The organism is Corallococcus silvisoli, from assembly GCF_009909145.1.
GTDB classification, from domain to species: domain Bacteria; phylum Myxococcota; class Myxococcia; order Myxococcales; family Myxococcaceae; genus Corallococcus; species Corallococcus silvisoli.
In genome coordinates this window covers 57,672-115,342 of record NZ_JAAAPJ010000025.1, presented here as the reverse complement: position 1 = coordinate 115,342, position 57,671 = coordinate 57,672, and the positions used below count along the sequence as shown (strand labels likewise).

The following is a 57,671-nucleotide window of genomic DNA, read 5'->3' as shown; positions in this document are numbered from 1 at the left end:
CAGCCGACGCACGCCGGACGCCTCCTCGCGCACCGCCACCGCCGCCGCCTGGACGCCGGGCTGTGCGCCCAGCACCGCCTCCACCTCCTCCAGCTCGATGCGGAAGCCGCGCACCTTCACCTGCGCGTCCGTGCGCCCCAGGAACTCCAGGGCGCCGCCCTCCACCCACCGCGCCCGGTCGCCCGTGCGGTACAGCCGTGCGCCGGGCTCCGTGGCGAACAGGTCCGGAACGAAGCGCTCGGCGGTGAGCGCCGGGTGGCCCAGGTAGCCGCGCCCCACGCCCGCCCCGCCCACGTACAGCTCGCCGGGAACGCCCTCGGGCACCAACTCGAGCGCGGGAGACAACACGTACACACGCACGTTCGCGAGCGGCCCGCCGATGGTCACCCGCTCCGACGACAGCGGTCCGTCCGTCAGCGTGGCGCACACGGTGATCTCCGTGGGGCCATACGCGTTGATGAAGCGCCGGCCCGGCGACCACCGCCGCACCACCTCCGGAGGGCAGGCCTCGCCCGCGGAGATGACCGTCTGGAGCGCGGGCAGCTCATCCGGGGACTGCTGCGCCAGCACCGACGGCGTCAGCGTCACGGTGGTGACGGCGTGCTCGGCCAGCGTCCGCGCCAGGGCGGGCCCCGGCAGGAGCGAGTCCTTCGGCGTCAGCACCAGGCACGCGCCACACAGCAGCGTGGAGAAGACCTCGCACACCGCGGCGTCGAAGCTGCTGGAGGCGAACTGCAACACGCGGCTGTCGGGGTGGACGCCATGCGCGCGCGCCACGGCCACGGCGGTGTTGCAGAGGCCACCGTGCGTCAGCAGCGTGCCCTTGGGGCGGCCCGTGGAGCCCGACGTGTAGATGACGTACGCCAGATGTCCGGGCGCGCCCGCGTCCTCCAACGGCGTGACGGGCAGCGCCGCCAGCCGGGCGGCGTCCTCGTCCAGGCACACGAGGTGGGCCCCCACCTCCGGCAGCTCATCCGCCAGCTCGGAGCGGGTCACCACGACGGGCACCGCGGAGTCCTCCAGCATGAAGGCCAGCCGGGAGCTCGGGTACGCGGGATCCAGCGGCACGAAGGCGCCCCCGGCCTTGAGCGTCGCGAGCATGGCCACGACCAGCTCCGGCGAGCGCTCCAGGCAGATGCCCACGCGCGTCTCCAGCCCCACGCCCTGCGCGCGCAGGTGGCGGGCGAGCGCGTTGGCCCGCGCATCGAGCTCCTGGTAGCTCACCGTGCGCCCCTCGAACAGCAGCGCGGGTGCGCCAGCGAAGGCCTCCACGGTGGCCTCGAAGCGCCGGTGGACGCGTCGCAGGTCCCCCGTCTCGAGCGTGGCGGAGTTCCACGTGTCCAGCAGCGTGGTCCGCTCCCCGTCCGTCAAGAGCGGCAGCACGTCCAACCGGCCATCGGGCCGGGCCAGGGCCCCTTCCAGCAGCGTGCGCAGGTGCTCCTGCATCCGCGCCACCGTCGCCGCGTCGAAGAGGTCGGTGCTGTACTCCCAGAGGCCCGACAGGCCCTCCGGGGTGTCGCTGAAGGCCACCGTGAGGTCGAACTTCGACGCGCCCGGGTCGATGGACTCCACCCGCAGGGACATGCCGGGCAGGGCCAGCTCCGCGTCGCGCGCGTTCTGGAAGATGAGCTTGACCTGGAACAGCGGCGACGCGCCCAGGCTGCGCTCCGGGTTCAGGTCCCGCACCAGCTCCTCGAAGGGGAGGTCCTGGTGGGCATAGGCCCCCAGGGCCGCCTCCCGCACCTGCGCCAGGAGCGCCCGGAAGGCGAGCGCGGGGGCCGGGCGGGTGCGAAGCACCACCTGGTTGACGAAGAAGCCCACCAGGGCCTCCGTCTCCGCGTGGTGGCGGTTGGCGATGTCCGTGCCCACCAGCAGATCCGTCCGGCCGGTGTAGCGGTGCAGCAGCGCCTGGAACGCGGCCATCAGCACCATGAAGGGCGTGGCGCCCTCGCGCAGCGCGAGCTGGCGCACGGCCTCCGCCATGGCGCGCGGCAGCACGTGGGTGGCCTGGGCGCCCTGCGACGTGCGCACCTTCGGGCGGTGGCGGGCCACGGGCAGGTCCAGCACGCGCGGCGCGTCCCGCAGCTGTTCACGCCACCAGGCGAGCTGGGCCTCCCGCACGTCCCCCTGGAGCCAACCGCGCTGCCAGACCGCGTGATCCGCGTACTGCACCGCGAGCTCCGGCAGGCCGGACGCGCGGCCCTGCGTGAACGCCCCGTAGAGCGCCCCCAGCTCGCGGACGAGCACGCCCAGGGACCAACCGTCCGCCACGATGTGGTGCATCACGAGCACCAGCACGTGCAGGTCGTCCCGCAGCGCCAGCAGTGACATGCGCACCGGCGGTCCCTCGACGAGATCGAAGGGCCGCGCCGCGTCCTCGCGCGCCCACTCGCGCGCCCGGACATCGCGTGCGTCGTGAGCCAGGCCACGCAGATCGACGTGGGTCAGCGCGCGTCCAGGCGGCAGAGAGACCCGCTGGACCGCGCCGTCCGGCGTTTCATGGAACGTCGTGCGCAGCACCTCGTGGCGCCGGAGGATCTCCGCCAGGGAGCGCTCCAGTGCCGCCGCGTCGAGCGCGCCCTCCAGCCACAGCATCGCGGGGACGTTGTAGAGGGCGTCGCCCGGCTCCAGCCGGTCGAGGAACCAGAGCCGCTGCTGCGCGAAGGACAGCGGCAGCGGCTGGACGCGTGGCACCGGGACGACAGGGGGCCGCACGGTCTCCAGCCCCGTGCGGGACAGCGCCTCCAGCCGCCGCGCGAGCGCGCCCAACTTCGACGTCTCGAACAGCGCACGCAGCGGCAGGTCCACCCGGAAGACGGAGCGGATGCGGGACACCGTCCGGGTGGCCAGCAGCGAGTGGCCGCCCAGCTCGAAGAAGTCGTCCCCGGGGCCCACGTCGGGCACCCCCAGCACCTGCGTCCAGACGGAGGCGAGCAGCGCTTCGAAGGGCGTGCCCGGTCCGGAGGACTCCGCACGTACGGCCACGCCCAGCTCCGGCAGGGCGCGGCGGTCCACCTTGCCGTTGGCGGTGAGCGGCAGGGCCTCCAGCACGCCCACCGCGGAAGGAACCAGGTACGACGGCAGCCGCGCCTCGAGGAAGGCCTTGAGGGCGTCGGCGCCCACGCCGCTGCCGGGCGCTGGCACCGCGTATGCCACGAGGCGCCGCTCACCGGCCCCCGCCTCGCGAGCCACCACCACCGCCTCCATGACCGCGGGGTGCTGCTTGAGCACCGCCTCTACTTCACCGGGCTCCACGCGGAAGCCGCGCACCTTGAGCTGGTCGTCCTCGCGGCCCAGGAACACGATGGTGCCATCAGCCCCGAGCCGCGCGCGGTCGCCCGTGCGGTACATGCGCTCACCGGGCGCCTTCGCGAACGGAGACGGGATGAAGCGCTCGGCGGTGAGCTCCGGCCGGCCCAGGTAGCCCCGGCCCACCGTGCCGCCCGCGATGTAGAGCCCTCCCGCCACGCCTGGAGGCACGGGCCGCAGGCCCGCGTCCAGCACGTAGGCCCGGACCTCGGGCAGCGGCCGGCCCAGCGGCACGGCGACGGAGCGGGCCTCGCGCGCGATCTCCGACGCGGGCAGCGTGAGCACGCCCACGGTGGTCTCCGTGGGGCCGTAGTGGTTGAACACCGCGCAGCCGGGCACGAGCGAGCGCACCTGATCCACCAGCGCCCAGTCGGAGGACTCGCCGCCCATCACCAGCCAGCGCCGAGGCAGCACGCGCGCCGGAGACTCCGACGCCAGCAGGGCCCGTAGGTGCGAGGGGACGATCTTCAGCCCCTCCACGCCGTGCCGCTCGAAGTACGCGCCCAGCGCCGCGGCGTCGGAGGCGGTCTCCGTGTCCACCAGGTGCACGGTGCCGCCCCGCGCGAGCGTGGGGAACAGCGCGGTGTGGCCCAGGTCCGCCGCCAGCGTGGAGACGGACGCGAAGGACGCGCCCCTCGCCAGGTCCAGACGCCGCACGAGTCCGCGCACGTAGCGCACGATCTGACGGTGCTCGATGCCCACGCTCCGGGGCCGGCCGGTGGAGCCCGAGGTGAAGATGACGTAGGCGAGGTTGGAGGGCAGCGCGCCCTCCGAGGGCGGCGCGTCCGCGGGGAAGGACGCGAACGCGGTGTCCCCCTCCTCCAACAGCACGAGCGGACCCGCGTGACCGTCGAAGCGAGAAGCAAGCTCGCGGGTCGTCACCACGACGTCCACGCGCGCCTCGTCGAGCATCAGGCGCAACCGCTCCCCCGGGTTCGCCGGATCCAACGGAACATATGCGCCCCCCGCCTTGAGGATGCCCAGCAGGCCGCGCATCGCGTCGGCACGCCGGTCCATGCACAGGCCCACGCGCGAATCCCGGCCCACGCCCATCGCCCGCAGCGCGCCGGCGAGCTGATTCGCCCCCTGCTCCAACGCGCGGTACGTCAGCGACTGGCCTCCGCCCACCACCGCCACGGCGTCAGGCACTCGGGCCGCCTCGGCCTCGAAGAGCGAGTGCAGGCACGTGTCGTCCCCCGCGTCCAACCGCTCGTCCGGCCAGGCCTCCAGCACCGCGCGCCGAGCGTCCGCGTCCAGCAGCGGCAGCGCCTCCACGCGCAGCTCGGGCCGCTCCGCCGCGGCCTCCAGCAGCGTGTGCCAGTGGCGCACCATCCGTTCGGTGCTCGCGCGGTCGAACAGCTCCGCGGCGCCCACCAGCGTCCCCGTGAAGCCCTCCGCGGTCTCGGACAGGTTCAGCGACAGATCGAACTTCACCGCGCCGGTGTCCAGCGGCATGGACCTCAGGGCGAGGCCGGGCAGCTTCAGCTCGGGCAGCGAGTCCTGCTGGAAGGCGAGCATCACCTGGAACAGGGGATGGCGGCCGAGATCCCGCGCCGGCTGCAACGCCTCCACCAGCTTCTCGAACGGCACGTCCTGGTGCGCGTACGCCCCCAGCGTCGTCTCCCTCACCTGCCCCAGCAGCTCCCGGAAGCTCCTCCCCCCTTCCACCTTCGTCCGCAGCACCAGCGTGTTCACGAAGAAGCCGATCAGCCCCTCCGTCTCCACACGCTGCCGCCCCGCGATGGGCGTCCCGACGCTCACGTCCTCTTGCCCCGCGTGCTTCGCCAGCACCACCTGCCATCCCGCCAGCAACACCATGAACGGCGTCACGCCCTCACGCTTCGCCAGCTCCTTCACCGCCTGCGAGAGCGAGCGCGGCAGGCTCGCCGTGACGGTGTGGGAACGGAACGTGGGGTTGACCGGCCGGGGCCTGTCCGTGGGCAGCTCCAGGGCCGCGGGCGCTCCCGTGAGCCGCTGCCTCCACCACCCCAGCTGCTCCTCCAGCGCGCCGCCCTCCAGCCACTCCCGCTGCCACGCCGCCCAGTCCGCGTACTGCACCTCCAGCGCACCTTCCGCTGGCGATTCTCCCTTCACCCGCGCCTCGTACGCCGCCGCGACCTCCCGCACCATCACGCCCATCGACCAGCCGTCCGACACGATGTGGTGCATCACCACCACCAGCACGTGCTCGCCGTCCGACTCCTTCACCAGCGTCACCCGCATCAGCGGGCCCGTCTCCAGGTCGAACGGGCGCTCCGCCTCCGCCTGCGCCACGCGCGCCGTCTCCGCCGCCGGCGCCTCCCGCCCGCTCACGTCCACGTGGCGCAAGGCCACGGCCGCCTCGGAGGCGATGCGCTGCGAGGGAACGCCGTCCCGGCTGACGAAGGTCGTGCGCAGCGTCTCGTGGCGCCGCACGAGCGTGGCCAACGCGTGCTCGAGCGCCGGGATGTCCAACGGCCCCGCCAGCCGGACCGCGACGGGGATGTGATACGCGGGGCTGCCGCGGACGAGCTCGTCCAGGAACCACAGCCGCTGCTGGGAGAACGACAGCGCGGGCAGCGCCTCGCGGACCCGGTTCTTCAAGGGCGAGGGCCCCCAGGCGGCGGACCCCGCGCGCTGCGCGAGCACGCGACCGGCCAGCTCCGCCACGCTGGAGCCCTGGAGCAGCGCCTCCATGGGGACATGGACGCCCAAGGACTTCTCGATGTCGTGGCTCAGCTCCACGGCCGCGAGCGAATCCAGGCCGAGCCGGGTGATGGGCTCGGTGGAGGACACCTCGTCGGGCCGGACGCGCAACCGCGCCGCCACGCGGCCCCGCAGCCAGACGCCGAGCGATTCGGCCGTGTTGCCCGGAGCGAGCGCTTCGCCCTGGCCCGTCAGGGACTCGGCGACGGTGCCCTCGCTCCACTGCGCGACGGCGCGCAGCGACCCGTCAAGGAAGCCTTCACGGCAGGCGCGCCGCTGGATCTTCCCGCTGGAGGTCTTCGGAATGCTGCCCGGCTCCAGCAGGAGCAGCGCATGGGGTTGCAGCTCGTGCTGCTCGCTGAGCGCCTGGCGCAGCGCCGCCAGCACCACGGCCGGGTCCGTGCCCTCACGCAGGCCCGCCTCGTGGACGAGCACCAGCCGCTCCTCGCCCGCGACGTCGACGCTGAACGCGGCGCCCGAACCCGGACGGATCGCCGGGTGCGCGCGCTCGGCCGTCAGCTCCAGGTCCTGCGGGTAGTGGTTGCGGCCACGCAGGATGATGAGGTCCTTGCGCCGTCCGGTGACGTAGAGCTCGCCCCGAAGGACGAAGCCCAGATCGCCCGTGCGCAGGAAGGGACCGTCACCGTCGTCCGCGCGGCGCGCCTGGAAGGCCTCCTCCGTCTCACGCGGGCGCTGCCAGTAGCCCTGCGCGATGCTCTCGCCCCGGAGCCAGATCTCCCCCACCTCGCCGTCCGCGCGAGGCGTGCGGGCCTCGGGGTCGACGATGAGCAGCGACTGATCCGGCATCGAGCGGCCACACCCCACCAGCTCGCGCGCGCCCGGCGCTCCCGGCGCCACCCGCTCCGCCCGGAAGCGGCCCAGCGCCTCGCCATCCAGCGCGAGCGACTCCGCGCCCGCGCCCTGCTCCACGCCCGTGGCGATGAGCGTCCCTTCCGCCAGGCCGTAGCACGGGTACAGCGACCGGGCCCGGAAGCCCTGGGGACCGAACGTCCGGGTGAAGCGCTCCAGCGTCTCCGCCCGGATGGGCTCCGCGCCGCAGAACGCCACCTCCCACGAGGAGAGATCCAACCGCGCCCGGTCCTCCTCGGAGATGCGCCGCGCGCAGAGGTCGAACGCGAAGTTGGGGCCGCCGCTGATGGTGCCCCGGTGCTGGGAGATGGCCTCCAGCCACGTGAGCGGACGCCGCAGGAAGGTGATCGGCGACATCAGCACCGTGGTGAAGCCACCGTACAGCGGCTCCAGGATGCCGCCGATGAGCCCCATGTCGTGGTACGGCGGCAACCAGATGACGCCCGTGCTGTCGGCCCCCGCCCGGAAGCTGCGCCCGATGGCCTCCAGGTTGTGCAACAGGTTGCCGTGGGTGAGCATCACGCCCTTGGGCGTCCCCGTGGAGCCCGACGTGTACTGGAGGAACGCCAGCGTGTCCCGCCGCGCCACCGGGGCGCGCCACGCCTCCTCGGCCCCCGCCTCCAGGGCATCCGTGCCCACCCAGCGCAGCCCGCCCAGCTCCGGCGCCTGGTCCAACAGGAAATCCTTCATCGACAGGATGAAGGACGTGGTCAGCACCACTGTCGCGCGCGAGTCCTCGATGATGGCGCGCAACCGGGGCAGCGTGCGCTCCAACCGCGACGGGTCCGGCGGATACGCCGGCACCGCCACCAGCCCCGCGTAGAGACAGCCGAAGAAGCCCGCGATGTAATCGAGCCCCGGCGGATACAGCAGCACCGCCCGAGCCCCAGGCTCTACCTCCGCGAGCGCCAGCGCGATGCGCCGCGCATGCAGCTCCAGCTCCGCGTGGGTCCACGACACCTCCACGTCACCGGTCTCACCCAGGAACGTGTAGCGGGACGCGCGAGCAGCCTCGGCGCTGCGTCGCTGGAGCAACTCCACCAGCGACTGAAACGGAGGGTGTGTCGAGTAATCCGGAAGAAGTGACGGGCTTGAGAAGACCGGGCTCATTCAACTGCAAGAAATAACTGTATTTCTGAGTTTCCTACAGAGGTTTTGATTCATTGATCAATGAGCCATCCGAGAAAACCTGGGTCGTTTCTTACTCAGCCGGAAAACAGCAGCCGGGTTGGTACTCGCGAGCCCCCAGCCCGTGTGTCACGGCGTCCTGAGCCGGCTCAGGACGCGGCCAGCGAGTCCCGGGTGCCCCAGTCACTCAGGAGCCGTCCGGACTCGACGCGCAGCAGGCGGTCCGCCACGTCGAAGTAGCGATCGTCATGGGAGATGACGACCACGGCCTTGCCTCGCCGCTTCAGCTCCGGCAGCAGCTCCCGGTAGAAGACGGTCTTGAACGCCGGGTCCTGGTCCGCCGCCCACTCGTCGAAGAGGTAGATGGCGCGGTCCTCGAGCAGCGTCGTCACCAGGGCCAGCCGCTTGCGCTGGCCCTGCGAGAGCGCCGTGGTGGAGAACGCCTTCCCGTCCAGGCGGACCTTGTGCTCCAGCTTCAGGCGCTCCAGGAAGCCCTGCACCTGGGACAGCTCTCCGTCCATGCCCAGCAGCCGGTCGAAGAGGTGGAAGTCGGAGAACACCGCGGAGAAGTGCTGGCGGTAATGCTCCACCGTCTGGGCCGTCACCGGCTGGCCATCCAGGAGGATCTCTCCCTCCTGAGGCGAATACAGGCCGGTGATGAGCTTGGCGAGCGTCGTCTTCCCACTGCCGTTGCCCCCCACGATGAACAGCAGCTCTCCCGGACGGAGCACCAGGTCGGCGGGCCCCAGGGTGAAGGTCTGGTCATCGTGCTCGCGCTGGTAGCGGTGGGTGACGCCCCTCAACTCCAGTGTCTGGAACGACGGCCGTGGCTCCACCGCCGCCTGCGCGTCCCGGGCTGACTCCGCGGATGACGACAGGGACAGGCCCAGGGTCTCCAGCTTCACGTGCGACACCTGACCCCGGGAGATGAGGGGCATGCCCTCCATCAGGGACATGAGCGGCTGCTGGAGGTAGAGCACCGCGAGCGTGTAGCCCACCAGGGAAGCCGTGTTCACCTCCGTGAGCTGGGGCAGGAGGAAGAGCAGCACGCCGATGACGACGAAGAACAGGAACATCCCCCAGCTGGAGCCCACCGCGAACGCCGTGGCGGCCCGCCGCTGGAGATCCTTCACCCGTCCGGCCGCGTCCGCGACGACGCGGGACAGGAAGTCGTCGCGCCGCCGGGCATGCAGCTTGAGCTCCTTGATGCCGTCCGTCAGGCTCCGGAAGTGCAGCATCAGCTCGTCCTGCACCTCGCGCGCCCGGCGCATGTCGCGCAGCGCCCGCGCGGTGGACAGCCGGTAGGTGGCGATGCCGAGCACCAGGCACACGACCAACGCCAGCAGCAGCGTCCGGGACAGCAGCACCATGTAGATGAGGCACCCGAACACCGTGGACGCGTTGATGACCAGCCGCGGCAGCATCGCCATGGCGTTGGTGAGATGGAACAGGTCCTCGGTCAGCGCGGACAGCAGCCGGTGCGCGCCCTGCTCCTCCAACTGCCGCAGGGGCGCGCGGGCGATCTGCGCGCTCGTCTTCAGCCGCAGGTCGAAGAGCGCGTCCTGGTTGATCTGGCTGATCCACACCTGCGCGGCGATGCGCGACACCAACGCCACGGCGACCAGCCCGACGAAGAGCGCCACCTCCCGCGCCCCCTGGGCCTGCGCATGGGACAGGGTGCGGTTGATCATCGCGATCAGCCCGGCCCCGCAGGCGCCGGAGATGAGGCCGGACAGGACCGAGGCCAGGAAGCGTCCGCGAGACGCCTGGAACAACAGCGACAGCAGCTTCATGTGCCTTGCCTCGCACGCCACGCGTCCAGCGGACCCCGCGCGCCACCCACGGCTTCGATTGAGAGCGCGAACACGTCCAACGACTCCGACAACAGGTGCGATCCCAGCAGCTCCCGGGCCCCCGGGCTGTCCGGCCCCTGGCGCAGCACCCCCTGCGCCGCCAGCACCGTGAGGCCGTCCGCCACCAGGGGGTGACGCTCCGCCCCCTCATCCGTCGGGACCAGCTCGGACACCGCCGGCAGCCAGTCCCCCGTGGGAGGCGAGTCCGCCAGCGCCAGGGGGAGCAGGAGCGCCGCGAGGCGTGTCGGGTGGCCGAGGGCGCGTCCCTCTCCCTCCCAACGGTCCATCGCATCCCCCAGGGCGATCAGCTCATTCCACCCGGCGGCACCGAGCCGCGCGAAGGCCGGAAGCGTCTGCTTCAACACGTCCAGCTCCCGCATCCGCCGCAGGCAGAGTCCGGCCACGCCCAGGGCCAGGCACTCCAGCAGCTCATGGATGCGCAGCGAGAGCGGGCTGGACGGCAACGCGGCGACGCCGTCGCGCAACGCCTCCAACGTCCGGGGCTCCACGCTGAGGTCCCGCCGCGCGCCGATGCGCAGCGCCCGGTAGACCAGTGAAGGATCATCCTGGAAGCGCGCGGCGGGCTCGCCCAGGGACCGCAGCACGCGGCCGTGAACGTCAGCCACCCCGCCCACGAAGTCGAGCGTCCGGCCCTCGAACGGATCATGGAAGAGCGCGTTGACGGAGAAGTCACGCGAGGCGGCGTCCTGCGCCACCGTCCCCACGGGGACCTCGCGCGCCACCGCCACCAGGTCCGCGTCCATGGGCACCCTCGGCGTCGACGCGGGCGTGCGCACGGGGCGCAGCGTCGCCACGTCGAACCGCTTCCCACCCTGGAACACCAACGCCACGACCGACCCCCGGCCCCCCAGCAGCAGGCTCTCCTCGAAGAGGGCGTGGATCTGATCCGCCCGCGCGTCCGTGGCGATGTCGAAGTCCTTCGGCGTCCGCCCGAGCAGCAGGTCCCTCACGCACCCACCCACCAACAGGGCTTGGAATCCCCCGCCCCGAAGGCGTTCGAGGATCGCCAGCGCGTCAGGATCGATGCGCTGGGCATCAACATTCACGGACGAGGATGCGGCCTGGGACATGGATGGCGGGCTCTCTTTCGCGCGGCCCCGGGGTGGGCTCGGCGCGTTTTGAGCAACACACACGAACATCTTGAATTTCAAGGATTATTTATCATTCGAGACAGACTTGTCATGAACGTAATCCCTTAGGACGTGGATAAAAAGTTTAAACGGAATTAGTTCTCCGCGCTCGCTCGAGAGGCTGAACCGACATGCGCACCTTCCCCTTCTCCCTGTCCCTTTTGCTGACCCTGGCGGCGTTCAGTGGTTGCAAGAACGAAGACCCACCGGCGCCTACCTCTTTGAGGGCGACGATCCGCCGCACGTCGCACGGCGTTCCCCACATCCAGGCCGACGGGTACCGCGGCCTGGGCGCCGGCATCGGCTATGCGCAGGCGCAGGACGCGGTCTGTATCCTGGCCGACCAGTTCCTCAAGGTGCGCGGAGAGCGCGCACGCTACCTGGGCCGAGGCCCCCAGGACGCCTTCCTCGAGAGCGACTTCACCTACCGCGGGCTCGCGCTGAGGGCCCGCGCCGAGGCCACCTTCAACGAACAGTCCGCGGAGGTGCGCGAGCTCGTGCAGGGCTACGCCGCGGGCTACAACCAGTACCTCGCGGACGTGCCGGCGGCGCAGCGCCCCGAGGCATGCAAGGGCGCGGCCTGGGTGAAGCCCATCAGCGCGTACGATCTGCTGGCGTACCACCTGGACCTTTCGCTGTTCGACACGCTGGTGCCGTTGCTCGGATACGTGGGGAATGCGCATCCGCCGAGCGGCGAGGTGGGCAACCAGGCCCCGTACTCGCGGGGGCTCGCACTGCCGGCGCGGAAGGATGCGCTGGGCAGCAATGGCTGGGCGCTGGGCCGTGACAAGACGGCCAGCGGCCGGGGCATGCTCATCGCCAACCCCCATTTCCCGTGGGAAGGCAGCCTCCGCTTCCACGAGAGCCACCAGACCATCCCCGGCAAGCTCGACGCCTATGGCGTGTCCCTGCTGGGCGTACCGGCCATCAACATCGGCTTCAATCGCGATCTCGCGTGGACGCACACGGTGACGGCGTCGAGTCACCTCACGCTGTACCGGCTCAAGCTCGTGCCCGGCGACCCCACGGCGTACGTGTATGACGGACAGGTCCGGCACATGACGTCCCAGACCGTCACCGTCGACGTGCGCGGAGAGGGGGGCGCGATGACGCAGCAGACGCGCACCTACTGGCGCAGCCACTACGGCCCCCTCCTCGCGGGCCCGGGTGCCGACTGGACGCATGAGATCGCCTACACGGCGCGCGACGCCACGGAGAGCAACAACCTGTTCGCGGAGCACTGGCTGCGGCTGGACACGGCGCGCACGCTCGACGAGGCGGCCAGCGTGGAGCGCACCGTGCGCGGCGCGCCTTGGGTGAACACGCTCCTGGCGAGCGCGGATGGGCACACGCGCTACGTGGACGCGTCCCGAGTCCCCTCCCTGAGCCCCACCACCGTGGCGGCCTACCGCGCCTCGCTCGACACCACCCCGGACGCGCCCGTCTTCGCGGCGCTGGGACTCATCCTCCTGGATGGCAGCACGTCCCGCGACGAATGGGTGGGCCTGGACAGCGAGACGAAGGGCCTGGTGCCCATCAACGCCATCCCGCAGCTGTCCCGGACCGACTTCGTGATGAACGCGAATGATCCCGCGACGTTCACCAACCCCGCGGAGCCCCTGCTCAACCTGCCCTTCCTCTACGAGATCTTCGGGACGCGAGGCCGCATGAGCCCGCGCTCGCACATGAACCTCACGCTCATCGCCGAGCAGGGCGAAGCCGCGGCGTCGGGGAGCGACGGGCGCTTCACGCGGGAGGAGGCGGAGCAGGCCATCCTGAGCAACCGCACCTGGGTGGCGGAGCAGCTGCGCGCGGCGGTGGTGCAGCGCTGCCAGGGCGCCGGGCCCGTCATGGTCGAAGGCAAGCCGGTGGACCTCACGGAGGCGTGCCGGTTGCTCGCGGCGTGGGATGGCCGGCTGGAGCTGGACCGCCAGGGCGCCATCGTGTGGCGTGAGTTCCTGAACCGCTTCAGCCGTTCGGACCTGGTGGACCAGGGCGTGCTCTTCGCACGGCCGTTCGATCCCGCCCACGCGGCCGTGACGCCGGCCGGGCTGGTCCCCGCGCCGGAGACCGGGGTGGATCCCGTGAACCAGAAGCTGGGTGAGGCGGTGGCGATCCTGAACAAGGCGGGCATCGCGGTGGGCGCGAAGCTGGGAGAGGTGCAGTTCGCGCGCAAGGGCGACCACAAGGTGCCGCTCCACGGCGGTGCGGCCTTCGAGGGCGTCACCAATGTCGTCGGCTATCTGGGCGCGAACGCGACGCTGCTGCCCCAGTCCCAACCGCATGGCCCGCTGCTCTCCCCCGGAACGGGGCTCACGTCCGAGGGCTATCTGGTCGACTTCGGGACCAGCTTCCTGATGGTGATGGAGTTCACGCCCGAGGGTCCCCGCGCGAGCGCGGTCCTCACCTACGCGGAGTCCACCGACCCCGCGTCACCCCACTTCGCGGATCAGACCACGCTCTTCTCCGCCAAGCACCTGCGCCCCATCCTCTTCAACGAGGCGGACATCGCCGCGGATCCGAACCTCAAGACGACGGAGCTGCGGATCAACGCCACCTCCCGGCTCGAATGACCTCATCCGCCGGCAGGACTTCAAACCAGACACCGCCCCGCTCCCGTCGCGAGCCTCGCGGATGAGTCACCACGACGGGATGCGTCGTTCCTGGACGCATCCATCGTGCCCGCGACCTCGGCAATGTCTCACGGCGTGTGGGTGGCTCCGGATATCGGCAGACAGCTTCACTCATCTGTCGACATGCTATGACTCAGAGTATAAGTCCGACTGTCGCCGCGGGCCCAAGCGGGGACACCTCGGAAACCGAATGGCCACCATCCTCTTCGCTCCGCTTCCACTCGCTGGCCACATCAACCCCACCCTGAAGCTCGCGAAGGCGCTCCGGGCACGCGGGCACCGGGTGGTCTACTGCTCCCTGCCGGACATCGAGGCCGCGCTTCAGGGAGAGGGATTCGAGTTCATCCCTGTCTTCGGCTCCATCTTCCCAAAGGGCCTCGTGGCGGAGATGTCAGCCAAGGCGTCCCAGCTGCGCGGCCGCGAGCTGCGCCGCCTCGCGCGCGACCACATCCAGCGCCGCAACGCCGTGCTTCAAGCCGCGCTGGATGGTGAATACGACCGCCTGCTCCAGGCGCTTCGACCGGACCTGGTCCTTTGCGATGACCGGGTGATCGACCTGTCCATCGTGTGCCATGGACATGGGATCCCGGTGGCACGCCTGAACACCACCCTCCCCCAGCACCTGGTGCATCTGCTGCCGACGGGCGCAGGGAAGCCGCCGCTCAGCGGACTGACGACGGTGATGCGCTGGCTCGAGTTCCTGCTCGGGCGTGTGGGGCTGGTGCCGCGCTTCCAGGAGTACCACCGGCGGCTGGCGCTCAAGCATGGCTGCCCGATGGAGTCCGTGGGTTTCCCCCCCTTCCAGCTTCCCCTGCTGCGGGACGTGGTGCTCTTCCCCAGGGAGTTCGCCACTCCCGAGACCCCCGAGGGTCGCGCGCGGGTGTACCACCTGGGGCCGTCCATCGATCTGGAGCGGCAGGAGCCGGAGTTTCCCTGGGAGCGGCTCCAGGACGACCGGCCGCTCATCTACTTCTCCCTGGGCACCCTGGCCTTGTCCGGCCAGACGCGCAGGGTGCTGGAGCTGGTGCGCGAGGTGGCCGCGATGCGGCCGGAGTGGCAGTTCGTCCTCGCCGTGGGAGCCCAGCTCGACCCGGCGAACTTCGACGGAGGTCCGGCCCGGATCGTGGCGGTGCGTCACGCCCCGCAGATCAAACTGCTGCGAAAGGCAGCGGCCATGATCACCCATGGGGGATTCAACAGCGTGAAGGAGTGCATCTATTTCGGCGTCCCCATGGTGGCGCTCCCGCTGAAGGACGATCAGCCAGACGTGGCGCGGATCCTCGTGCACCATGGGCTCGGAGTGCAGGGGACGGTGAAACACCTGACGTCCGGCGCCCTGCTCTCGCTCCTGGACTCCGTGGTGGGGAGCCCCCCCCATGCCCAGGCGCTCGCGAGGATGAGCCGCTGCTTCCGCGAGGCGGAGTCCACGGAAGCGGATGTGGCCACCCTCGAGCACTTCCTGTCCGGGTCACAGGCCGCGCTCGCCAAGGCGGGCTGAGACACCATCAAGGGTCACGCCACCTCCACCCGGGCCCCACGCTGTCCCCGCGCGAGGGTCTCCGCGGCCCGAAGTGAGAGCGCGATGATGGTGAGCGTGGTGTTGACGGCTCCCGCGCTGGGCAGGCTGGACGCGTCCACCACGTACAGGTTGTCGACCCCGTGGACGCGGCACTCTGGATCCAGCACGGAGGTCCTTGGATCCGTCCCGATGCGCGCGGTCCCGACCATGTGCCACGGCGCATCGAAGTGTTCCGAGGCATGAACCCAGCGAAAACCGGCTTTATGGAAGAGAGAGACGGCGGTCCGCCGCAGCTTCCGGTACGTCTCACGGCTGGGCTGGGGATTGTGGACCCGCGCGATCTGCTCATCGCTGAAGTCAAAGCCTGACTCCGCGGTCCCCACCGCCTCCGTCATCAGCAGACACACCAGACTCCGGCGCGCGACGAACTTGACGAACGGAGCGGTGAGCGGATGCACCTGTTGCCAGATGGGGATCTGCCCGGTCGCCTGGATGACCCCCAGCGGATAGGGCGAATCCTCAGACGCCTCGTAGAAGGCATTGATGGCGAAGGTCTTCTGATGGAGCTCCGGAACCGCGCGGAGTCCCACGAAGGGAAAGATGAAGCCGCTCGTATGTCCGGCCAGATAACGCCCCAGCGCACCGCCGGCGTTTCCAATGCCATTGGGATGAACGTCGCTCCGCGAGCGCCAGAGGAGCAAGGGTGACTCCTTGACTCCAGCGCTCACGACCACGACGTCCGCGTGCACCACGACCTCCTCGCTGCCGCGGCGGAGGAGGACGCCGGTGGCACGACGGCCGTCAGGGGTGGTGAGCACCTTGAGACATTCTGTTCCCGTGCAGAGCTCCACCCGGCCCGTCTTGAGGGCGGGCCTCAACGCCGCGACCTCCGCGTCCATCTTCGCGTCGCGATGGCAGTAGTAGCCATCGCAGGTCGAACACAGGACGCATCGGCCGTTGGGGCCCAGGTCCACGCCCTTGGGGATGTAGCCCACGGGAACGCCGCAGGCCCGGAGACGCTCCACCTTCTCCGCGATCCAGGGCTCGTGTTCGATGGGCCCGTGAGGGAAGGGCTTGGAGCGAGGCGGCTCGGTGGGATCTCCTTCGGGGGAACCGTGGACCGCGTAGAGACGCTCACCCTCGTCGTAGTATCGCTCGAGTTCGGAATAGGAGACGGGCCAGGCCGGCGACTCTCCATGCTCCGTGCGCTTCGCCCCGAAGTCGCTCTCTCGCAAGCGGTAGAGGGCCGCGCCATAGAACTTCGATTCGCCGCCCACGTTGTAGCGAATCCTGCGTCGCTGGTACTCGCCGATGAACGTCGTCTGCTGTCCGTCCCGAGTCGGTTCCGGCTTCAGGAAGTCGCCTTGCTCGACGACCAGCACCTTGCAATCACGGCGAGCCAACCCATGGGCGAGGGTGCTCCCCCCCGGGCCGCTTCCAATGACAATCACGTCGTACCCAGACTTGACCCAGCTCACGATGTCGACCTTCGCTTTGTGAAGTATTTTCCAGCCGCGTGCTCAGCGAGCCGCGGCGCCGCCGCGCGCCCTTGAGACGGCCAACGCAAGGAGCTGACGACCCACCATCGGCATGTACCGCGGAAGCTTCGCGGGGTTTCTCAAGGCCAAGGCCATGCACTCCCCCCACGCTCCCTTTTGAAGGGGCCCCCGGAAGCGCGCGTCCTCCAGCTCCCCTTGCTTCCGGCCGCGATAGAGACCCATCGCCTCGACGACCTGCCCATGCGCGTGCGGATCCAGGGAGCCCAGCAGCTCATCCGCCATGTCGAGGATGCGGGTCAGACACTTCACGGGATCCGCGGTCAGCGAATCCGCCCGGCTGCGGTAGCAGTACATCGCTTCGTGCGACACAACCATCTGGCCGCCCCCAAGCAGGCAGCGAAGCAGGAACTCGAAGTCCTCACCGGCCCTCAGGGCGGGTTTGTAGCGAAGCTCCCTGGCATCGAGGAATGACTTGCGAAACATGGGTTTCAGGAACCCATAGTCATCCACCGCCATCTTCAGCGCATCCACCTGGAACGGCTTCTCAATCCGTCCCCATCTCCGGGCCTGCGTCTGGAAGAAGGTCACCTTGGGGTGCGGCTCCCCTTCTGGGACCAGCAGCAAATCATCACAGACGATGGCCGCCTGGGATGTTTCAGCGAGCGCCAGCAGGCGCTCCAGACGCTGTGGCTTCCACCAATCATCGGCATCCAGGACGGCCACCCACTCACCCTGCGCGTGGTCGATGGCGATGTTCCGGCTCTGGGATGGCCCCTGGTTCTGCTCGTTCCGGAGGACGCGAATCCGGGCGTCCTGATACCGCTCGGCGACCTCCACGGTCCTGTCCCGCGAGCAATCATCGACGATGACAATCTCAAGGCTCGGGTGTGATTGCTCAAACACCGAGTCGATGGCGGCACCCAGATATGCCTCCACGTTGTATGCAGGGATGATGACGGACACGGATGGTTTCGTCATTCTCAGGTTCTCGATCTTCCGGTTTCCCCCGTTCTACCATCCTGATACCCTCCAGAGTCATGGCGAGAATCGTCTTTCTTCCCCTGCCGGAGGCCGGCCACATCCATGCGACCTACGGGCTCGCCAGGCAGTTGGCGTCGCGCGGGCACGAGCTTCTCTACATGGCTCCACCAGACGGACAGACCTTCCTGCGCGGGCAGCCCTGGCCCTTCATCCCGGTTTTCGAAGAGGCGATGCCCCAGGGGCGTCAGGCGGAGCTGGACTCACAATTGGCCGCTCCCGATGTCTCCCCCCGAGCCCGCAAGGAGATCATCCGGGAAGTCCTCCACCGGCACGGGCTCCGCATCACGGAGGCGCTCTTCGGAGCCACGCTCGAGTCTCGCATCAGAGGGCTCGGCGCCGACCTGCTCCTGGTCGATGCGACCTTCCCTCTCCCGGTCCTGGCGGCCCACAAAGCGGGCGTGCCCGCGTTTCAGCTGTGCACCAATCTCGCGTTGAACCGGGATGTGTCGGTCCCACCGTTGAACTCGCACCACGTCCCGACGGGCGGCCTCGGCTCCAAGCTCCGGATCCGCCTCGCCTGGCAAGGGCAATACCTGCGCACGTTCCTGCCGTTCGAGGAGAAGATGCGTGAACGCCTCCGCGCGTTCTATCGCAGCCATCCAGGCGCCCCTCCCGCCAACTTCAACACGCACCTCCAGATCGGCCCCCACCTCCAGGTCCCCACCCTGGTGATGAGCGCGCCCGAGTTCGACTTCCGTCGTGCGGCCTCGGACGTCCATTACCTGGGCCCCTGCGTGGATCTGGAGCGGGTGGAGCCCCCGCTCCCCATGGCGTTGCCTCCGGGCGAGGCGCCGCTCATCCTGTGTTCACTGGGGAGTCATGGAGACCGGGTGCGTGGACACCATGCCTTCTTTCAGTCCGTCATCGCGGCCGTCGCGCGCAGGCCCCAGTGTCGACTGCTCATGGCCGTGGGAAAGCATCTGCGGACGGACTCATTCGGCCCACTTCCGCCCAATGTCACGGTGACGGATTGGGTACCGCAAATCGCCGCACTGAGACATGCCTCACTCATGATCACGCATGGCGGGCTCAACAGCATCAAGGAGTGCATCTGTCTGGGCATTCCGATGCTTGTGTATCCCCTCATGTTCGACCAGCCGGGCAACGCGGCCCGTGTCGTCCACCACGGGCTCGGGCTGCGGGGAGACATCCGGCAGGCCTCGGCGGAGCAGGTGGGCGCGCAGATCGACACGATCCTCGGCACCCCCGCCTTCCAGACCCGAACCCGTGCCATGCAACACACCTTCGTGGAGGCCGATGCCTCCAGCCGTGGCGCGAAGACGCTGGAGCAGTTGCTCCAACCCCCGCACCCGGTCCGGCCCAGCGTCCCGGAGCCGCTCGCGTCTTGAGTGGACCGCCCGTCAGGAGGCGCGATCCGTCACGGCCGGCTCGGAGGGAGGGACCAGCTTCCCGGCGTCGAGCCTGAGGATGCGATCAGCGACGTGGAAGTACCGGTCGTCGTGAGAGACGACCACCACCGTCTTGCCCTTGCGCTTCAGCTCCGGAAGGAGCTCCGTGTAGAACACCGCCTTGAACGCGGGGTCCTGGTCCGCCGCCCACTCGTCGAAGAGATAGATGGGACGGTCTTCCAGGTAGGCGGTGAGCAGCGCGAGCCGCTTGCGCTGGCCCTGCGACAGCTCCGTGGTGGAGAGGACGCCGGCCTCGACACGGACCTTCCGCGACAACTGGAGCAATGACAGATAGCTCTCGACCCGCGGGGCGAGCCCTTCTCCGACGAGTCCGAGCAAGCGCTCGAACAGGTAGAAGTCCGAGAATACGGCGGAGAACAGCTGCCGGTAGGACTCCTGCGACGGCTCCGTCACAGGCTCACCATCCACGAGGATCTGTCCGGCCTCCGGCTGATAAAGCCCTGTGAGCAGCTTGGCCAGGGTGGTCTTCCCGCTGCCATTGCCACCCACGAGGAAGATCAGCTCTCCGGGGTGCAGTCGCAGATGAATGGGGCCCACGATGAAGTGCCCGTCCGACTCCTCGCGGTAATAGGTGTGGGTGACGCCCACGAACTCGACCGACTGGAAGGACTGGCGGACCAGCGCGTGGGTTGCCGGAGCCTCCCGCCCACCCGTCGCGAAGGAGTCGAGCGTGAGGCCCAGCTGTTGGACCTTCGTCCACGAGACCTCGCCCCGGCTCAGGATGGGCAGCGTCTCCATGACGGACTGGAGGGGCTGCTGGAGGTAGAGCGACGCGATGCAGTACCCCACCAGCGCCGAGGACTGCACCCAGCCCAGGCCGGGCAGCACGAAGATGAGCGCGCCGAGGAAGACGAAGGACAGGAGCATCCCCATGCTACCGGTCGCGGCGAAGACGTTGCCGATCCGGATCTGCAGGGTGCGCACGAGCCAGGACGTGGACTCGACCTCTTCGGTGAGGAACGCCGCGCGCCGGTCCTGGTGCAGCTTGAGTTCCTTGATGCCCTCCGTGATGCCGCGGAGCTGCTTGTAGAGCGCCCCCTGGTGCTCTCGCGTGCGCTGGAGGTCCGCGATGGCGCTGCGGGACAGGAGCCGGTAGCCCACCACGCTCAGCGCGACGAGGGCCAGGAGGCCGACGAGCAGCTGCCACGACAGCCACGCCAGGTAGACGAAGCAGCCCAGCGCGATGGCGGTGTTGGTGAGGAAGCGCGGCAGCACGCCCAACGCGGTGCTGATGACGAAGAGGTCCTCGGTGAGCACCGTCATCACGTTGGGGATCCCGTGCTCCTCCAGGCGCCGCAGCGGCGTGGCGACGACCTGACGGGACAGGCGCATGCGCATGTCGAAGAGCGCGTCCCCGTTGAGCCTGTTGACCAGGGCCTGCGTCCCGTAGCGCAGCAGCAGCGTCAGCACGCAGAGCGCGACGAAGCCCAGGGCCAGGTCACGGCTCACCGCCAGCTGGGCCGCCAGCGCGTGGTTGATCAACGCGATGAGGCCCGCGTTGCTAGCGCCCGAGAGAAGCCCGCAGAGCGTCACCAGGATGAGGGACGCGGGAGACGTCCGGAACAAGAGGGCGAGGAATTTCATGGGTGACAGGCCCGGCAATCCTCGAAAACAGGGCCCGCGCCGGAATCGGTGAACAACTCTACATGAGTTCCCCACGACCGCCGCACTCTGTTGGATTCGGCGGGTTTCGAGGCGCGGAAAAAACAAAGGCCCTGGAGTCACCGGCGTGCACCGGGAACTCCAGGGCCTCTATTTGGTCGGGGCGACAGGATTTGAACCTGCGACCACGTGCACCCCAAGGAACCCTGGGAGCCGCCCAGCGGGTACCATCCATTCACCCCCCCCTGTAAACACTCGGACTTCCTCGCCCGAGGTTGTCCAGCCGCCCCATCTAGTACCCCAGGACCCCAAAGATCTTGCTGCTAGCTTGCTGCGGGCCCCGCCCCGGTGGCACCAGTAGCCTCGAGTTCTGGCCGGCTGCTGACCGTCCGGGAGGTCTCGGAGCGACTGGGGGTCTGCCGGGCCCCGGGGTACCGGATGTGCGAACGGGGGGGGTATTGCCACACATCCGAATCTCCAATGCAGTTCGGGGCAGGGAGGCAGCCTTGGAACAGTTTCGGTTGGAGCACTGGGGCGCTCCGTAACCCGCGTCCGACTGCGTCAAGTTCTCCAGGCTCGCCAGAGCCATGGGGACGAAGAGTCGGCATGAAACTGGAAATCAATATGGATCATCCCCAGATGCCGGACGCCGTCCATGAGTCTGAAGGCGGGCTCCGTCATCGGCGTCGGCAATGGCCGTAGCTGGAGAGCGAGGTAATCGACCCCCTGCGTAGGCCCGGCCCAAGAGGCCCCTCGTGTTCGGAGGCCTCCATCTCCCCGGATATTGGTTCGTTCATTCCGAAAGCGCGGCTGGCATAGACTCCGATCGCGCTTGGCAGAAGCAGTGAACCGGGGTGGCCTGTATGCACAGGATAGAATCGGCACCTCATGTCTACCCAGCATTGGTGGAGCAATGGCAGAAACGGAAGTTAAGGTCACCGTCTACCGACGGGGGTTCATCATCGATACAATCACGCGGCCCCTTCGACAGTTGAACGGTAAGCCGGCCGTGAAGTACAAGCGGCAGTTGCACGATCTGGTCGGTGGCAATGCGATTCATCTCGATGGACCACCACCCCAAGCGCCAGCGCCGCCCCAGGTGAGCAAGGTCGTCGCGAAGCATCCCCCGCCCAGGAGCGGCTGGGATCCGCTCCAGAAGGCCGTCATCGAGACTCGGCCGGAGGCGCGGCTTCTAGTGGACGCGGGCCCCGGCACTGGCAAGACAGCCGTGGCCTGCGCCCGAGTTGCCAGGCTGATCACGCAGTACGACATCCAGCCGACGCGCATCTGGCTCATCAGCTTCACGCGCACGGCGGTCCGGGAAATCCGCGACCGCATCGCCAAAGCGCTGGGAGACCAGGAGGCCGCCTACGCGGTGCGGATGGCCACGATGGACTCCCACGCGTGGGCCATCCACAGCGGCTTCGACGAGATGGCGAAGATCGCCGGCTCGTACGAGAAGAACATCGAGGACGTGCTGAAGCTCTTCCGGGAGAACGACCAAGTCGTCGAGTACCTGGAATCGGTCGAGCACCTGATCGTGGACGAGACTCAGGACGTCGTTGGCATCCGGGCGACCCTGCTCACCGAACTCGTCTCCCGCCTGTCGAAGAGCTGCGGCGTCACCGTGTTCGCGGACGAGGCCCAAGCCATCTACGGCTTCGCCGACGAAGACGAGGGGGAGTCGGGCAGGGACCGGCAACCCCCGATCACCGAGCAGCTCCGCAAGGGTGGGTTCGGGTTCGAGGATAGGTCGCTCCAGCAGGTCTTCCGCACGGACTCCCCCAACCTGCTCTCGCTATTCACCGCCACGCGGGCGAAGGTACTCACGCCTGCACCGAACCCCGCCAGCAAGCTCGAGGACATCCGGAAAGAGGTCGAGGCGCTCGCACATGGCGAGGTGCCCAGGATCGAGGAGCAAGGTCTGGAAAAGGCGGAGGACGTGCTCGTGCTGTACCGCAGACGGGCGGAGGTGCTGATGGCCTCCTCGTTCCTCAACGCGCAGGGTGTACGGCATCGTATCCGCATGTCCGGGATGCCCATATGCATCCCGCCCTGGGTCGGCGCATGCCTCGGCGAGCACGAGGGTTCCACGCTGACGCGGACAGGCTTCCTCGCCCTTTGGAAGCAGCGGGTGGTGGGGACCCCCTGCGAAACCCTGACGGCGGACGAGGCCTGGGAGTTCCTCTACCGGCACGCGGGCAAGCGGGAGAACGTCGTCGAGATGCAACGCCTGAGAGTGGTCCTCGCTCGGTCCCAGCCCCCGGCGGATTTCTGCTCGTCCGAGCTGGGCACCCAGGGGCCAATCGTAGGCACCATCCACGCCTCCAAGGGCCGGGAGTCGGGCACAGTCCATCTGATGATTCCGCGGGGCAGCGCGGGAAAAGACACGGACTGCGACGCCGAGGCCCGGGTCGTCTTCGTCGGCGCCACGCGGGCCAGGACCAGACTCATGGTGGGCCAGAGCATCCGGCACTACTCGACGAAGCTGGAGTCGAGCCGCATCTACTCCCATAAGGAGGGCACGGCGACGGCCCAGGTTGAGATCGGCTGCGATGGGGATGTGTCCGCTCAGAGCGCGGCCAGCATCTCCCTCTACGACACCGCCGACGAGGTCCGAGCCGTCCAGGAGCGGCTGCTGCATCTGACGACGTTCCCGTTAAAGGCCAGGGCCTTCTGCGACCGGGAAGCCGACTTCACGTACATGCTCCGGACAGAGGAGGGGGGCGAATTTCTGGGGGCGTTGACGGGTCACGTCAACGCAGAGCTGTTCAACGTCGCCCAGGTGATCTGCAGCAAGAGCAGAGGGCGTCGGCGACCGCCCAGCGAGATCTGGCACTTGCACGTGGTAGGTGTACGGACTGCAGTGTTCCCCCCCAACTCCCCGGATGCGGAGCGAATGCATGCTCCGTGGTCAACGAGCGGAATCGTGCTGGTCCCCGTCATTCTGGGTTACATGAAGCTGCCCTTCCCCTACTACTGGGGCAGAGAGAGCCACGGCCATGGACAGGAAGATCATCCTCGAGCGCCTCGAGCGCGATCTGGTGGGTCCACCCGGCGGTGACGACGAGACGCTCGCGTCCCGCCCTTCGGACGTTTACCTGACAGGCATCCTCTGGCCTCGCGAGACCCGGATGGGAGAAGAAGAGGATGACCGCCTGGGCGCCGGAGCGGGCGATGACGACAATGGAGGACCCGCCGGTGAGGAGGAGGAGATCTCGCTGGCCGGGCTCAGTCGGCCATGCTCGGCGGGCATCTCGTTCGCGGTCGCTTCGGACAACGCGGCCCCTACCGTCAAGGTGACGGTGCAGTGTGCGGCCTACTCCTCCAGGGAGTCCTCCAAGCGCGAAGGGGCCGGGAACCGGAAACCACCACTAGATTGGGTGCGCAGGCAGCACATCATGGAGATCGATCCGATCCGCTGCGACCAGTCCTCCGGAAAGGTGGAACTGGCCGCCCCTGCCAAGGCGCTGACGGTACACGGACTCCCGGAAAAGCTTGAGCTGCACATCCGGACGACTGAGTGGAAGAACGGCCGCTTGGTGACCATTACCGCGATCAACGCCGCCAGACCTGACGAGAATGACGGCCGGAACGGCATCGAGCGTGCCACCCTGTTCCAGGTCTCCATCGAGGTGAAGCCGGGCCCCGGGACGCGACTGATCGCTCGGCCCTCCAGGAAGGCCATCGTGGACAAGGAGGACGAGTCCGCGGCACTGCTCTACCGTCACGCCCGGGAGTTCGCGGTGGGGCATACCTGCTCCGCCTCCTGGGTGGCGGAGCGCGACACCGACCACGCCTCGTCCATCTCCACCACGTGGGTGCCACGGGCCATCGTACCCACCGTCAACCCACGAGGCCACGAGGTCTTCTCCGCTCTGTCCGATGGAGCGTCCCGTCCGCTGTCCGCCGAGTGGCTCGCATCAGCGTCCGACACCGCGATTGGCCCCGCCCTCATGCAGCTCGTCAATGCATACCGCGAATGGATCTCGCTCAGGGCAAAGGATTGCGCTGACCTATCAAAGGAGTTTCGGGATGCGGGTGAAGCCAACCTTAAGGAGTGCCGCAAAATCGCCGACCGCATGGAGGAAGGTGTCAAGGCGATCTCCGGCAGCCCGAAGGCCGCAATCGCCTTCCGGCTGGCCAACCAAGCAATGCTCCTGCAGCACAGTTGGGATCGCGAGAAGGCGAAGAACGGCCCCCTGACTTGGCGCCCGTTCCAGCTCGGCTTTTTCCTGCTCGCGGCCGCCTCGCTGTCGGACCGGAGCCACCCCGACCGGGGCACCATGGACCTCCTCTGGTTCCCCACCGGCGGTGGCAAGACCGAGGCCTACCTCGCGCTGATCGCCTTCCTCGCGTTCCACCGCAGGTTCACCACTCCTGGCGGGCCGGAGGCGGGAACCGGTGTTGCGGCCCTCATGCGCTATACCCTGCGCCTGCTGACGACCCAGCAGTTCTCCCGCGCCTCCGCGATGATCCTCGCCTGCGAGGCCTTACGTAGGCGGAAGATCCCCGGCGTCCCTTCCGGGGTCGAGCTGGGCTCCACGCCGTTCTCCATCGGCCTCTGGGTGGGACGAGACGCCACGCCGAACAGGTTCGAGGACGCGCAGGCGGCGCTCTCGGGCAGTGCGGACGTCGCCTCCCCCAGGCAACTGCTCGCCTGCCCCGCATGCGGAACGAACCTCCGTTGGGAGGCGAAGGAGCAGGATCGCTCCATCCACGTCGCCTGCCCCACGTCGACCTGCGCCCTGTACGATCCCGAGCTGCCGCTCCCCATCTGGACGGTGGATGAGGACGTGTACAACAAGCGCCCCACCCTCCTCATTGGCACGGTGGACAAGTTTGCCCAGATCGTCCGCCGCAAGGAGGTGAACGACCTGTTCGCCGTGGGGACGGGCCTGTCCCCCGACCTCGTCATCCAGGACGAGCTGCACCTCATCTCCGGCCCTCTCGGCACCGTGACGGGCCTGTACGAGGCGGCCGTGGACAAGCTTTTCACCCGGAATGGCCAGCGGCCGAAGATCGTCGGGTCGACGGCCACCATCCGCCGCGCGTCGGACCAAGTCGGGGCCCTGTTCAACCGGAAGACCTGCCAGTTCCCATCCCCCGGGCTCAGCGCATCGGACTCCGGGTTCGCCGAGGAGGACCCCGATGCGCCCGGCCGCTTGTATGTGGCGGTGACCACGGCGGGCCGGTCGGCGAAGTTCACCCTTCAGGCAACGGCGGCCACCCTGCTCCAATCCGCCCACGCGGCGTTCCCGTCGCCCGTGGCGGCGGACCCCTACTGGACGCTGGTGGCCTACTTCAACTCGCTGCGCGAGCTCGGCGGGGCCCTCGTTCTCATGCAGGACGATGTCGCCGACACCGTTGGGATGTATGCAAACCGCCGGGGCGAGTCGGCCCGGCCGGTGAAGGCCGTCGAGGAGCTGACCTCCCGGCTCTCGCAAAACGAGGTCCGGGCCATGCTCGACACGCTGGCGACGAAGGCGGGGCAGGATGGCGCCCTGGATGCAGTGCTCGCCAGCAACATGCTCAGTGTCGGTGTCGACGTGCCACGGCTCGGCCTGATGATGGTGAACGGCCAGCCCAAAGGCATCGCCGAATACATCCAGGCAACTAGCCGCGTGGGTCGTCAGCACCCGGGCTTGGTCGTGACGGTGCTGAATAACGCGAAGGCGCGGGATCGCTCGCACTACGAGACCTTCTCCACTTGGCATGCCACCCTGTACCGGGACGTAGAGGCGACCAGCGTCACCCCGTTCGCCTCGCGGGCGCGAGACCGGGCCCTCCATGCTGTGCTGGTAGCGCTGGTCCGGCACTTAGTGCCGGACATGCTTGATCGGCCGGACCTCACTGTGGCCGACTCCGCCAAACTCGACGCGGTTATCGCCGAACTGGTGGGGCGAGCCAAGGACGTGGACGAGTCCGAGAAGAACGTCGAGGCCGAACTGAAGGACCGACTGGAGCTGTGGCGCACAAGGGCCCCGCAGCAGTACTGGAACGACCGGCGGCCCCGGCAGTCGTTGCTGCAGAGCGCCGAGCGGGCCGCCACGATGCGGGCTCTGGGCCGTTCGCCGGGTGAGGCCTGGGCCACATTGAACAACATGCGGAATGTCGAGCCCTCCGCGCACTTCAGGCTGGCCGAACGGCTCCGGGACCTGATGGCGGCGGCGGGAGGAAAGGGAGAGACTGGCAATGGCCAATGACATCGGGAAGCTGCGCCGCAGCACGGTCGTCTCGACCTTCGGCCCTGGTGCGGTGGTGGATTTCCGCGCGGATGGAGCCGCAATCTCGGGAGTGGTCTCCGGCATCGATGAGTGGGACAACAGCTTCAAGCCGGCAGGGCTGGCCAATCCCCAGCGCGTCCATGAGCCCCGATTGGAGCGGAAGCTCGGCGTGCGGGGCTTCCGCCTTCCTCCGGTCATCGACGAGAACAGGCGCGACGACCAGGGCAACCCCGATCCTGACCCGAGGCGGCTAGTCGCAGTCCGTTTTCCGGACTGGCTCCTCTGCCCGTCCTGCAACCGGATCGCGCCCAGCCGGAAGTGGGGCGATGCTCCCGGCAAGGCTTGGCGCATCTGTGTGCAGTGCACCCGGAATGCCCCGGGCGGCAACAAGGTCTTCGCGTTCCCGGTGCGCTTCGTGATGGCCTGCAAGCGCGGCCACCTCGAAGACTTCCCCTGGCACTGGTGGGTCAACCACAAGCCCAATTGCGAGAACAAGTCGGGGTTCTTGATGCTCAAGGCGGAGCGGCCCGGCCTCGCGGGCCTGATCGTCAGGTGCCCTGAGTGCAAGGAGAACCAATCCCTGGACGGCATTTTCAGCAAGGAGACTTGGCGCAATCACAAATGCAAGGGGAGGCGGCCCTGGCTCGCGGGGACCGATGAGGGCTGCGGCGAGCCCAACATGCAGGCCATGCAGCGCGGTGCCTCCAACCTGTACTTTCCCGCTATCGAGTCGGCGCTGAGCATCCCGGACTGGTCGGATAGCATCCAAGAAGCCCTGGGAATCTACTGGCAGGATCTGGTGGACACCCCCTCCGAGGACCGGCCAGCGATGGTGCGAATCCTCGCGCGCGGAAGCCTGAGGCAGGTCCTTGAGGAGCTGAAGCTGTCGCCAACGGAGCTGGCCGAGGAGATCGAACGCCGTGTCCAAGCGATCCAGGCGCCGGATGTCCTCGATCTCCGGGCTGGCGAGTACCGGCAGTTCACCCTGTCGAGCGGATACTCCGACCACTCCGACAAGGAGTTCGAGACCCGATCCGTGCCGGTCCCTCCGGCCCTCAAGGCGTACTTCTCCCGCATCGTCCGCGTCGCGCGACTTCGTGAGGTCAGGGCAATCTACGGGTTCACCCGCATCAACCCGCCGGGCGATGGTAGCAAGGGGATCGCCGCCATCTGGCAAGCGAAGAAGCCGGACTGGCTCCCTGCCATCGACGTGCGGGGGGAAGGCGTATTCCTCGAGCTCTCGGCCGATCGCCTCTCCACGTGGGAGACGGACGCGGTTAGGCAGCGGGCCGAGCGGGTGAATGAGGCGTGGAAGAAGGAATGGGCCGCCCGATACGGCGAACAGGACCCCGTGCAGCGGACCATCACCGCCCGGTTCCTGCTGGTGCACACCTTCGCTCACGCCCTGATGCGGCAGCTTACGCTGGACTGCGGATACTCGAGCGCGTCGCTCCGGGAGCGGCTCTACGTTCGCGACGGCGAGGGGGCCATGGCGGGGCTGCTGGTGTACACCGCCACGTCCGATGCCGACGGGACACTCGGCGGACTCCAGCGGCAGGGAGAAGCCGAGCGGATCGTCAAGACCATTCCTGCGGCGATCCAGGCCATGGAGTGGTGCTCGTCGGATCCCCTGTGCATCGAGGGGGTCATGGGCGGGTCCGACGGTCTCTCCCTGGCGGCATGCCATGCTTGCGTCCTGGCCCCCGAGACAGCGTGCGAGGAGTTCAACCGCTTCCTTGACCGCACCATGCTCGTGGGCGCCCCGCAGCACCCGGAGTTCGGCTACTTCGCTCCTCTGCTCAAGCCCCAGGAGCCCTGACCATGGCAGTGATGTGGCCCCGGGCCCTGCCCGATGAGGTGAAGCGCAACGAGCTGCGAGCGGCGGAACGCAAGGTCTATGAGCGTCTGGCGTCCGAGTTGGACAGATCCTGGGTTGTCTTCTACTCGCGCCCCTGGCTGGGCTTGAAGCCGAGCGGCGAGGAGATCGACGGGGAATGTGACTTCGTCATTGCGCGGGCGGACTCCGGAATCCTGGCCATCGAGATCAAAGGCGGGGCGGTGAGCTTCGACCCAGCAACGACCCAGTGGATGAGCCGGGACCGCTGGGGCCTGCGCCACAAAATCAAGAACCCTGTCGCCCAGGCCCGGACGTCGAAGCACCAGCTGCTCGAAAAGGTGAAGAACAGCCGTGCATGGAAATCGCGCCGGATCCGGGCCAGGCACGCCGTCATCCTGCCGGACTCTCTCCGCCCGGGCTCCGAGCTGGGGCCCGACATGCCCCTGTCGCTTTTCTGCTTCCTCGATGAGTTCGAAAAGGGGCTGGAGCCCTGGCTGAAAACTCGGCTTGGCACGCCCTCGGCAGTGGACGGGGAAGAGCCGCTGGGCAGGGATGGCCTTGCTGCCCTCGAGGAACTGCTCGTCAAGCCGTTCGCCCTGCGGACTCCCGTAGGACACTTGGTGGCCGAGGACGATGCGGCCCTCCAGGCCCTCACGCCGGGGCAGTACCGCATCCTCACCTGCTTGGAGGAGATTCCCAGGGCGGCGGTGTCGGGAGGTGCCGGGACGGGCAAGACGCTTCTCGCGATGGAGAAGGCGCGGCGGTGCGCTGAGACCGGGATGCAGACCTTGCTGACATGCTTCAACAGACCGCTGGCTGACCACCTCTCCACGGTGTTGGGACCCGACTCCGGCGTGGAGGTGATGACCTTCCATGCGCTGTGCAAACGCAAGGCGGAAGCCGCGGGCCTGAGCGTTCCCGATGGGACGATTCCCGATGTCATCGACGAGCGCTGGCCCGAGCTCCTGATGCAGGCCGCTGAGCGGCGTCACGAGCTGCGGTACGATGCCATCGTGGTTGATGAGGGACAGGACTTCCGCCCTCACTGGTGGCCCGCCGTGGATTCCCTGCTCACCCGTTCGGGGCGAGCGCAGCTGTACGTTTTCCTGGATGGCAACCAGCGGGTGTACAAGGAAACTGCGGGGCTCCCCAAAGATGTCGGGCTGATCCCGATCCGGCTCGCAGAGAACCTGCGGAACACCAAACGAATCCACGAAACGGCGTGGCGACACTACGCCGGTCACGCAACTGAGGCCATCGGTCCGGAGGGTGTTGCGGTGGATTGGCGGGAGGTGCCGCTTGGTGGGATGAGGCAGGCCCTGGACGCATGCATCGCCCGGTACGTGGGCCAGGAGAACATCCCGGCCGAGGACATCGCGGTGCTTTTCGCCCGTGAGCAGGAACTCCGGGAGCTGGTCCCCGGCAACCGGCTGGGCGGATGCGCCACCGTCACTTGTGGTCCGCTCCGAAGGGGAGCCTTGACCGTGGACACCGTGCGACGATTCAAGGGGCTGGAGCGGCCGGTGGTCATCGTCATGGCCGACCCGAACCTCCTCCGGGACAAGGAGCTGGCCTATGTGGCCCTGTCGCGTGCCAGGAGCTACCTCATCGTGATCGGACCCAAGGACTGCTTGGCCCGAATCAGGGAGCCCGAGTAGACAGAGGCAGCGCGGGGTTCCCGCCGCTCCCCATCGCGTGGTTCCGTTGGCGTCAAAGCCGCACCTCACCGCCTATCGGTATGTGCACCTGGGTCCGGCTGCGAAGGGTTCCATTAGCCAGCGGCTAGGCCGACCTCGTGCTGTTATGCGCGCAAACGGAGGGGACATGCGCGTTTCCGATGGAGGCCGGGAGCTGGATGCGACGTTCTCTGTTGAGGGCCAAGCCGGTGCGTGGGAGCTGGTCTTTGAGGCGCGCGGCGGGACACGGGGGAGGCCGGGGGCCGTCAACCCCGAATACCACACGGGCCTTGAGGTCCTGCTGGCACGGCTTCGCCAACTGGGGGCGGCCATCGCAAGTGTTGCCGCGCACGCTTTTTGATGGTTCCACGGCGTTCCACGGACCGGCTCGTTGATGGGCACCTCCAGCAAGCGAGCGAAACCACTGGAGTCCATCACGAGGGCGCGCGGCCGGGTGTCACCGCCGATGATGGCCTCTTCTTGAGGCGATTCCCTTTGGGGAATCGACGGTTGCAGCTTGAGCCGGAGCACGAGGCGGCTCAAGGCTGCCCGGAGGGCACCGCCGCCAGGCGGCCGTAGTGCCTTGAACCGACTCGGGATTCCCGCGTCCATCATCCAACCGGCTCACCCGGCCATCAACCAGCCTGCCTCGCAACAGCAAGTTTCGAGGTCGATTCCCGAGACACACAGCGGAAGGGCCTCACCCGGGATCAGCGCCGACTCCGGCTGGTCCGCCAGCCGTACCCCCTCAGCCTTGAGCCCGCGATGGACCTCCGCGAGCTCCGTCTCAACATCTGCCGTGCGAAGGGACACATCGGGCGAGACCCGACCGCGAAGGGGTATGGAAACGGCACGAAGCGCATCCGCCTCTTCCTGCGTCTTCCCGAAGCCTTCGCGCCGGACCGTCGGGGGCTGGAGGAGGTTCTGGCCTTCGGCGTCGCCGACGGCGGCGCTTCGCCTCCTCATCTGGCTCCGGTTAGCACTCTGGCCATGCTTCGGCCCAGTGCGGCGTGCTTGGTGCCGCGACGAACGGCCGGTGGCGCGGAGGGACTTGAGTGATGCGGGACACTGGCCCTAAGACGCGTCCGCCCCGCCCCAGGGGTTCGGTTCCGAGGACCTCCATGTTCAAGAAGATCGCCATTGGCTTCGCCGTCGCCCTACTGCTGCTGGTCGGCGTCATCGCCACCCGCCCCTCCACCTTCACGCTGTCGCGCACCGCCACGGTGCCAGGAACGCCCGACATCGCGTTCGCGCTGGTGAACGACTTCCACCAGTGGGCACATTGGTCCCCTTGGGAAAAGCTCGACCCCAACCTGAAGCGCGTCTACGGCGGCGCCGAGTCCGGCGTCGGCGCCACCTACGCCTGGGTAGGCAACTCCGATGCCGGCGAGGGCCGGATGACCATCGAGGAGAGCAAGACCGACGAACTCATCCGCATCAAGCTCGAGTTCATCAAGCCCTTCACCGCCACCAACACCGCGACCTTCGCGTTCAAGCCCGTGCAGGATGGCGTCGCCGTGACGTGGTCCATGTCCGGTGAGAACAACTTCATGAGCAAGGCGTTCTCGCTGTTCTTCGACATGGACAAGCTCGTGGGCAAGGACTTCGAGAACGGCCTCGCCAGCATGCGCACGGCCGCGGAGGCGGAAGTCGCGAAGCGCGCGGAGGCCGAAGCCGCACGGAAGCTCGCCGAGGCCAAGGCCACCCAAGAGGCCGCCGCCGCCGCTGCTGCCGCTGCACCGACGGAAGGCGCTCCCGCCGTCGCCGCGCCCACGCCGTAGCCCGGAACAAGAAAGGGGCGGCCGTCGTCCGGCCGCCCCTCCCCTTCAACTCAACCCCTCACCACTACTTCGTGAAGGTGATGGGCCCCGACGACAGCGTGGTGTTGTTCGCGCCGTCCACCGCGCGCACTCGCCATGTATGCGTGCCCGTGGCCAGGCCGTTCACCGTCGTCTGCTCCGTGCCCACGCCGTAGACCTCGAACTCCCACAGCGAGTAGCCGTAGGCCGTGGCGCGCTGCACACCCCGCATGCGCACGTAGCGGCCCACGCCAGCCACCGTCCAGTCGTCGATGCCGCCGTCGCCAGTGTCCACTGTCTTCAGCGCCACCCAGTTGGTGCTGCCATCCAGTGAGGCCTCCAGCACGTAGCGTCGGCCGTAAGCGGCCTCCCAGTTGAGCACGATCCGCTTGAGCGAATAGATGGCACCCAGGTCCACCGTGATGGACTCGGTGTCGCCCGTCGTCGCCGTGCCGACGCTCGACCAACGCGTCGTCAGGCTGCCGTCCACCGCGTCGTTCGCGCTGCCGAACTCCACGGACGAGGCATACGCGTTCTTGCCCAGCGCCAGGTTCGTCCCCGCCGCCACCGGCGTGCTGCGCAGGATGGAGGGGCTTCGGTCCGCGCCGTCCACGATGAGGACGTACTCGGCCACGCCCGCGCCCACGTCCGTCGTCTGCTCCCAGATGAAGCGCGTGGACGTGCCGGGCACCGCCTGGCCCGCCGACGGCGACAGCGCCGCGAAGGCCGACGGCGGCGTCGTGTCGTTCAGCGTGAAGGTGAACGTGGAGGACTGCGTCACCCCGTTCGCCCAGTTGAACGCCTTCACGAACCAGGTGTGCGTCCCGTTCGCCAGCTTCAATCCGTCCAGCGCCGCCGACGGCGTCTTGGTGATGGCCACCGGCATCGCGCCACCGTCCAGATACACTTCGTAGCGCTGGATGCCCGTCTGCGGATCGCTGCTCGCCGTCCAGGTGAACGCCGGACGCGTGCCGGTGATGACCAGGTTGTTCGACGGCGTCAGCAGGTTGAACGCCACCGGCGGCGTTGCGTCCATCAGGCCAAAGCCCTGGATGCCGGAGCCGTACTGGAACAGCGGGTTGCCATACGTGGGAGGCACCGGCAGGCCCGCCGCGATCTTCTGGCGGATGGCCGTCCGCTCCGCGTCCGTCGCGCCCAGGTCGAAGGGAAGGTCCCACCTCTCCAGCTGGCCGCTCTCCACGTCCGTGCCAATCTGGTTCATGCCGCGCGGCAGCTGCCACGGCGTCTTGCCGCGAGGCAGCACGTCACCGAACAGCACGTCCGCCACCGCGTAGCCCCCCATGTCGCCGGGGCGGTACGCGATCATCAGCGCGTTGGAGATGGGCATGACGTTCGTCAGCACGTAGGGCCGGGGCATGATCATCACCACCGTCGTGGGGATGCCCCGCGACTTGAAGCTGTTGATGATGCCGAACTGGTCACCCCACTTCGCTTCGTGCGCCGGGCCAATCGGGTCGCCCGGCAGGTACGGCTTCTCCTTGTCCCACTCGGTGCCGTGCGTGAAGTAGCTCTCGCCCACCACCACGATGGCCGCATCCGGCGTGACGCCTCCGGGGGCGTTGTCCTTGTAGACCGTCAGCCCCGCGGCCTCCGCGCGCGCCTTCACCGCCGCGTAGATGGTCGGGTCGCCGAACTCGGTGCCGTGGAAGTCCGAGCGCCAGGTCACCATGCAGGACATGTCGTCCGCGCGAGGGCCCGCGATGACCACCTTGCCGCCCGCGGGCAGGCGGATGGGCAGCGCGCCATCGTTCTTGAGCAGCGTCATGGCCTCCTGGGACGCACGGCGCACCGCGGCCTTGCTGTCCGCCGTGTGCCACTGGGAGGTGCCCGCGGGGCCCTGCTTGTACGGGTCCTCGAAGATGCCCAGGCGGAACTTCAGGTCCAGGATGCGGCGCACGGAGTCGTTGATGCGCGCGACCGGCACCTCGTTCTCGAAGTTCGCCATCGCGGACGGCGTGGCGCCGCCCATCACGTCCGAGCCCGCCGTCGCCGAGCGCACCCACGAGCCCGACGGCAGCCAGTCCGAGCAGATGACGCCGTCGTACTTCAGCTGGTTGCGCAGGTAGTTGAGGATGCCCGGGTTGTCACCCGCGCCGTAGCCCTCCGGCCCCAGCAGCCAGCTGCCGGCGTAGCCCGGCATGATGCCGCTGGTGCCCGCCTCGATGGCCGCGTGCCACGGACGCATGTGGTAGTGGATGGTGGTGCCATCGTAGGTGATGCCCGCCTCGCCGCCGGCGCCCTGGCCCGGCCAGTGCTTCGTCGTCACCCAGATGGAGGACGGGTTCACCTCCGGACCGCCCTGGAGGCCCGCGATGAGCGCGCGGGTGATGCCCGCCGCCAGGTCGGCATCCTCGCCATTGCCCTCCTGGATGCGCGGATAGAGGACCTTGGTGTTCACCTCCGCCAGCGGGGACAGCGTGCCGCGGCTGCCAATGGCGAGCTGTTCCTTGCGCTGGATGTCGCCCATCTCGTGGATGGTGTCCAGGTCGCGCGACGCGGCCAGCGCGGGCTGCGTGGGCCAGCTCGTCTTGTACCCGTGGATGGAGTCACCCGCGTCGATGTGCGGAATGCCCAGCCGCGTGGCCGCGGACGCCTTCTGGAACATCGGGATGTCGGTGGGCGACAGCGGCCCCATCTGGAAGCCCGCCTCCGGGTACACCTTGGCGTCGTAGAACATCTGGAGCGCCTTCTCCCGCAGCGTCATCCGGCCCAGCAGGTCATTCACGCGCACGGAGATGGGGTTGTGCCAATCCTCGTACGGCTCGATGGTCCCATTCTTGTTCAGGTCGCGCATGCCATTGATGAGGTTGACGCCGTCCGCCTGCGTCTCCACCACCGGCAGGTACACGCTGAAGTTGCCGATGTCGGAGCGCGACGTGGCGCCGCCCGACAGCGTCGCCACCACGTACCACTTGTACGTCCAGCGGTCTGGCAGGTCCTCCGTGAAGGTGAACGACGTGCCCGTCTGTGACGCCACCTGCGTGTACCGGTCCAGCAGGTTGCCCGCCGCCATCCAGTCGTAGTCGTTGCGAGTGAGGTTCACGTAGAGCTTGTAGTTGGTCGCGCCCGTGACCGTGGCCCAGGACAGCGTGGGCTTGCGCGTCGCGGTGATCATCGCGCTGTTGGCTGGCGCGGTCAGCCGGAACGCCCCCGCCACCGGCAGCGGCGCCGGCGCCACGTACGGGTCCGGGATGATGGTCGGGTCGCGAGGATCCTGGCCACCGCCGCCCGTGGAGTAGATCTCCACGTTCCAGTCCGCGCCCTGGACCGCCAGCGCCGTGACGGACTGGGCACGCTGCTGGGTGCCATTCACATCCACCACCGCCAGCCGGATGTCCGTGTTGGGCTGGGTGGGAGAGAACTGGTTCTTCGACAGCGTCACCGTCGTGTTGGGCGGGAACGTGAGCTGGTAGGTGAACGGCCCGGGCGGGTTGCGCACGGACGGCGTGGTGTTGCCTTCCTCCGGCACCGGCGTCACGGAGAGGGGCGCGGGCGATACATTGATCTTCGCATACGCCAGCTCCGGGAAGTTCAGCTTGATGGTCTGGTTGGTGGTCTGCGTGGGCGGCGGAGTCGTGCCCCCGGACTGGTAGACTTCAAAGGACCACAGCGAATAGCCATAGCCCGTGCCACGCTCCGTGCCACGCATGCGGATGTAACGGTAGGTGCCGGAGACCGGAATCTCCCGGCGGCCGATGGCGCCGTTGGTCACCGTGTTGAGCGTGGTCCAGCTGGTGTCGTCGTTGGAGCCGTCGATGGTGTACGTCTTGCCGTACGCGCCCTCCCACTCCAGCACCACCTTGCCCACCACCTGGGGCGTGCCCAGGTCCACGCGGATCCACTGCGGATCCACGCCCTGCACGGAGGCCCAGCGCGTGTTGATGTCGCCGTCGAACGCGAAGCCCGGCAGGAGGTACACGGAGTTACCCTCCACGCTGGACGCCGTCGCGGGCTTGTTCTTGGCCAGGTCGCCCGTGGTCGTGCCGCCGCCCGTCTCATAGACAGCGAACTCCCACAGCGAGTAGCCATAGGCGGGCAGCGCGCGAGTGACGCCCTGCATGCGGACGTAGCGGCCCGTCGTGCCAGCCGGCAGTGTCAGGTCATCCACCCCGCCGTCGCCATTGCTCACCACCAGCGCGTCGGTGAAGGTCGTGTTGTTGTTGGAGACCTGGATCTTGTAGCCCGTGGCATAGGCGGGCTCCCAGGTCAGCACCACGCGCGCGATGGTTCGCGTCTGGCCCAGGTCCACGGTGATCCATTCATTCTCCGTGAAGCCGCTGGACCACCGCGTGCCACCGTCCCCATCCACCGCGTACTGGCCCAGGAAGGGCCCTTCCGCGGACGACGTGAAGGTGGGCCTGTTCAGCGCCACGTTCGTCTGGGCATGGGCTTCGGAAGCACCCAGGGTGGACAGCAGCAGCAGCACCGCCGCGAACGCGTTCAAGAGCCAGACGCGCGGTGCTGGTGGAAGGCATGGGCTGACGCCCCTGCTTGACAATTGCGATGAATATCCAGACATTGGGGGACGACTCCTTGAGTAGGAACACGGCGACACACGCGTTCGCGCGCACGGCCAGGGCGCGCGGCGGACGCAGGGAACTGCCCGGCGGGAGTACTGCCTTCCCTGCCCTGCCGACACCGGGCGCGGGGGCGCGCTGGTGTCGTCAGGACAAAGCTCGGGCGCTCCGGCTGTCACACGACGACAGCCGGCCCACCCTTCCTGGCACTGCGTTCCTGCCTAGTTCGCGGTGAAGTACAAGTTGTCGAGCAGGAGAGACTGCCCCGTGGCTCCACCTTCGGCGCCGAAAGTGAACGGGGATGAGACGTCATTGAGCTTCAGGCCCGCCGCGACGAAATCCGCGACGGGGATGGCCAGATGGTGCCACGCGCCGTCATTCGCCCAGCCGTAGCGGGTCGCCGCGAGCGGATAGCCCTTCTCGTTCGTGCCCACGCCGGAGGACATTCCAAGCTTCACGTTGGCGAAGCCGGCATCCGTCGACTTCATGCTGACGTGGAGCGTCTTCCACGCATCGAAGTTGCGCGACGTCTTCCAGTGCACGCCGAAACCCAGCCACGCCTTGTTGTTCCACAGGATGCGGCTTGCGATCTTGCCCTCCACGCGGTCCGCGTCGTCCTCCACGTAGACGGTGTTGTCGTAGAGGTAGAAGTTGGTCTCCGCGTTGTCGAGCAGCACCTCTTCGGAGCGGCCCATCTCGTAGAAGATACCCACCATCATCCGGCGCTGCCCCGCGACGTAGGGGTCGGGCCCGGGCAGCAGCTCCGCCGCCGGGTCCGAGCCTCCGTCAGGGTTGCCCGGCAGCTCCTGCCCCGTGTAGTCCGCCGGGCCCGGATCCGGGCGGCAGGCAGCGAGCAGCAACAACAATCCCCACGCAGGCTTCTTCATGGCTTCACCGCCCGGTCCGCACCACTGGAGGTCTTCACCATCACCCAGCCGCCGCTGACGCTGCCGCCCAGCTCGACGACGCCCTTGTAGGAGGGCGTCGCCAGCTCGTAGGCCACCGTGCCGGACGCGTCGTACGTCACCGCGTCCGGGAAGTTGTCGAGCACGGACTGGAAGGCCTTCACCGCCATCTCCCGCGCCTTCGGCAGGCTGGCTTGATCCGCCAGGCCCCGCTGGTAGATGGCCGTCAGGTTGAGCGCCGTGTAGTACTGCGCCTCTCCATACGGGCCGTTCGCCAGCACCGTGGCCCACGCGTAGTAGGCCGCCACCGGATCCGCCCCGGACTGGATCTTCCACTTCGTCTCCGTGCCCACGCCCGAGCCCGCGAAGGGGTTGTTCGGGTCGTCCAGCACGGACGTGTTCGGGTAGATGCCCATGGCCGGGTCGGTGACGGTGAAGGTCAGTCCGTCCAGCGACTTGCCATAGAGGATGGTCGGGTCGTCGTAGCAGCCGGACAACGAGGCCACGGCGGCGGTCAGCAGGAAACCGGTCCTCATGATGCGTGTTCCCTCAGAGAGAAAGGATGGCATACGCGCCCACCTCGTATTCGCGACCCTTCAGGCCCTCGGTGAGGCCCCGGTCGTTGAGACCTTCGGAGTACTCGTCGAGCATGCGCACCAGCCCGCGCAGGCCGAACCGGGTGGACACCGCGCCCAGCACCGGCTTCTTCAACCCGTAGGACAAATCCCCGCCCAGCTGCACCGGGTACGTGAGGTTGAAGACCCGGTGGTAGTCGTAGGGTCCCCAGTCGTTGAAGTGCAGCTGGGCCGCGAGCAGCAGCGTGTCGTAGAGCACGGAGCCATCCAGGCCGAAGCGGTGGACCTGTCGGCTGTCCTCGCCGGAGGACTGGTTGCTGCCCACGAACGCCGTACCGAACAGTCGCAGGGACTGTGAGGGGTTGCCCACCAGGCGCAGGGACGTCTCCCATTCATCGCGGGGCACCGGCGCGCTGCCGAAGGCGATGGTGCTCCCATCCGCGAGGATGGCGATGCCCGCGTCGCGCGACGTGGGCTGGTGGCGGTAGACGATGTCCAGGCCCGCGGCGAACGGCGCGTCCTCGCGCATGTCGCGGTCCCAGGACCAGAACCAGGTGGCGGGCGTCGGGTCGAAGGTGATGAGCAGCTCGCCGCCCAGCGTCTCGCGGTTGTCCAGCACGCTGAACGCATCCGACAGCACGCTGCGCGGACGCACGCCCGCGTAGTAGCGGCCGGTGTCTGGATCGTAAGCGTCCTGGATGGTCGGGTTCGGCCCGACGAGGGGCTTCTGGTACAGGAAGTTGGGCGACACCTGGAGCATCCCCAGCTGCACCGCCGCGCCCAGCTGGCCGGAGTAGTGATTGCCGCGTCCGCTCTCCCGCAGGCTCCACCCGGTGATGATGTTGGCCTGCTCCGGCCCGCTGTCCGCCACGAGGCCGCGGATGGAGGACTGGGCGAGCCAGCGCACCGGGCCCATGTCGTAGGTGAGCCGCGCCTTGGCGCCCAGCGTGTCCAGGAACTGCACCTTGTCCTGGAGCACGTCGTAGCCGCTGTTGAGATAGCTGGGGGCGCCGTCCGGCGCGGCGCGCGTATACGTGAACGTCTCCCCGATGCGCTGGGGCGCGGAGAAGAGGCCGCCCACGTCCAGCACCATCTTGCCGGTGGCGTACTGGAAGTTGAGCGCCGTCCTGCGCGCGATGCGCTCGCGCACCACGGAGGCCGTGGACGAGGACGCGCCCTGCGCCAGGTCCTCCTGGTGCACCAGCGTCACGTTCACCGGCCCCACGCGGTTGCGGTACTTGGCCACCACGGAGGGGTTGGCGCCCCAGTACAGCTCCGGCCCCACCGCCACCTTCAGCCCTTCGATGGCGCGCTTGCCGCTGAACACCACGCCGAACGGCGCGTTGCCGTGGTAGATGTCCAGGTTTGGCCCGTAGTTCGCCTCGCGGTAGAGGCCGAAGAAGTCGCCCTCCTCGCCCCAGTGGTAGTGGCCGGTGCGGTAGTAACCCTCGAGCGCGAAGTCCGTCCGGTCCAGCTTGAACTCCGCCTGGTACAGGGCGAAGCGATCCAGCGGCGACTGTTCGCGCACGGGGGCGCCAGGGCCCACGGGGACCGCGTTCGCGCCCGGCGTGGAGGGCGTGCCGCGGTTCTCGTAGAACAGGTTGTTGAGCCGGTTCTGCGCCACGTTGCCCACGACGTTGAACGACGCGCGGCCGTAGACGCCGCTGGACGGCTGGAGCGCCAGGTCGAAGAAGATGGACTCGGTGTGGTCCGCGGAGCTCTGGTTCGGCCGCACCGTCGCGATGCTTCCGCGCGACAGCGAGCTGTCCAGGAGCAGCCGCAGGTTGGACACCCGCACCGCGCCCAGCTCCTCCGTGCGCGCCAGCGCCACCGACGACGTGTAGCCGCTGGTGAGCGCGGACGGACGGATGTTCCCGAAGTAGTCGCGGATGACGTCCGGCGTGGTGGTGGCCGCGTACGGGTCCAGACGGAAGGCGGCCTGGAGGACGTAGTAGGCGGTGCGAGGCTGGATGCCGCTGATGCCGTTCGCGTCCGGCGGGCCCAGGGCCGCGATGCCGAACCACTCCTCGTTCATGTTGTTCTGGCCGGGGACGAAGTCCGCCGTGTAGCCCCCGTTCGGCCACGACGCCGTGGTGTCGTGGATGGACAGGTTGGACTCCTGGCCCATCTTCCACCAGCCATCCACCCACTGGAACACGAAGCCACCCAGGGCGGTGCCCGACAGGCCCTGGCCGTAGCCCTCCAGGTAGATCTGCTCCCACTGCGTGCGCAGGTACTCCGCCTGCGCCACGTGGTCCTCGCGGCCCGCGCGGGCGTCGTACGCATCCGCGCCGAACTCGGAGAAGAACACCGGCTTGTTGAGCTTGGCCTTCACCTCCGCGAACAGGTCGCGCGCGGTGGCGCCGCGGTAGACGTTCGTGCCCAGCACGTCCAGGTCCTGGCAGTGCTTGGCGATGAGGTCGATGTACTGGAGGTCGCCGTTGGCGATGGACACGGGGTGGTTCGTGTCGCGCTTCTTCACCGTGCGGGCCGCCTCGCCATACAGCGAGTAGAGCGACTCCGCGCGCGCGGCGTCCTCATGGCCCGGCAGCGCTTCGATCTCGAAGGACGTCCAGTGCAGGCCGTAGTTGTTCTCGTTGCCCAGCAGCCACATCAGGACGCCGGGCACGTCCCGGTAGACCTCCACCTTCTCGGCCAGGGCGCCGAGGATGGCCTTGCGGTGGTCCGGGTTCGAGTAGTCGATGTTGACGACCATGACCCCGTTCACCGGGTGGCCATAGCGTCCCATCAGCGGGTTGAGCATCGTGTAGATGCCGTAGTTCCGGTGGATGTACTCGACCCAGACGGGCGGGATGTCATCGAACTGGCGGATGGCGTTGATGCCCGCGTCGCGGAGCATCCCCATCTCCTTCGCCAGCACCTGCTTGATGAAGTCCTCCGGCTGCGTCCACAGCGAGTACCGGTAGTTCTCGCCAATGGGCGTGTAGCCCCAGTTGACGCCATGGATGGGGAAGTCCTTCCCATCCACCTGAAGCTTGAAGCCGCGCTCGTCGTGGTACACGCGCGTCACCGTGGTGCGCGGGGCGCTCGAGGGTGCGGCCGCCTGGGTGGCGGGCATCAGCGGCGCCCTGGGGGCCGCGGGCTCCGGCGCGGGGGCGGCTGGGGCCGGCACGGGCGCCGCGGCGTCCACGGGGCCCGCGGAGGGCGGCTGCGCGGAGGGCGGCGACTGGACAGGAGCTCCGGCCCCGGACACCTGGGCCAACGCCTGGGGGCCGCACAGCGCCAGACACGTCGTCAGGAAGAGCCTTTTCAAGCGGCCTGCTCCACGTCCAGCCCGTTCTGGGCCACGACGTCGCGATAGAGGTGGGCACTGTCCTTCGGGATGCGCTGTTGGGTCGCGTAGTCCACCCACACCAGGCCGAAGCGCTTGGTGTAGCCGTAGCCCCATTCGAAGTTGTCGAGCAGCGACCACGCGAAGTAGCCCGCCAGCCGCACGCCCTGGCGGATGGCGTCACTGCACGCCTCCAGGTGCGTGCGCAGGTAGTCCACGCGCTGGGCGTCGTGCACGCGGCCATCCGCGCTGGGGGCGGTGGCGTACGCGCAGCCGTTCTCCGTGATGTAGATGGGGCCGGGGTCGTATTCGGTGTGCAGGTGCGTGAGCAGCCGCGTGAGGGCTTGCGGGCACACCTCCCAGTCCATGTCCGTCTTGTCCGGGCGCACGTGCACCGTGCGGGGCGCGTTCTGCTCCTCCGGGATGCGGTTGCTGCGCAGGACGGCGCGCGAATAGAAGTTCACGCCCAGGAAGTCGGTGGGCGTGGCGATGGTCTCCAGGTCCCCGGGCTGGATGAAGTCCAGGTGCGCGGACGGGATGCGCCCCGCCTTCACGTGGTCCTCGATCACATCCTTCGGGTAGCCCCGCCCGTAGAGCGGATCCAGGAACCAGCGGTTGAAGCCGCCGTCGAAGTCCCGGCATGCGTCCGCGTCCTCGGGGCTGGGCGACGCGGGCTCGCCCGGCGTGAGGTTGAGCGTGATGCCCACCTCCGCGCGCTGCACGTTGGCGCGGATGACCTTCACCGACTGGCCGTGAGACAGCAGCAGCGTGTGCGCCGCGGCCAGCATCTTCGACCAGTCCTTGTGGCCCGGGGCGTGCTCGCCGTTGCCATAGCCCAGGTAGCTGATGCACCAGGGCTCGTTGTGGGTGATCCACCGCTTCACGCGGTCGCCCAGCGCGCGGGTGATGACATCCGTGTACTCCACGAAGGCGTCACCGGTGGCGCGCGCCGGCCAGCCCCCCTGGTCCTCCAGCACCTGCGGCAGGTCCCAGTGGTAGAGCGTGACGAAGGGCTCGATGCCCGCGCCCAGCAGCGAATCCACGAGGCGCGAGTAGAAGTCCACGCCCAGGCTGTTCACCCGTCCCCGCCCCTCCGGGAGGATGCGCGGCCACGCGATGGAGAAGCGGTAGGACTTCAGCCCCATCCAGCGCATCAGCTCGATGTCCTCCGGCCAGCGGCGGTAGTGCTCACAGGCCACCGAGCCGTCGGACTTGTCTTGGATCTTCCCAGGGGTGGCGGAGAAGCGATCCCAGATGGACTCGCCCCGGCCATCCACACGGGTGGCGCCTTCAATCTGATACGCGGAGGTGGCCACTCCCCACAGGAAGTCAGGAGGAAACTGACGCATCGGAGGTAACTCCTTTCGAAACTTCGAGGTGGCAGCGAACGAGGTGGTTCGCGGCCGGCAGGACGTCGGGAGGCGTGAGGGTGGAGCAGCGCGGCTCGGACACCGGACAGCGCGGCGCGAACGGGCAGCCCGTCAGCGGTGGCAGGCCCGTGGCGGGGCGCACCGGCAGCGCGGACTGGAGGAAGTCGTCTCCGTCCGGCACCGCCGACAAGAGCAGCTTCGTGTAGGGGTGGCGCGGGTGGCGCAGCACCTCGTCCGCCCTGCCCGCCTCCACCACGGTGCCCGCGTAGAGCACCAGGATGCGGTCGGCCAGGTGGCGCGCGCTCGCCAGGTCGTGGGTGATGAACAGGATGCCGATGCCGCGCTCCTGCGTCAGGCCCCGCAAGAGCTGAAGCACGCCCTTGCGCGTCGACACATCGAGCATGGACGTGGGCTCGTCCGCGATGATGACCTGCGGCTCCACCGCCAGGGCGCGCGCGACCGCCACGCGCTGGCGCTGACCGCCGGACAGCTCATGCGGGTAGCGCCCCGCGAATTGATCCGGAGGCGTGAGGCCCACCGACTCCAGGAGCGACAGCACCTTCGTGCGGAGCCCCGACTTGGGGACCCGGCCGTGACGCACGAGCGGCCGCTCCAGGTGATAGGCCACCGTGTGCACCGGATTGAGCGACGCGAACGGATCCTGGAACACCATCTGCACGCGCTTGCGGTAGTCGAGCGACGCCTGCGCGCTGCTGTCCGTGAGCACGTCGCGCCCCGCGAGCCGCAGGTGGCCCGCGTCGGGCATGTCCAGCCGGGCCAGCAGGCGCGCCAGGGTGCTCTTGCCGCTGCCGGACTCACCCACCAGCGCGACGATCTCCCCCGGCTGGAGGGAGAAGGACACGCCCTTGAGGATGGGCCGGCGCTCGCGGGAGAAGAAGCCGCCCGTGACGAAGCCACGGGTGAGCCCTTCCGCCTCCAGCAGGGGCGCGCTCATCGGTGACCTCCGGGAATGGCGGCGACGCGCGTGGACGGCCGGGACACGGGCAGCTCGGGGGCCGGCGCCGGCTGGGGCGCGGGGGCCGCGTCACCCGCCGCGAGGTGCGGGAACGACGACAGCAGCAGCTGCGTGTAGGGGTGGTGGGCTCCGGCGCGCAGCGCCGCGGAGGTGCCCACCTCCACCAGCTTGCCGGCCTGGAGCACGCCCACGCGGTCCGACAGCGCGAGCAGGAGCGGCAGGTCGTGGGTGATGAAGAGGACGGCGAAGCCCAGGCGCTGCTTGAGCTCCACCACGCGCTGGAGCAGCTCCTTCTGCACCACGACGTCCAGCGCCGTGGTGGGCTCGTCCATGATGATCAGCCGGGGCTCCAGGGCCAGCGCCAGCGCGATACCCACGCGCTGCCGCATGCCGCCGGAGAGCTGGTGGGGCCACGCCGTCACCAGGTCCGGCGACAGGCCCACCATGCCCAGCAGCTCCCGGGCGCGGGCGTAGGACGTGGCGCGCGACACGCGGCCGTGCGCCGCGAGCGTGTCGTGGAACTGCTCGCCCAGGGTGAGCACCGGGTTGAGCGCGCTCATCGCGCTCTGGAACACCATGGACACCTGGCGCCAGCGGAAGGCCCTCAGCCCCGCGCCCTCCAGGGCGGTGACGTCCATGCCGTTGAAGAGGATGCGCCCCTGCGTGACGCGCGCGGAGGCAGGCAACAGGCCCAGCAGCGCGGAGCCGATGGTGGACTTGCCGCTGCCGGACTCGCCCGCCAGACCGAAGACCTCGCCGGGGGCCAGGTCGAAGGACACCGTGTCCACGACGCGGGAGGCGCCCTTCTCCGTCGCGTAGTCGATGCACAGGTCCTGCACGCTCAGGAGCACGCCCGGCGAGGGCCGGTCCACGTGCACGGGCAGCACGGTCCCCGGAGGCAGCGGCGCGGGCTTGTGCACGCGAAGCGCGGGGTTGGTCATCTCGTCGACGGCGGAGCTGAGCAGCGTGAGCGAGAAGCCCACGAGCGCGATGCACAAGCCCGTGGGCACGAAGATCCACCACGACCGCGTGAGCAGCGCCGCGTCGTTGCCGGCCCAGTAGAGGTTGGTGCCCCACGTCACCTCGCTCACGTCGCCCAGCCCCAAGAACTCCAGGCCCACCTGGGCGCCCACCGCGTAGAGCGTGTTGCCGATGAAGGACGCGCCCAGGATGGACGCCATGTTGGGCAGCAGCTCCCGCGACACGATGCGCGAATGGCTCTCCCCCGTCACCACCGCCGCGGACACGAAGTCGCGCCCGCGCAGGGACAGCGACTCCGCGCGGAACACGCGCGCGTTCCACGCCCAGCCCGCGACCGTCAGCACCGCCACCATGCGCAGGGGGCCGGAGGGCAGGTAGGCGCCCAGCACGATGGCCAGCGGCATGCCGGGGATGACCAGGAACACGTTGGTGGCGAGCGACAGCACGTCGTCCACGCGGCGGCCCAGGTAGCCCGCGGTGACACCCACGAGCGCGCCCACCAGCGTGACGAGCGCGCCCACCGCGAAGCCCACCGCCAGCGTCCGCCGGGCGCCCACCACCGTCTGGGCGAGCACGTCCTGGCCCTGCCCCGTGGTGCCGAACCAGTGCGCCGCGGACGGCGGCTGGTGGGGACGGCCGACGAGCTCGGACGGGTCCATCACGAAGAAGGGCCCCACCACCGCGAGCAGGAGGAAGCACAACAGGAGGCCGCCGCCCACGGCCGCCTTCCGATGGCGGAGCAGCCTTCGCAGGGAGTCACGCATGGGCGCGGGTCCTCGGATCCAACCAGAGGCAGATGAGGTCCACGGCGAAGTTCGCCGCGAGCACCGCCAGGGTGATGGCCAGGAACAGCCCCTGCATCAGCGGGTAGTCCTGGTTGCGCACGGCGAGGATGAGCAGGTAGCCCGTGCCCGGATAGGAGAAGACCATCTCCGTGAGCAGCGAGCCGGAGAGCACGAAGCCCACCGCCATGCCGAAGCTGGTGATGTTGGGCAGCAGCGCGTTGCGCGCGGCGTAGCGCAGCATCACCTGCCGGGGCGGCAGGCCCCGCGCGTGCGCCAGCCGGATGGAGTCCGTGCCCAGCGTGGCGACCATGGTGTTGCGCATGCCCAGCATCCATCCGCCCAGCGTGGCCACGACGATGGAGGACGCGGGCAGCACCGCGTGGCGGGCCACGTCCGCGGCGAACGCGAGCGACAGCCCCGGCTCCATGTCGTGTCCGTACGCGTGGCGCAGCGGGAACCACCCCAGCACGAAGCCGAAGAGGTAGAGCGCCAGCATCGCCAGCCAGAAGTACGGAAAGGCCCCCAGGAACGAGAGCGCGGGAGCGAGCCCCGAGTCCAGCCACCCTCCCCGGTTCCACGCGGCGAGCACGCCCAGGAAGGACCCCACCACGAAGCTGATGATGACCGCCACGCCCGCGAGGCCCACCGTCCACATCAGGCCGGTGCCGATGACCTCCGTCACGCGCGAGGGGAAGTACGCGTACGACATGCCCAGGTCACCCTGCGCCAGGTGCTTCAGGTAGGTGAGGTACTGGGCGTGGAGCGGAGCGTCGGTGAAGCCGAAGGCGGCCTTCAGCGCGCCCATGGCCTCCGGCTGCACCTTGCCCTCGAAGCGCGCGAACATGGCAGCGGCCGGATCGCCGGGCGCCAGGCGCGGGATCACGAAGTTGAGCGTGAGCGAGGCCCACGCGGCGATGAGGTAGAAGCCCAGTCGCCGGAGGATGTAGCGGCCCATGTTCGTTAGCGCTCCCTGGGGGACAGCTCCGTCAGCACCAGCAGGCTGTCGGGCTCCGCGTGTGGCGCGAGCCGCGCGTAGGGGTTCTGTTCGGTCGGGAAGCCCGTGAAGCGCAGGCTGTTGGACTCGCCCCAGGAGGGGTTGGGGAACAGCGGGATGGCGGGCGCCGTGGCGGAGAAGCGCTGCTGCACCTGGGACATCAGCGCGTGCTGCTCCTCCGGCGTGCCGGCGCGCTCGAAGCGCACGAGCAGCTCATCCGCTTGCGCGTCCCCCATGCGGTGCCAGTTGGCCGCCGCCACCTCGCCCACCGGCCGGACGGTGCGCGGTGACAGCAGCCACTTGTAGAAGTTGTACGGCGTGGGCCCATCCAGCGACCAGGAGATGGCCATCTGGAACTCGCCTTTCTGGAGGCGCGTGAACCAGGTGCCGAACTCGTACGTCTTGAGCTGCACGGTGATGCCCAGCTTGCGCAGGTCGCGGCCCACCACCTGCCCCGCCCGCACCCAGTCCGACCACCCGCTCACCACCTCCAGGTCCAGCGCGAAGGGCTGTCCCTCCTTGAGGCGGCGGAGACCATCCGGGCCGCGCGTCAGGCCCGCCTCGTCCAGGAGCTTGTTCGCCGCGTCCAGGTCGTAGTGGGTCCACGCGTCCTTCGCGACCTCCGGATCCTTCCAGCCGGAGTACGCGTCATTGAGGGCGGTGGCGTCCGCGGGGCGCGTGTAGCCATACATGGCCACCTCCACCAGCTGGTCGCGGTCCAGCGCCATGCTCAGCGCCTTGCGCACGCGCACGTCGTCCAGCGGGGGCCGCGTGGTGTTGGGATAGAGGAAGACCGTGCTGCCGTAGAGCGGGAACCACCGGGCGTGGTGCGCGGGGTCGCGCGACACGAAGGTGCGGTCCACCGCCGGCACGAAGTTGCCCGCCCAGTCCACTTCCCCCTCCACGAGCGCCATGTTGGCCTGGTCGTTGGTGGGGAACGCCAGGAAGCGCAGCGCGGACACCTTGGGCTTGCCGGGCATCCAGTAGTGCGGGTTGCGGCCCAGCTCGTAGACCTGATTGCGGAACAGCGTCACCTGGGTGAAGGGCCCGGTGGCCACCGGCTCTGGATTGGTGAACGTCACCGGATCCGCGACGTCCTTCCAGATGTGCCGGGGCACGACGATCTGGTGCGCCAGGTCGCTGAACCCCGGCAGGTACACACGCGAGAAGGAGAACACGACGGTGTCCCGGCCTTCCGCCTTCACGTCGGCGAGGAAGCGCCACACGCCGCCCGCGTCCAGCGCCGGGTGCTGCTTCAGCAGGCCGAAGGTGAAGACGACGTCGTCGGCGCTGAAGGGCTTGCCGTCGGACCAGAGGACCCCGTCGCGCAGGGTGAAGCGCAGCGTGCGCTGATCCTCCGACCATGCATGGCCCGTGGCCAGCCACGGCACCCACCGGGCCTGCGCGGAGCTGAAGATCTCCATGCACTCATACACGCCCGCGCGCGTGGGCCAGCGCGCACCGGCGCCCGCGAACAGCGGGTTGAAGTTGCGCACCCACGCGCTCTGCTGCTCCACGGAGACGAAGAGCACGCCCGGCGGCCGGGGCCGCGGCTCCGAGGAGCACGCCACCAGCAGCACGAGCGGCAAGAGCGCGCGGGCGAACCTCACTGCGCCGCCCTCTCGTAGACGCGGACGTAGTCCACCTTCATCGTCTGCGGGAACACCGTCTTGGAGTCCGGCGGCCCCACGAACGAGCCGCCCACCGCGACGTTGAGGATGATGAAGAACGGATGGTCGTAGACCCACTTCTTCCCGGCGGGCAGGTTGTCGGGCGTGGCCTCGAAGTAGACGGTGTCGTCCAGGATGAAGCGCATCCGCTCCGGCTCCCACTCCACCGCGTAGACGTGGAAGTCCGCGGCGAGCGGCGGGCCGGAGGCGGCGTACTCCCGGCCTACGTTCGCGCCGCCGGAGTAGCCCGGCCCGTGCAGCGAGCTGCGGATGATGGAGGGGATCTGCCCCCGGTGCTCCATGATGTCGATCTCGCCGCACGCGGGCCACGGAACGGTGTTGACGTTCGCGCCCAGCATCCAGAACGCCGGCCAGATGCCTCGGCCGGTGGGCAGCTGGATGCGCGCCTCGATGCGGCCGTAGGCCTTCTCGTAGCGGCCCTTCGTCGACAGCCGCGCGGACGTGTAGTCGTTGTTGCCGTAGCGCTCACGCCGCGCGGTGATGGCCAGGTGGCCCTCGCCGTCCAGGGACGCGTTCTCCGCCCGCGCGGTGTTGTATTCGTACTGGCCGTTGCCCCACCCGTCCCCGCCCACCTCCGCGCCCCAGCGCTCCTTCGAGGGCAGCGTGCCCGCGGGACCGTCGAACTCGTCCTGCCAGACGAGCTCCCAGCCCGTGCCCGGCTGCTCCGCGATGGGCTTGGGTTCCTCGTTTTGCTTATTATCCAGACCCGCAGCCGGGTCACACGACCCCAGTCCCAGGCCCGAGAGGGCCAGGGCGAAGACGAACCGACGCGATGTCATGCAGTCCTCCCGACGTTCTGCGTGGGAAAGAGGGTGCGGTCGCGCAGGGCCGCCTGGAGCACCAGGGTGGCCGCGCCCACGGCGATGGCGCGTTCTCCCAGGGCCGACGTGACGATGCGCGTCTCCGCCATGGACACCGACAGCGCGCGCTGCCGCACCGACGCGCGCAAGGGGTCGAGCAGCATCTCGCCCACGGAGGAGATCTCTCCGCCCAGGACGACGATGGCTGGGTTGAGCAGGTTGAGCAGGCCCCCCACGGCGATGCCCAGGTAGGCGCCCATGCCGTCGATGATCTGCTTCGCGGCGGCATCGCCCGCGCGGGCGCCGTCCACCAGGTCGCGCACCGTGGGGCCCTTGCGGCCCCGCGTGCCCATCAGCTCGCGCGCGCGTTCGGTGAGCGCGGTGGAGCCGATGAGGGTGACGAGGCAGCCCCTGAGGCCGCACACGCAGAGCGGCCCGTTGGAGTCCACCGCGATGTGGCCGATCTCACCGGCCGTGCCTCCGGCGCCCCGGTAGACGTCGCCGTGGATGATGTGGCCGGCGCCAATACCGGTGGCCAGCTTGATGTACGTGAGGTCCTCGCCCCCGGCGCCCGCGCCCCAGAAGCACTCCGCCAGGGCGCCGAGGTTCGCGTCGTTGTCCACGAACACCGGCATGTCGAAGGCGGTCTCGAACCACTCCCGCACGTCCACGTTCTTCCAGGCGGGCAGGATGAGGGGGGACATCTTCCCGGGGGCGGCCGGGTGCACGGGGCTGGGCACGGCCACCCCCATGCCGACCACGGAGCGGCGCGGGACGCGCTCGGCGTCCAGGCACTGCTGGATGAGCTCCCGGGCCTTCTGGAGAGACCCTTCCGGATCGCCGCGGACCGCGTGGCTCGCCTTGCTCTGCGTGCGCACGCGGCCGCGGAGGTCGGTGAGGACGACCGTGACGTGGGTGGCGCCCAGTTCGACGCCCACCAAGCTGAAGGCCTCGTCGCAGAAGCCGATGAGGGTGGGACGGCGGCCCCCGCGGGAGACCCCGGCGCCGATGCTGCGCACCAGGCCCGCCTGCTCCAGGTCCGCGACGATGGCGGAGACGGTCGACGGGCTGAGCTCCGTGCGCCGGGCGATCTCCGCCCGGGAGATCTGACGCTCGCGCCAGATCATGTTCAGCAACAGGCCGCTGTTCTGCGCGCGCATGCCCGCCGCATCGACCGTCAACACCGCCGTTCCCGCTCTCATCGTCCGCTCACGTTCCGTAGTTGGCGCACCGGGCGCTCACAGGGGGATTACTGCCACTGGATGTCGTCGATATAGAAGGCGAACGGTTCGTCATGTCCGCCCGCGGACCAGCCGAAGCCCGCCGCCACGTCTGCGTAGCGGATCTTGCTGATGTCGAGCGTGTACTTGACGGGGGTCGTGGTCAGGACGGCGGCCGGGTTGAGCTTCTTCTCGAAGCCGTCCTGGGAGTCCGCGCCGTAGCCGACGAAGAAGTCGACGGTCTCTCCGCCCTTGTCGCTCCACGCGTAGAAGGTCACGGCCTTCGCGCCATCCGGCACCAGGAAGCCGGGGGTATTGGTCTTGCCCCAGTTGTCCTGAGGGTACTGCCAGAAGACGCCTGCCCAGCCCTGGCCCTTCTTGGTGTAGGTGAACTTGTGGCAGGTCCCCAGGCCGGAGCCCGGGCGAGGCGTCGCGCACACGGGCTCGTCCGTGAGGCCATTCTCCGAGCCGTCACCCATGTAGCCGCTGGACGCCCAGGTCCCGTCCACGGCCAGGGGCAGCGACGTATGCGTGCCGGCGTCCGTGCCCGCGTCGGTGGTGCCGGCGTCCGTGCCCGCGTCGGTGGTGCCGGCATCCGTGCCGGCGTCGGTGGTGCCGGCGTCGGTGGTGCCACCGGCGTCGGAGCCCGCATCCGTCTTGGTCCCGGCGTCGGACTGGGGGCTGGGGGCCGGCGTCTCGTCCTCGGGATCACATGCGCCAATGAGCCCCGCGACCGCGAAAAGTCCGGCGGCCGCCCACGTCCACGCGAAACGCTTGTTGCGATGCATGCGATCACTCCTGGTTGTCTTGCTGAATGACTTCGTTCTTACGTCGAAGAAATCAAAAGCCACTGGAAGTCGCCGCTCGCATGTCGCAATGCGTCACCTGCGCCACCGTCCGCCAGAGGAGAGTCTGCGTCTCCCGCCGACGGAGCCCCTGCTGTCTGGAGCTGTCCTGCGTCCCCGCCCATCACGAACACATGCGAGTTCGTTCGATTGACGAAGAAATACCAGCCCCCTTGACCCGTTTGCAAGGGCGTGACCGGGCACTCCTCCGTGTCAATCCGTTGATGCAGTGCGCCGTTTTGCAGTCTGGCGGTCGGAAGATGTTGGGGATGGAGATGGAGGGGAAACGGACTGCGACAGGCCGACCGCACCGCGCCAGCATGCGCGGGGTCCAGGCCTCGAAGCTGGAGTGAGACGATGACTTGAAGGGGCCTGTCTCAGCGCAGGTGGTCCACGCGAGGACGCACAGTCTTGGCCTGGAGTTCCAGTGTCATGGCGCGACGTCTGCCGATGCTTCCACCGATAAGCATCCCGACGATGCCCCCCAGCCAGATGATAGCCAGTCCAACATCCGTTTCGGTGCCGCCGATTGCTCCGCCGCCCCAAGCGCCGACGAGGAAGCCGAGGAATCCATACAGAAATACGCTCAAGGAGGCTTGCCGGTTGAGGCCCTCCGCGTGCTGCTTGATGGCGAATGGGGCGTAACGCAATGTCAACGGAGAGCCTCCTTGCGTTGCCTGACGGGCCGCGACTCTCGGAACATCGCACGGACTTCTCAGGACTGCAGGAAGTTCTCCACTTTCACCTCGTAGCGAGTGACGGGACGGCGGAAGCAAGCCTCCTACGCTACGCCACGGCCCTTCAGAGCTTGAAAAACAACAACAGGGCCATGGTGAATCCAGAAATCTGAATCCCTTCAAAAATGAGACTGTCCATCGTCACGTAGATGCCCGCCCTTGACGCAGAAGCAGGGCGCGTCGAGCCAGATAGGCTACGAGAAGAGCGACATGGACACCCCATGCATACCAGAAAACAACAACCCCCTCGAAAACCCCACCGCTCGCGATGAATGCAAACACAGCCGCAATGGCGCCCATGAAAGCAAGAAGGACCGCCCATTCCCTGAGGGTCGAGGGAATCGTCTCATTCGCTTGGTCACCATTGCCAACCCGCCCATGTCCGGGCTTGGCGCATCAAACCACGACCTGCCGAACCGAGGGGGCTACGGAGCTCGCGGTCCAGCACCGACGATGCGATGGACCACGGCGAGCAGTTGGTCGATGTCGAAGGGCTTGGGCAGGAAGCCCGCGCACGGCAGGTGCTGCCAGAACTCCGGTGGACTGGCGCTCATCATCACCACCGGCACGTCGCGCAGGCTTGGATCCTTCAACATCGCATCCAGCACGCCCGGCCCGTTGAGCATCGGCATCATGTAGTCGAGCAACACCATCGACGGGCGCTCGCGCGCCATCCGCTCCAGCGCCTCGCGGCCGTTGAGCGCGGTGGCGGTGGGGTAGCCCTCGTCGGACAGGAGGTCCCGGACGGCCTCCACGATGCCGAACTCGTCGTCGACGATGAGGACGGGCCCCATGATTACGTCCCTCGGCGCTTGCGGACGTTCCGGCGCGGCTTCGACGGGGTGGCCTTGGCCGAAGACGTGTCCTTGCGTGGCTTGCGCCGTGGCTTCGGCAGCGGGGCCGGCTCCGGCGTGCGCGCCAGACCCGTCATCAGCATCTGCCCCTCCTCGAACGGCTGCCCCACCTTGATGCCCTTGGAGGTGATCTCCAGCTCGCGCAGAGCCGGGTCGTAGCCGCTGTTGCGGACCTTCAGCGCCGCGATGAAGCGCCGCAGCCCGGAGTGCAGCTCCACCATGCGCAAGAACAGGATGTTCTCCGCCACCATGGAGATGCCCTTGAGGGGGAACCGCACCTCCGGCCCGAAGGCCGCGGTGGCCTCCGCGCTGTAGACGAGCGTCACCTCGCGCACCCGGCACTCGTTGACGAGCGCCGCCAGGAACCGCGCCACCCGCGCGTTCCGGGTCGAGGCACGGCGAAGCGCCTCATACCCATCCAGGAAGATGCGGCGCACCCGCCCGCTCCGGATGGTGGTGAGCAGCTCGGTGCCCAGCTTGTCGAGGATGTTCTCCGTGGGCGGCCGGAAGCTCACCTCCAGGTCCCCCCGCTCCATCAGGGGCTGCAGGTGAAGGCCCACCCCGGCCGCCTGGGCCAGCATCCGCTCCGGCGCGTCGTAGAACGCGAAGTAATGGCCGCGCTCGCCCCGCCGCGCTCCGTCCGCCAGGAAGCTCAGGCCCAACAGCGTCTTTCCGCTTCCAGGAGGCCCCAGGAGGATGGTGGTGGAGCCCGCCGGCACGCCACCGTGCAGCATCGCGTCCAGGCCCGCCACCCCGAAGGCGTCGCGCTCGCGCTTCGCCGCGCCGGGCACCAGGTTCCCGTCCACCATGGACTCGAGGCGGGGGTAGACCGTCAGCCCGTCGCCGGTGATCTCAAAGCCGTGCTGCCCCAGCTTGTAGGCGCTGCCCCGGAACTTGCGGACGCTCAGCTCGCGCAGCGTGCGCACCCCGAAGGAGCGCTGCCGCAGCAGCAACAGGCCGTCCACCATCGTGTGCTCGGCGCGCAGCCCCTTGTCGCCCCCAGTGGTCAGCACCACCGTCGTGCACCCGATGAGCCCCGTCACGACCTGGAGGCCATGGATGAACTTCTTGAGCGCCTGGCGCGATGGGGCCAGCTCCTCGGCGGCCAGCAAGCCGTCGAGCACCAGCAGGGACGCCTTGTGCGACTTGATCTCCTTGCGCACGAGGTCCGCCAGCGCCTCCAGTCCCCCCTGCTCCAGGATGGTGAAGGCGCTGAGGTAGCTGATCTTCTCGGGCACGAAGGCCGGGTCGAAGAACGACAGCGTCTGGAGGTTGCTCACCAGCTCCGTGTGCGACTCCGCCAGCAGCGTCAGGTAGAGGACGCGGTGGCCCTGGGCCGCCTGATGGAAGCAGATCTGGTTGGCCAGGATGGTCTTCCCTGCCCCCGGCAGCCCCAGGACCATGTACATCCGGCCCTTGCGCAGGCCACCGCAGAGCACGGTGTCCAGGCCAGGGATGCCCGTGGACACCCGCTCCGCCTCACGTGGACCTCCCGGGGTCATCTCGCGCTTCCTTCCTCGGCGCCGTGCGCCGGGTCAGGGCCGTGGGAGACGGTCCTGATCCCACCTTTAATCCAGCCAATCCGAGAGGGAGCAACAATCTGGGGAACGACCGGTACTGAACGGCATGCCCCTGCCCCTCCGGCCGCTCACGGGCCCGCGTGGGTGTCCGTCGCTGGCGCGAGTGCCGTACCGCCCGTCAGCGGCTTGAGCGATGCGCGCAGGGCTTCAATCTGGGCGCGCGCCTGGGTCTTCAACGTCTCCACGTCGTCCAGGGTCATCCCCTTCGTGGAGATGGGCGTGCCCACCGTCACCAGCCCTCGCGACGTCGCGAAGCGCCACGAGTGCTTGGGCAGCGCGAGCCGCGTCCCGCTCACCGCCAGCGGCAGCACATCCGCCTGCATCTCGATGGCGAGCCGGAAGGCGCCGTCCTTGAAGGGCAGCAGTTCGTCCGTCTTGGAGCGCGTGCCCTCCGGGAAGATCATCACCGGCATCCCCTTGAGCATCCATTCCTTGCAGCGCGCCATGGCGCCCGTGGCCGAGTCGCGGTCGCCGCGCTCCACCGGGATGTCGCCCGCGATGCTCATCATCCAGCCCACCACCGGGACCTTGAAGAGGCTCTTCTTGCCCAGCCACTTCATCTCCCACGGCAGGTGGGAGATGAGGAAGGGATCCGCGTTGGATTCGTGGTTGCTCACCACCACCGTGTTGGGGGCCACGCGCTCCGGCAGCTTCCCGTGCACGCCGAAGCGCCAGTAGGGCGTGAGCTTCGCGGCGGTGACGCCCACCAGCCGGAAGCACCGGCCGACCACGTAGCGCCGCTTGTCGAAGAGGCCCGTGAAGATCAGCAGGAAGAGCTGGACGAAGAAGCCCACCAGGGCCACCAGGCCCACCTCGACCCAGGTCCAGATGGAGAGCAGTGCGTTCATTGGGGGTGTCCCTTGGGGATGAGGGGGTTCAGGAGAGGACCTCGGGGTCCAGGTCCACGCTCACCGGGCAGTGATCGGATCCATGGACGTCGGGATGCACGGAGGCCTTGCGCACGAAGCCGAGCGCCGCCGGCGTCGCCAGCACGTAGTCGATGCGCCAGCCGATGTTCTTCTCACGCACGCCCGCGCGCTGGCTCCACCACGAGTAGTGGCCGCCCGCGGGGTTGAAGTGGCGGAAGGTGTCCACCCAGCCGGCACGGAGCCACCGGTCGAACTCCTCGCGCTCCTCCGGACGGAAGCCGCTCGTCTCGCGGTTCTCTCGCGGGCGTGCCAGGTCGATGTCGCGGTGCGCGGTGTTGAAGTCGCCCATCACCAGCACGCGCTGGTTGTCGCGCAGGGCCTTCTCCAGCCGCGCGAAGAGCCGCCGGTAGAAGTCCAGCTTGAAGGGGATGCGACTCAAGTCCCGGTCCTTCCCGTTGCCATTGGGGAAGTAGCCGTTGACCACGGTGAGCTTGCCGAAGCGGGCGAACTGGAGGCGGCCCTCCGCATCCACCTCCGGCGCGTCCAGGCTGGTGGTGAGGTCCTCCGGCTCGTGCCGGCTGTAGAGCCCCACGCCGCTGTAGCCCGGGCGCTCGGCGGCCACGAAGTGGGTCTTCCAACGGCGGGGCGCGCGTACCTCCGCGGGCAGCTGCTCCACGCGGGCACGCACCTCCTGCAGCCCCACGATGTCCGCCCGGGCCTTGGAGAGCCACGGGAGGAAGCCCTTGCGGTGGATGGAGCGCAGACCGTTGACGTTCCAGGAGACGACTCGCACGCCCCCGCTTATGGCGAAAGCGCGCGGGTATTTCCAGCCCCCACCGTCCCTGGATGGACGATGGGGGCCGGTCACTTCACTGCTCAGTGCGTCACGGCGTCTCGAGCGGGCTGGCCTTGTTCTGCGGGCCACGCGTGCTGCGGATGATGAAGTCCGCGCTGTTCACGTCCGAGTCGTAGCCATTGCCGGCGTCCTTGTCGACGCCGCTCTCCATGGTGGCGGCCGACGAGGTGACCTTGGCCTTGCGCTCGTAGCTGCCGGCGGCGGCCGGGGTCCCGGTGACGGGGCTCTTGCCTTCCGCGGAGTCGGCCGTCGAGCCGTAGCCCACCCAGTCCACGGCGTTGGCATCCGTCAAGCCAGTGCCGATGCTGGGCTTGCCCAGGCGGATGTGGCCCGCGGTGCCGGACAGCTGGATGGTGGTGCCGGCGGACGCGTCACTCGCGGCCGTGCTACCGCTGGAGTAGGTGCTGCCCGTCACCAGGTAGAAGCCGTGAGCGGCGATCGTCGCGCCCGTGGGGAACGTGAATGCGGCGGTGTTGTAGGTCGCGCCCGTCGCGCTCTTGTACTGGAGCTTCCAGCCCGCGATGTTCACGTCCGCATTCGTCGGGTTGTAGAGTTCGATGAACTCGTCGTTCGCGCCGGCGGGGCCCGCGGCGGCGAACTCGCTGATGACGATGTGGTTCGTCGTGGGGGCGGAGGTGACCTTCGCCTGAGCGGACACGGACTGGCCGTTGAGCGTGGCCACGATGGTGCCCGTCGCGGCTGCCGACGCACCGGTGAAGGTGAACTTCGCGGAGATCTGGTTGGCCGGCACCGTCACGGTGGCCGGCACGGAGCCCACGCTGCCCGTCGTCGAGAGCGCCACGGCCGTGTCCGCCGCGGGCGGCACGTCGAGCGTCACGGTGACCAGCGCCGTCTGGCCGGAGGACACCGCCACCGTCTCCGGCGACAGGAACGCCAGCGAGGCCGCCTCGGTCGCGCCGAGCACGCGCACCGTGGCCTGGCGCGTGTCCGCGCCCAGCGTGGCCGTCAGCGTCGCCTTGGCCGAACCCGCCGCCGCGTCCGCCGTCACGACCACCGGCGCGGTGCGCGAACCCGCATGCACCGTCACCTGGCCGCCGTTGGCCACGACCACCGAGGCGCTGGACGACGTCACCTGCACCACCACGTCCGTGGTGGCGTCGGTGCTCAGCGTCACCTCCAGCGGCTCCGGAATCGTCTCACCCGTGGTGCCCGAACGCGCGAACACCGCGGCAGGCTCCAGCGCGCTGAGCGTCGCGGTGCTGGTGCCGGCATCCGTGCCCGCGTCGACCGTGCCGGCGTCCGTGCCCGCGTCGATCGTGCCGGCATCCGTCTCCGTGCCGGCGTCCGTGCCCGCGTCGATCGTGCCAGCGTCCGTGCCCGCGTCGATCGTGCCGGCGTCCGTGCCCGCGTCGATCGTGCCGGCGTCCGTGCCCGCGTCGATCGTGCCAGCGTCCGTGCCCGCGTCGATCGTGCCAGCATCCGTGCCCGCGTCGGTCTCCGTCCCAGCGTCCGTGCCTGCGTCGGTCTCCGTCCCGGCATCCGTGCCTGCGTCGGTCTCGGTGCCCGCGTCGGTGCCGGCATCC

The 57,671-nt window shown here is 68.8% G+C and carries 32 protein-coding genes (2 of these 32 cut by a window edge); 8 read left to right on the top strand and 24 right to left on the bottom strand.

What is annotated here, in order from left to right; translation table 11 throughout:
• From GTY96_RS34390 to GTY96_RS34380, 3 genes are all read right to left on the bottom strand, one after another.
• Positions 1 to 7,899: part of a non-ribosomal peptide synthase/polyketide synthase coding region (locus tag GTY96_RS34390; protein ID WP_161666938.1), annotated on the bottom strand (this coding region is incomplete at its 3' end). 6,343 nt of the annotated region lie to the left of the window's left edge; the window shows 7,899 of its 14,242 annotated nt.
• A gap of 242 nt (positions 7,900 to 8,141) precedes the next feature.
• Positions 8,142 to 9,785, bottom strand: a complete 1,644-nt coding sequence (locus tag GTY96_RS34385) for a cyclic peptide export ABC transporter (RefSeq protein WP_161666937.1) — start codon at positions 9,783 to 9,785, stop codon at positions 8,142 to 8,144.
• The gene (locus GTY96_RS34380) at positions 9,782 to 10,936 is read right to left on the bottom strand and encodes a hypothetical protein (RefSeq protein ID WP_161666936.1); all 1,155 of its coding nucleotides are present in this window, start codon (positions 10,934 to 10,936) and stop codon (positions 9,782 to 9,784) included. Before GTY96_RS34380 ends, GTY96_RS34385 begins: the two co-directional genes overlap by 4 nt.
• 191 nt (positions 10,937 to 11,127) lie before the next feature.
• Here GTY96_RS34380 and GTY96_RS34375 point away from each other — a divergent pair, with 191 nt between their 5' ends.
• Both GTY96_RS34375 and GTY96_RS34370 read left to right on the top strand, forming a co-directional pair.
• Positions 11,128 to 13,569 carry a penicillin acylase family protein gene (locus GTY96_RS34375; RefSeq protein ID WP_161666935.1) on the top strand — a complete coding sequence of 814 codons (2,442 nt, stop codon included), beginning with the start codon at positions 11,128 to 11,130 and terminating at the stop codon, positions 13,567 to 13,569.
• Between the two features lie 250 nt (positions 13,570 to 13,819).
• Complete coding sequence (locus GTY96_RS34370) at positions 13,820 to 15,127, top strand: glycosyltransferase (RefSeq protein WP_161666934.1); 1,308 nt, start codon at positions 13,820 to 13,822, stop codon at positions 15,125 to 15,127.
• Between the two features lie 14 nt (positions 15,128 to 15,141).
• Here GTY96_RS34370 and GTY96_RS38650 read toward each other — a convergent pair whose 3' ends face one another.
• Positions 15,142 to 16,626 carry a GMC oxidoreductase gene (locus GTY96_RS38650; RefSeq protein WP_143900560.1) on the bottom strand — a complete coding sequence of 495 codons (1,485 nt, stop codon included), beginning with the start codon at positions 16,624 to 16,626 and terminating at the stop codon, positions 15,142 to 15,144.
• Positions 16,627 to 16,668: 42 nt separating this feature from the next.
• A complete protein-coding gene (locus tag GTY96_RS34360; protein WP_161666933.1) occupies positions 16,669 to 17,625 on the bottom strand; it encodes a glycosyltransferase family 2 protein in 957 nt (318 codons plus the stop codon).
• On the opposite strand from GTY96_RS34360, the gene GTY96_RS34355 reads away from it, so the two are divergent.
• The gene (locus tag GTY96_RS34355) at positions 17,613 to 19,037 is read left to right on the top strand and encodes a glycosyltransferase (protein WP_161666932.1); all 1,425 of its coding nucleotides are present in this window, start codon (positions 17,613 to 17,615) and stop codon (positions 19,035 to 19,037) included. The genes GTY96_RS34360 and GTY96_RS34355 overlap by 13 nt on opposite strands.
• A 12-nt stretch (positions 19,038 to 19,049) precedes the next feature.
• Here GTY96_RS34355 and GTY96_RS34350 read toward each other — a convergent pair whose 3' ends face one another.
• Positions 19,050 to 20,702 carry a cyclic peptide export ABC transporter gene (locus GTY96_RS34350; protein WP_161666931.1) on the bottom strand — a complete coding sequence of 551 codons (1,653 nt, stop codon included), beginning with the start codon at positions 20,700 to 20,702 and terminating at the stop codon, positions 19,050 to 19,052.
• A gap of 931 nt (positions 20,703 to 21,633) precedes the next feature.
• On the opposite strand from GTY96_RS34350, the gene GTY96_RS34345 reads away from it, so the two are divergent.
• The 5 genes from GTY96_RS34345 to GTY96_RS34325 all read left to right on the top strand — a co-directional run bounded on the left by GTY96_RS34345 (position 21,634) and on the right by GTY96_RS34325 (position 32,241).
• Positions 21,634 to 23,784: a UvrD-helicase domain-containing protein gene (locus GTY96_RS34345; protein WP_161666930.1), complete on the top strand. Its 2,151-nt coding sequence runs from the start codon at positions 21,634 to 21,636 to the stop codon at positions 23,782 to 23,784.
• The gene (locus tag GTY96_RS34340) at positions 23,723 to 26,926 is read left to right on the top strand and encodes a helicase-related protein (RefSeq protein WP_161666929.1); all 3,204 of its coding nucleotides are present in this window, start codon (positions 23,723 to 23,725) and stop codon (positions 26,924 to 26,926) included. Before GTY96_RS34345 ends, GTY96_RS34340 begins: the two co-directional genes overlap by 62 nt.
• A complete protein-coding gene (drmB, locus tag GTY96_RS34335) occupies positions 26,916 to 28,766 on the top strand; it encodes a DrmB family protein (RefSeq protein WP_161666928.1) in 1,851 nt (616 codons plus the stop codon). The genes GTY96_RS34340 and drmB overlap by 11 nt, the downstream gene beginning before the upstream one ends.
• Positions 28,767 to 28,768: 2 nt before the next feature.
• Positions 28,769 to 30,442: an AAA family ATPase gene (locus tag GTY96_RS34330; RefSeq protein WP_161666927.1), complete on the top strand. Its 1,674-nt coding sequence runs from the start codon at positions 28,769 to 28,771 to the stop codon at positions 30,440 to 30,442.
• Between the two features lie 1,139 nt (positions 30,443 to 31,581).
• Entirely contained in the window at positions 31,582 to 32,241 is a 660-nt protein-coding gene (locus tag GTY96_RS34325; protein ID WP_161666926.1) for an SRPBCC family protein, read from the top strand.
• A gap of 64 nt (positions 32,242 to 32,305) precedes the next feature.
• Here GTY96_RS34325 and GTY96_RS34320 read toward each other — a convergent pair whose 3' ends face one another.
• From GTY96_RS34320 to GTY96_RS34235, 18 genes are all read right to left on the bottom strand, one after another.
• Positions 32,306 to 36,799, bottom strand: a complete 4,494-nt coding sequence (locus GTY96_RS34320; protein WP_161666925.1) for a discoidin domain-containing protein — start codon at positions 36,797 to 36,799, stop codon at positions 32,306 to 32,308.
• Positions 36,800 to 37,018: 219 nt separating this feature from the next.
• Positions 37,019 to 37,684 (bottom strand): hypothetical protein, encoded by a 666-nt coding sequence (locus GTY96_RS34315; protein WP_143904740.1) that lies wholly within the window; start codon positions 37,682 to 37,684, stop codon positions 37,019 to 37,021.
• Positions 37,681 to 38,238, bottom strand: a complete 558-nt coding sequence (locus GTY96_RS34310; protein ID WP_186002017.1) for a hypothetical protein — start codon at positions 38,236 to 38,238, stop codon at positions 37,681 to 37,683. The genes GTY96_RS34315 and GTY96_RS34310 overlap by 4 nt, the downstream gene beginning before the upstream one ends.
• A 13-nt stretch (positions 38,239 to 38,251) precedes the next feature.
• Positions 38,252 to 41,551 carry a glycoside hydrolase family 2 TIM barrel-domain containing protein gene (locus tag GTY96_RS34305; protein WP_161666924.1) on the bottom strand — a complete coding sequence of 1,100 codons (3,300 nt, stop codon included), beginning with the start codon at positions 41,549 to 41,551 and terminating at the stop codon, positions 38,252 to 38,254.
• The gene (locus GTY96_RS34300) at positions 41,548 to 42,918 is read right to left on the bottom strand and encodes a GH1 family beta-glucosidase (RefSeq protein WP_143904743.1); all 1,371 of its coding nucleotides are present in this window, start codon (positions 42,916 to 42,918) and stop codon (positions 41,548 to 41,550) included. The genes GTY96_RS34305 and GTY96_RS34300 overlap by 4 nt, the downstream gene beginning before the upstream one ends.
• Positions 42,899 to 43,894, bottom strand: a complete 996-nt coding sequence (locus tag GTY96_RS34295; protein ID WP_161666923.1) for an ABC transporter ATP-binding protein — start codon at positions 43,892 to 43,894, stop codon at positions 42,899 to 42,901. The genes GTY96_RS34300 and GTY96_RS34295 overlap by 20 nt, the downstream gene beginning before the upstream one ends.
• Positions 43,891 to 45,660: a dipeptide/oligopeptide/nickel ABC transporter permease/ATP-binding protein gene (locus tag GTY96_RS34290; protein WP_161666922.1), complete on the bottom strand. Its 1,770-nt coding sequence runs from the start codon at positions 45,658 to 45,660 to the stop codon at positions 43,891 to 43,893. Before GTY96_RS34290 ends, GTY96_RS34295 begins: the two co-directional genes overlap by 4 nt.
• Positions 45,653 to 46,636: an ABC transporter permease gene (locus tag GTY96_RS34285; protein WP_161666921.1), complete on the bottom strand. Its 984-nt coding sequence runs from the start codon at positions 46,634 to 46,636 to the stop codon at positions 45,653 to 45,655. The genes GTY96_RS34290 and GTY96_RS34285 overlap by 8 nt, the downstream gene beginning before the upstream one ends.
• A gap of 5 nt (positions 46,637 to 46,641) precedes the next feature.
• Complete coding sequence (locus GTY96_RS34280; protein WP_161666920.1) at positions 46,642 to 48,285, bottom strand: ABC transporter substrate-binding protein; 1,644 nt, start codon at positions 48,283 to 48,285, stop codon at positions 46,642 to 46,644.
• The gene (locus GTY96_RS34275; protein ID WP_143904748.1) at positions 48,282 to 49,145 is read right to left on the bottom strand and encodes a glycoside hydrolase family 16 protein; all 864 of its coding nucleotides are present in this window, start codon (positions 49,143 to 49,145) and stop codon (positions 48,282 to 48,284) included. Before GTY96_RS34275 ends, GTY96_RS34280 begins: the two co-directional genes overlap by 4 nt.
• Positions 49,142 to 50,368 (bottom strand): ROK family transcriptional regulator, encoded by a 1,227-nt coding sequence (locus GTY96_RS34270; protein ID WP_143904749.1) that lies wholly within the window; start codon positions 50,366 to 50,368, stop codon positions 49,142 to 49,144. Before GTY96_RS34270 ends, GTY96_RS34275 begins: the two co-directional genes overlap by 4 nt.
• A 47-nt stretch (positions 50,369 to 50,415) precedes the next feature.
• Entirely contained in the window at positions 50,416 to 51,174 is a 759-nt protein-coding gene (locus tag GTY96_RS34265; RefSeq protein ID WP_161666919.1) for a hypothetical protein, read from the bottom strand.
• A gap of 434 nt (positions 51,175 to 51,608) precedes the next feature.
• On the bottom strand, positions 51,609 to 51,887 hold the full coding sequence (locus GTY96_RS34260; protein ID WP_161666918.1) for a hypothetical protein: 279 nt from the start codon (positions 51,885 to 51,887) through the stop codon (positions 51,609 to 51,611).
• 506 nt (positions 51,888 to 52,393) lie between these two features.
• The gene (locus tag GTY96_RS34255) at positions 52,394 to 52,762 is read right to left on the bottom strand and encodes a response regulator (RefSeq protein WP_143904753.1); all 369 of its coding nucleotides are present in this window, start codon (positions 52,760 to 52,762) and stop codon (positions 52,394 to 52,396) included.
• A 2-nt stretch (positions 52,763 to 52,764) separates the two neighbouring features.
• Positions 52,765 to 54,324, bottom strand: a complete 1,560-nt coding sequence (locus GTY96_RS34250) for an ATPase domain-containing protein (RefSeq protein WP_161666917.1) — start codon at positions 54,322 to 54,324, stop codon at positions 52,765 to 52,767.
• Between the two features lie 146 nt (positions 54,325 to 54,470).
• Complete coding sequence (locus GTY96_RS34245; RefSeq protein WP_143904755.1) at positions 54,471 to 55,250, bottom strand: lysophospholipid acyltransferase family protein; 780 nt, start codon at positions 55,248 to 55,250, stop codon at positions 54,471 to 54,473.
• Between the two features lie 28 nt (positions 55,251 to 55,278).
• Positions 55,279 to 56,064 (bottom strand): exodeoxyribonuclease III, encoded by a 786-nt coding sequence (locus tag GTY96_RS34240; protein ID WP_143904756.1) that lies wholly within the window; start codon positions 56,062 to 56,064, stop codon positions 55,279 to 55,281.
• 91 nt (positions 56,065 to 56,155) lie between these two features.
• Positions 56,156 to 57,671, bottom strand: the 3' portion of a protein-coding gene (locus GTY96_RS34235) for a lamin tail domain-containing protein (RefSeq protein WP_161666916.1). Its footprint extends 206 nt past the window's final position; the window shows 1,516 of its 1,722 coding nt (coding positions 207-1,722); the start codon falls outside the window, past its right edge — the gene reads right to left on this strand; it ends in the stop codon at positions 56,156 to 56,158.

What these genes read in the sequence shown, in the direction of transcription:
- GTY96_RS34385 (WP_161666937.1), bottom strand. Translation starts at nt 9,785, where the DNA reads ATGAAGCTGCTGTCGCTGTTGTTCCAGGCGTCTCGCGGACGCTTCCTG.
- GTY96_RS34380 (WP_161666936.1), bottom strand. Translation starts at nt 10,936, where the DNA reads ATGTCCCAGGCCGCATCCTCGTCCGTGAATGTTGATGCCCAGCGCATC.
- GTY96_RS34375 (WP_161666935.1), top strand. Translation starts at nt 11,128, where the DNA reads ATGCGCACCTTCCCCTTCTCCCTGTCCCTTTTGCTGACCCTGGCGGCG.
- GTY96_RS34370 (WP_161666934.1), top strand. Translation starts at nt 13,820, where the DNA reads ATGGCCACCATCCTCTTCGCTCCGCTTCCACTCGCTGGCCACATCAAC.
- GTY96_RS34355 (WP_161666932.1), top strand. Translation starts at nt 17,613, where the DNA reads ATGGTTTCGTCATTCTCAGGTTCTCGATCTTCCGGTTTCCCCCGTTCT.
- GTY96_RS34360 (WP_161666933.1), bottom strand. Translation starts at nt 17,625, where the DNA reads ATGACGAAACCATCCGTGTCCGTCATCATCCCTGCATACAACGTGGAG.
- GTY96_RS34350 (WP_161666931.1), bottom strand. Translation starts at nt 20,702, where the DNA reads ATGAAATTCCTCGCCCTCTTGTTCCGGACGTCTCCCGCGTCCCTCATC.
- GTY96_RS34345 (WP_161666930.1), top strand. Translation starts at nt 21,634, where the DNA reads ATGGCAGAAACGGAAGTTAAGGTCACCGTCTACCGACGGGGGTTCATC.
- GTY96_RS34340 (WP_161666929.1), top strand. Translation starts at nt 23,723, where the DNA reads ATGGACAGGAAGATCATCCTCGAGCGCCTCGAGCGCGATCTGGTGGGT.
- drmB (WP_161666928.1), top strand. Translation starts at nt 26,916, where the DNA reads ATGGCCAATGACATCGGGAAGCTGCGCCGCAGCACGGTCGTCTCGACC.
- GTY96_RS34330 (WP_161666927.1), top strand. Translation starts at nt 28,769, where the DNA reads ATGGCAGTGATGTGGCCCCGGGCCCTGCCCGATGAGGTGAAGCGCAAC.
- GTY96_RS34325 (WP_161666926.1), top strand. Translation starts at nt 31,582, where the DNA reads ATGTTCAAGAAGATCGCCATTGGCTTCGCCGTCGCCCTACTGCTGCTG.
- GTY96_RS34320 (WP_161666925.1), bottom strand. Translation starts at nt 36,799, where the DNA reads ATGTCTGGATATTCATCGCAATTGTCAAGCAGGGGCGTCAGCCCATGC.
- GTY96_RS34315 (WP_143904740.1), bottom strand. Translation starts at nt 37,684, where the DNA reads ATGAAGAAGCCTGCGTGGGGATTGTTGTTGCTGCTCGCTGCCTGCCGC.
- GTY96_RS34310 (WP_186002017.1), bottom strand. Translation starts at nt 38,238, where the DNA reads ATGAGGACCGGTTTCCTGCTGACCGCCGCCGTGGCCTCGTTGTCCGGC.
- GTY96_RS34300 (WP_143904743.1), bottom strand. Translation starts at nt 42,918, where the DNA reads ATGCGTCAGTTTCCTCCTGACTTCCTGTGGGGAGTGGCCACCTCCGCG.
- GTY96_RS34295 (WP_161666923.1), bottom strand. Translation starts at nt 43,894, where the DNA reads ATGAGCGCGCCCCTGCTGGAGGCGGAAGGGCTCACCCGTGGCTTCGTC.
- GTY96_RS34290 (WP_161666922.1), bottom strand. Translation starts at nt 45,660, where the DNA reads ATGCGTGACTCCCTGCGAAGGCTGCTCCGCCATCGGAAGGCGGCCGTG.
- GTY96_RS34285 (WP_161666921.1), bottom strand. Translation starts at nt 46,636, where the DNA reads ATGGGCCGCTACATCCTCCGGCGACTGGGCTTCTACCTCATCGCCGCG.
- GTY96_RS34275 (WP_143904748.1), bottom strand. Translation starts at nt 49,145, where the DNA reads ATGACATCGCGTCGGTTCGTCTTCGCCCTGGCCCTCTCGGGCCTGGGA.
- GTY96_RS34270 (WP_143904749.1), bottom strand. Translation starts at nt 50,368, where the DNA reads ATGAGAGCGGGAACGGCGGTGTTGACGGTCGATGCGGCGGGCATGCGC.
- GTY96_RS34265 (WP_161666919.1), bottom strand. Translation starts at nt 51,174, where the DNA reads ATGCATCGCAACAAGCGTTTCGCGTGGACGTGGGCGGCCGCCGGACTT.
- GTY96_RS34255 (WP_143904753.1), bottom strand. Translation starts at nt 52,762, where the DNA reads ATGGGGCCCGTCCTCATCGTCGACGACGAGTTCGGCATCGTGGAGGCC.
- GTY96_RS34250 (WP_161666917.1), bottom strand. Translation starts at nt 54,324, where the DNA reads ATGACCCCGGGAGGTCCACGTGAGGCGGAGCGGGTGTCCACGGGCATC.
- GTY96_RS34245 (WP_143904755.1), bottom strand. Translation starts at nt 55,250, where the DNA reads ATGAACGCACTGCTCTCCATCTGGACCTGGGTCGAGGTGGGCCTGGTG.